Source organism: Burkholderia lata (assembly GCF_902499335.1).
Classification (GTDB): Bacteria; Pseudomonadota; Gammaproteobacteria; order Burkholderiales; family Burkholderiaceae; genus Burkholderia; species Burkholderia lata_B.
This window is the reverse complement of sequence record NZ_CABVQK010000001.1, coordinates 786,669-842,677: the sequence shown is the minus strand read 5'-3', so window position 1 is coordinate 842,677 and position 56,009 is coordinate 786,669. Positions and strand designations below refer to the sequence as shown.

Annotated in this window: 54 protein-coding genes and 1 riboswitch (2 of these 55 cut by a window edge); of the genes, 35 read left to right on the top strand and 19 right to left on the bottom strand. The window is 66.6% G+C overall.

From position 1 onward, the window contains the following. Positions 1-115, bottom strand: partial view of an HAD family hydrolase gene (locus tag BCO18175_RS03910; protein WP_174979483.1) — the 5' end (the start) only. Its footprint begins 566 nt before the window's first position; the window shows 115 of its 681 coding nt (coding positions 1-115); it begins with the start codon at positions 113-115; its stop codon lies beyond the left edge, outside the window. A gap of 23 nt (positions 116-138) precedes the next feature. Continuing rightward, on the bottom strand, positions 139-1,083 hold the full coding sequence (locus tag BCO18175_RS03905; protein ID WP_174979481.1) for a choline ABC transporter substrate-binding protein: 945 nt from the start codon (positions 1,081-1,083) through the stop codon (positions 139-141). 268 nt (positions 1,084-1,351) lie between these two features. Here BCO18175_RS03905 and BCO18175_RS03900 point away from each other — a divergent pair, with 268 nt between their 5' ends. The 4 genes from BCO18175_RS03900 to BCO18175_RS03885 all read left to right on the top strand — a co-directional run bounded on the left by BCO18175_RS03900 (position 1,352) and on the right by BCO18175_RS03885 (position 3,918). Continuing rightward, positions 1,352-2,032 (top strand): MgtC/SapB family protein, encoded by a 681-nt coding sequence (locus BCO18175_RS03900; protein WP_174979480.1) that lies wholly within the window; start codon positions 1,352-1,354, stop codon positions 2,030-2,032. 42 nt (positions 2,033-2,074) lie between these two features. Beyond that, positions 2,075-2,842, top strand: coding sequence for a DeoR/GlpR family DNA-binding transcription regulator (locus tag BCO18175_RS03895; protein WP_174918754.1), 768 nt, complete (start codon positions 2,075-2,077; stop codon positions 2,840-2,842). A gap of 141 nt (positions 2,843-2,983) precedes the next feature. Next, on the top strand, positions 2,984-3,475 hold the full coding sequence (locus BCO18175_RS03890; protein ID WP_174979478.1) for a molybdopterin-dependent oxidoreductase: 492 nt from the start codon (positions 2,984-2,986) through the stop codon (positions 3,473-3,475). Positions 3,476-3,552: 77 nt separating this feature from the next. Continuing rightward, on the top strand, positions 3,553-3,918 hold the full coding sequence (locus BCO18175_RS03885) for a winged helix-turn-helix domain-containing protein (RefSeq protein WP_241020710.1): 366 nt from the start codon (positions 3,553-3,555) through the stop codon (positions 3,916-3,918). Between the two features lie 97 nt (positions 3,919-4,015). On the opposite strand, the gene BCO18175_RS03880 is transcribed toward BCO18175_RS03885, so the two are convergent. The 4 genes from BCO18175_RS03880 to motA form a co-directional block, all read right to left on the bottom strand. Continuing rightward, the gene (locus tag BCO18175_RS03880) at positions 4,016-5,362 is read right to left on the bottom strand and encodes a DUF2325 domain-containing protein (protein ID WP_174979477.1); all 1,347 of its coding nucleotides are present in this window, start codon (positions 5,360-5,362) and stop codon (positions 4,016-4,018) included. Between the two features lie 120 nt (positions 5,363-5,482). Beyond that, a complete protein-coding gene (locus tag BCO18175_RS03875) occupies positions 5,483-6,034 on the bottom strand; it encodes a hypothetical protein (protein ID WP_174979475.1) in 552 nt (183 codons plus the stop codon). Between the two features lie 231 nt (positions 6,035-6,265). Then, on the bottom strand, positions 6,266-7,213 hold the full coding sequence (gene motB, locus BCO18175_RS03870) for a flagellar motor protein MotB (RefSeq protein ID WP_174979473.1): 948 nt from the start codon (positions 7,211-7,213) through the stop codon (positions 6,266-6,268). Between the two features lie 10 nt (positions 7,214-7,223). Then, positions 7,224-8,093: a flagellar motor stator protein MotA gene (gene motA / locus BCO18175_RS03865; RefSeq protein ID WP_174918749.1), complete on the bottom strand. Its 870-nt coding sequence runs from the start codon at positions 8,091-8,093 to the stop codon at positions 7,224-7,226. Between the two features lie 474 nt (positions 8,094-8,567). Between motA and BCO18175_RS03860 the strand changes: the two genes are divergently transcribed. Further along, positions 8,568-9,494 carry a patatin-like phospholipase family protein gene (locus tag BCO18175_RS03860; RefSeq protein ID WP_254607961.1) on the top strand — a complete coding sequence of 309 codons (927 nt, stop codon included), beginning with the start codon at positions 8,568-8,570 and terminating at the stop codon, positions 9,492-9,494. Between the two features lie 153 nt (positions 9,495-9,647). Here BCO18175_RS03860 and BCO18175_RS03855 read toward each other — a convergent pair whose 3' ends face one another. The 3 genes from BCO18175_RS03855 to BCO18175_RS03845 form a co-directional block, all read right to left on the bottom strand. Further along, the gene (locus tag BCO18175_RS03855) at positions 9,648-11,129 is read right to left on the bottom strand and encodes an aldehyde dehydrogenase family protein (RefSeq protein ID WP_174979472.1); all 1,482 of its coding nucleotides are present in this window, start codon (positions 11,127-11,129) and stop codon (positions 9,648-9,650) included. A gap of 22 nt (positions 11,130-11,151) precedes the next feature. Continuing rightward, positions 11,152-12,102: an agmatinase gene (gene speB, locus BCO18175_RS03850; protein WP_174918746.1), complete on the bottom strand. Its 951-nt coding sequence runs from the start codon at positions 12,100-12,102 to the stop codon at positions 11,152-11,154. A gap of 167 nt (positions 12,103-12,269) precedes the next feature. After that, complete coding sequence (locus BCO18175_RS03845; RefSeq protein ID WP_174979470.1) at positions 12,270-13,154, bottom strand: helix-turn-helix transcriptional regulator; 885 nt, start codon at positions 13,152-13,154, stop codon at positions 12,270-12,272. Positions 13,155-13,352: 198 nt separating this feature from the next. Here BCO18175_RS03845 and BCO18175_RS03840 point away from each other — a divergent pair, with 198 nt between their 5' ends. The 4 genes from BCO18175_RS03840 to BCO18175_RS03825 all read left to right on the top strand — a co-directional run bounded on the left by BCO18175_RS03840 (position 13,353) and on the right by BCO18175_RS03825 (position 17,588). Then, positions 13,353-13,697, top strand: a complete 345-nt coding sequence (locus BCO18175_RS03840; protein ID WP_011356376.1) for a cupin domain-containing protein — start codon at positions 13,353-13,355, stop codon at positions 13,695-13,697. An 85-nt stretch (positions 13,698-13,782) separates the two neighbouring features. Then, a complete protein-coding gene (locus tag BCO18175_RS03835; RefSeq protein ID WP_174979468.1) occupies positions 13,783-15,240 on the top strand; it encodes an NAD(P)/FAD-dependent oxidoreductase in 1,458 nt (485 codons plus the stop codon). A gap of 103 nt (positions 15,241-15,343) precedes the next feature. Further along, complete coding sequence (locus tag BCO18175_RS03830; RefSeq protein WP_174979466.1) at positions 15,344-16,534, top strand: MFS transporter; 1,191 nt, start codon at positions 15,344-15,346, stop codon at positions 16,532-16,534. Between the two features lie 133 nt (positions 16,535-16,667). Continuing rightward, a complete protein-coding gene (locus tag BCO18175_RS03825) occupies positions 16,668-17,588 on the top strand; it encodes a LysR family transcriptional regulator (RefSeq protein WP_174979464.1) in 921 nt (306 codons plus the stop codon). Positions 17,589-17,603: 15 nt separating this feature from the next. On the opposite strand, the gene BCO18175_RS03820 is transcribed toward BCO18175_RS03825, so the two are convergent. Next, a complete protein-coding gene (locus tag BCO18175_RS03820; RefSeq protein ID WP_174979463.1) occupies positions 17,604-18,434 on the bottom strand; it encodes a helix-turn-helix transcriptional regulator in 831 nt (276 codons plus the stop codon). A 238-nt stretch (positions 18,435-18,672) separates the two neighbouring features. Here BCO18175_RS03820 and BCO18175_RS03815 point away from each other — a divergent pair, with 238 nt between their 5' ends. The 4 genes from BCO18175_RS03815 to BCO18175_RS03800 all read left to right on the top strand — a co-directional run bounded on the left by BCO18175_RS03815 (position 18,673) and on the right by BCO18175_RS03800 (position 24,585). Beyond that, positions 18,673-20,403 carry an amidohydrolase gene (locus BCO18175_RS03815; protein WP_174979462.1) on the top strand — a complete coding sequence of 577 codons (1,731 nt, stop codon included), beginning with the start codon at positions 18,673-18,675 and terminating at the stop codon, positions 20,401-20,403. Between the two features lie 216 nt (positions 20,404-20,619). Next, a complete protein-coding gene (locus tag BCO18175_RS03810; RefSeq protein ID WP_174973372.1) occupies positions 20,620-21,735 on the top strand; it encodes a polyamine ABC transporter substrate-binding protein in 1,116 nt (371 codons plus the stop codon). 97 nt (positions 21,736-21,832) lie between these two features. Further along, a complete protein-coding gene (locus BCO18175_RS03805; RefSeq protein WP_174979460.1) occupies positions 21,833-23,401 on the top strand; it encodes a DUF3138 family protein in 1,569 nt (522 codons plus the stop codon). A gap of 107 nt (positions 23,402-23,508) precedes the next feature. Further along, on the top strand, positions 23,509-24,585 hold the full coding sequence (locus tag BCO18175_RS03800) for a C45 family autoproteolytic acyltransferase/hydolase (protein WP_174979458.1): 1,077 nt from the start codon (positions 23,509-23,511) through the stop codon (positions 24,583-24,585). Between the two features lie 63 nt (positions 24,586-24,648). On the opposite strand, the gene BCO18175_RS03795 is transcribed toward BCO18175_RS03800, so the two are convergent. The 4 genes from BCO18175_RS03795 to BCO18175_RS03780 all read right to left on the bottom strand — a co-directional run bounded on the left by BCO18175_RS03795 (position 24,649) and on the right by BCO18175_RS03780 (position 27,938). Continuing rightward, the gene (locus BCO18175_RS03795; RefSeq protein WP_174979456.1) at positions 24,649-26,046 is read right to left on the bottom strand and encodes an MFS transporter; all 1,398 of its coding nucleotides are present in this window, start codon (positions 26,044-26,046) and stop codon (positions 24,649-24,651) included. A 181-nt stretch (positions 26,047-26,227) separates the two neighbouring features. Beyond that, a complete protein-coding gene (locus BCO18175_RS03790; protein WP_174979454.1) occupies positions 26,228-27,097 on the bottom strand; it encodes an XAC2610-related protein in 870 nt (289 codons plus the stop codon). A gap of 47 nt (positions 27,098-27,144) precedes the next feature. Beyond that, positions 27,145-27,513, bottom strand: a complete 369-nt coding sequence (locus tag BCO18175_RS03785; protein WP_174979453.1) for a hypothetical protein — start codon at positions 27,511-27,513, stop codon at positions 27,145-27,147. Between the two features lie 32 nt (positions 27,514-27,545). Then, positions 27,546-27,938 (bottom strand): winged helix-turn-helix transcriptional regulator, encoded by a 393-nt coding sequence (locus BCO18175_RS03780; protein ID WP_174979451.1) that lies wholly within the window; start codon positions 27,936-27,938, stop codon positions 27,546-27,548. Positions 27,939-28,074: 136 nt separating this feature from the next. Here BCO18175_RS03780 and gstA point away from each other — a divergent pair, with 136 nt between their 5' ends. From gstA to arsH, 10 genes are all read left to right on the top strand, one after another. Beyond that, positions 28,075-28,707, top strand: a complete 633-nt coding sequence (gene gstA / locus BCO18175_RS03775; protein WP_174918284.1) for a glutathione transferase GstA — start codon at positions 28,075-28,077, stop codon at positions 28,705-28,707. A gap of 87 nt (positions 28,708-28,794) precedes the next feature. Next, on the top strand, positions 28,795-29,172 hold the full coding sequence (locus BCO18175_RS03770) for a hypothetical protein (protein ID WP_174973385.1): 378 nt from the start codon (positions 28,795-28,797) through the stop codon (positions 29,170-29,172). A 92-nt stretch (positions 29,173-29,264) separates the two neighbouring features. Beyond that, positions 29,265-30,557, top strand: coding sequence for a TolC family protein (locus BCO18175_RS03765; protein ID WP_174979450.1), 1,293 nt, complete (start codon positions 29,265-29,267; stop codon positions 30,555-30,557). An 11-nt stretch (positions 30,558-30,568) separates the two neighbouring features. Next, positions 30,569-32,107, top strand: coding sequence for an efflux RND transporter periplasmic adaptor subunit (locus tag BCO18175_RS03760; protein ID WP_174979448.1), 1,539 nt, complete (start codon positions 30,569-30,571; stop codon positions 32,105-32,107). Further along, positions 32,104-35,310: an efflux RND transporter permease subunit gene (locus BCO18175_RS03755; RefSeq protein ID WP_174979447.1), complete on the top strand. Its 3,207-nt coding sequence runs from the start codon at positions 32,104-32,106 to the stop codon at positions 35,308-35,310. Before BCO18175_RS03760 ends, BCO18175_RS03755 begins: the two co-directional genes overlap by 4 nt. Then, on the top strand, positions 35,307-35,678 hold the full coding sequence (locus BCO18175_RS03750; protein WP_174979445.1) for a copper-binding protein: 372 nt from the start codon (positions 35,307-35,309) through the stop codon (positions 35,676-35,678). Before BCO18175_RS03755 ends, BCO18175_RS03750 begins: the two co-directional genes overlap by 4 nt. Positions 35,679-35,872: 194 nt before the next feature. Continuing rightward, positions 35,873-36,205 (top strand): ArsR/SmtB family transcription factor, encoded by a 333-nt coding sequence (locus BCO18175_RS03745; RefSeq protein WP_174918290.1) that lies wholly within the window; start codon positions 35,873-35,875, stop codon positions 36,203-36,205. Then, entirely contained in the window at positions 36,202-37,272 is a 1,071-nt protein-coding gene (gene arsB / locus BCO18175_RS03740; protein WP_174979443.1) for an ACR3 family arsenite efflux transporter, read from the top strand. The genes BCO18175_RS03745 and arsB overlap by 4 nt, the downstream gene beginning before the upstream one ends. Positions 37,273-37,292: 20 nt before the next feature. Then, positions 37,293-37,715 (top strand): arsenate reductase (glutaredoxin), encoded by a 423-nt coding sequence (arsC, locus tag BCO18175_RS03735; protein WP_174979441.1) that lies wholly within the window; start codon positions 37,293-37,295, stop codon positions 37,713-37,715. Continuing rightward, positions 37,693-38,430 (top strand): arsenical resistance protein ArsH, encoded by a 738-nt coding sequence (gene arsH, locus BCO18175_RS03730; RefSeq protein WP_174979440.1) that lies wholly within the window; start codon positions 37,693-37,695, stop codon positions 38,428-38,430. Before arsC ends, arsH begins: the two co-directional genes overlap by 23 nt. An 82-nt stretch (positions 38,431-38,512) precedes the next feature. On the opposite strand, the gene BCO18175_RS03725 is transcribed toward arsH, so the two are convergent. After that, complete coding sequence (locus BCO18175_RS03725) at positions 38,513-39,523, bottom strand: sodium:calcium antiporter (protein WP_174979438.1); 1,011 nt, start codon at positions 39,521-39,523, stop codon at positions 38,513-38,515. A gap of 73 nt (positions 39,524-39,596) precedes the next feature. Further along, positions 39,597-39,772, bottom strand: a riboswitch (yybP-ykoY riboswitch). A 545-nt stretch (positions 39,773-40,317) separates the two neighbouring features. Between BCO18175_RS03725 and BCO18175_RS03720 the strand changes: the two genes are divergently transcribed. Continuing rightward, positions 40,318-41,235 (top strand): hypothetical protein, encoded by a 918-nt coding sequence (locus BCO18175_RS03720; RefSeq protein ID WP_254607960.1) that lies wholly within the window; start codon positions 40,318-40,320, stop codon positions 41,233-41,235. A gap of 230 nt (positions 41,236-41,465) precedes the next feature. Here BCO18175_RS03720 and BCO18175_RS03715 read toward each other — a convergent pair whose 3' ends face one another. Further along, positions 41,466-42,875 (bottom strand): heavy metal sensor histidine kinase, encoded by a 1,410-nt coding sequence (locus tag BCO18175_RS03715; protein ID WP_174979437.1) that lies wholly within the window; start codon positions 42,873-42,875, stop codon positions 41,466-41,468. Further along, on the bottom strand, positions 42,872-43,543 hold the full coding sequence (locus BCO18175_RS03710) for a heavy metal response regulator transcription factor (RefSeq protein WP_174918296.1): 672 nt from the start codon (positions 43,541-43,543) through the stop codon (positions 42,872-42,874). Before BCO18175_RS03710 ends, BCO18175_RS03715 begins: the two co-directional genes overlap by 4 nt. Before the next feature lie 244 nt (positions 43,544-43,787). Here BCO18175_RS03710 and BCO18175_RS03705 point away from each other — a divergent pair, with 244 nt between their 5' ends. The 8 genes from BCO18175_RS03705 to BCO18175_RS03670 all read left to right on the top strand — a co-directional run bounded on the left by BCO18175_RS03705 (position 43,788) and on the right by BCO18175_RS03670 (position 51,115). Next, positions 43,788-44,165: a hypothetical protein gene (locus tag BCO18175_RS03705; RefSeq protein WP_174979435.1), complete on the top strand. Its 378-nt coding sequence runs from the start codon at positions 43,788-43,790 to the stop codon at positions 44,163-44,165. 90 nt (positions 44,166-44,255) lie between these two features. After that, entirely contained in the window at positions 44,256-44,537 is a 282-nt protein-coding gene (locus BCO18175_RS03700) for a hypothetical protein (RefSeq protein WP_174979433.1), read from the top strand. Continuing rightward, positions 44,534-46,030, top strand: a complete 1,497-nt coding sequence (locus BCO18175_RS03695; protein ID WP_174979432.1) for a TolC family protein — start codon at positions 44,534-44,536, stop codon at positions 46,028-46,030. The genes BCO18175_RS03700 and BCO18175_RS03695 overlap by 4 nt, the downstream gene beginning before the upstream one ends. Position 46,031: 1 nt before the next feature. Further along, on the top strand, positions 46,032-47,327 hold the full coding sequence (locus tag BCO18175_RS03690) for a multicopper oxidase family protein (RefSeq protein ID WP_174973414.1): 1,296 nt from the start codon (positions 46,032-46,034) through the stop codon (positions 47,325-47,327). A gap of 68 nt (positions 47,328-47,395) precedes the next feature. After that, positions 47,396-47,743, top strand: coding sequence for a copper-binding protein (locus tag BCO18175_RS03685; protein ID WP_174979619.1), 348 nt, complete (start codon positions 47,396-47,398; stop codon positions 47,741-47,743). Between the two features lie 14 nt (positions 47,744-47,757). Next, positions 47,758-48,138, top strand: a complete 381-nt coding sequence (copC, locus tag BCO18175_RS03680; RefSeq protein WP_174979430.1) for a copper homeostasis periplasmic binding protein CopC — start codon at positions 47,758-47,760, stop codon at positions 48,136-48,138. Continuing rightward, complete coding sequence (locus BCO18175_RS03675; protein WP_174979429.1) at positions 48,135-49,076, top strand: copper resistance D family protein; 942 nt, start codon at positions 48,135-48,137, stop codon at positions 49,074-49,076. Before copC ends, BCO18175_RS03675 begins: the two co-directional genes overlap by 4 nt. 224 nt (positions 49,077-49,300) lie before the next feature. After that, positions 49,301-51,115, top strand: coding sequence for an ExeM/NucH family extracellular endonuclease (locus BCO18175_RS03670; protein WP_174979427.1), 1,815 nt, complete (start codon positions 49,301-49,303; stop codon positions 51,113-51,115). A gap of 259 nt (positions 51,116-51,374) precedes the next feature. Here BCO18175_RS03670 and BCO18175_RS03665 read toward each other — a convergent pair whose 3' ends face one another. Beyond that, complete coding sequence (locus BCO18175_RS03665) at positions 51,375-51,605, bottom strand: hypothetical protein (RefSeq protein ID WP_254607959.1); 231 nt, start codon at positions 51,603-51,605, stop codon at positions 51,375-51,377. 234 nt (positions 51,606-51,839) lie between these two features. Here BCO18175_RS03665 and BCO18175_RS03660 point away from each other — a divergent pair, with 234 nt between their 5' ends. Further along, positions 51,840-53,684, top strand: coding sequence for a S10 family serine carboxypeptidase-like protein (locus BCO18175_RS03660; RefSeq protein WP_174979426.1), 1,845 nt, complete (start codon positions 51,840-51,842; stop codon positions 53,682-53,684). Positions 53,685-53,737: 53 nt separating this feature from the next. Next, complete coding sequence (locus tag BCO18175_RS03655) at positions 53,738-54,169, top strand: 2-oxoglutarate dehydrogenase (protein WP_174973426.1); 432 nt, start codon at positions 53,738-53,740, stop codon at positions 54,167-54,169. Between the two features lie 69 nt (positions 54,170-54,238). Here BCO18175_RS03655 and BCO18175_RS03650 read toward each other — a convergent pair whose 3' ends face one another. Then, on the bottom strand, positions 54,239-55,243 hold the full coding sequence (locus BCO18175_RS03650) for a helix-turn-helix domain-containing protein (RefSeq protein ID WP_174979424.1): 1,005 nt from the start codon (positions 55,241-55,243) through the stop codon (positions 54,239-54,241). A gap of 170 nt (positions 55,244-55,413) precedes the next feature. Between BCO18175_RS03650 and BCO18175_RS03645 the strand changes: the two genes are divergently transcribed. Then, on the top strand, positions 55,414-56,009 hold the 5' end (the start) of the coding sequence (locus BCO18175_RS03645; RefSeq protein ID WP_174979422.1) for a D-arabinono-1,4-lactone oxidase. It continues 652 nt past the right edge of the window; 596 of the gene's 1,248 nt are visible here — the first part of the coding sequence; it begins with the start codon at positions 55,414-55,416; the stop codon falls past the right edge of the window.

Genomic DNA, 56,009 nt, shown 5'->3' with positions numbered 1-56,009 from the left:
CGTGCGCGTCGTCCTCCCGCCAGCCCACCCGCGTGATGAAGCGGCTCCAGGCCTGGTCGCTGTCGAGCGGCAGCAGCGTGTGGTCGAGGTCGAACAGCGCGAGATTCTTGTACATGGATGGTTCCTTGTCTTGCGTGCTTATGCGCCGATGAGCTTGTCGATCGCGTCCTTCGCGTTCTTGCCGTCGATGGTCGTGACGCCGTCGAGCCACTTCGACAGCACGCCGGGGTTCTTCTTCGCCCATTCCTTCGCGACCGCGACCGGATCGGCGTGATTCATGATCGGCACCATCAACTGGTTCTCTTCGTCGGTCGTGAACTTCAGGTTGGTCAGCAGCCGGCCGACGTTCGGGCAGCGTTCGAGGTAGCCGGGCGTGACGAGCGTGTAGACCTTCGCCGAGCCGTAGTTCGGGCCGAACACGCCGTCGCCGCCGTCGAGATAGGCAATCTTGTAGTTGATGTTCATCGGATGCGGCTCCCACGCGAGGAACACGATCATCCGGTGCTCCTGCACCGCGCGCGTGACCTGCACGAGCATCCCGGCCTCGCTCGATTCGACCAGCTTGAAGCCGCCGAGCCCGAACTCGTTCTTGTCGATCATCCGCTGGATCAGCGCGTTGCCGTTGTTGCCGGCGCCGATCCCGTAGATCTTGCCGTCGAGCTGGTCGCGGAATTTGGAGATGTCGGCAAAACTCTTGAGGCCCTTGTCCGACGCGTATTGCGGTACGGCCAGCGTGTAGCGCGCGCCGATCAGGTTCGGCTGAGGCAGCTGGTGGACGGCGCCGGCATCGACGAACGGCTTCACCGTCGGCGTCATGCTCGGATCCCAGTAGCCGAGGAACGCGTCGATCTGCGCCTTCTTCACGCCGGCCAGCACGATCGGCGGCGATGCGATGGTCTTGGTCGCCTCGTAGCCGAGCCCGTCGAGCAGCATCATCGCGACGCCGGTGGTGGCCGCGATGTCGCTCCAGCCGACATCGCCGAGCGTCACCTTTTTGCAGACATCGCCTTCCGATGCGTGAGCGGGGGCCGTCGCCAGCGCCGCCAGCAGTGTTGCGGCCAGCATCCATGCCTTCTTCATCATGTTGGTCTCCTAAGCAAGTGTTCCGGATCGTGTTGCCTGAATGGTCTGACGATTGATCGTGCTGATCGGATGAAACAAACGAACTTGGGTCTGGCGTTGTAGTTTTGCGTACCGTATATTAGAACGCACAAAATCGCAAGATCGCACAAAAATACAACATTCCGGTCGCAGGGCGTGGCGACGGGCAGGCGAAGGCAGGAAGAATCGGGCGGCGGCCCCTGCGGGCCGTGCTTCATCGGGTAGACAAGGCAAAGCAAGGAGACCTCGCATGATCAGTCAGCTGGAAATCGTGTCCCGCCTGTTGCTGGCGGCATTGCTCGGCAGCATCGTCGGCATCGAGCGCGAGCGCCTGTCGTGGGCGGCCGGATTGCGCACGCACATGCTGGTGGCCGTGGGCGCCGCGCTCGTGATGGCCGTGTCGGCGTTCGGTTTCGCCGATATCCAGAACGCTAAGAACGTATCGCTGGACCCGTCGCGCGTCGCCGCGCAGGTGGTGTCGGGCATCGGCTTCCTCGGCGCCGGTTCGATCATGTTGCGCGGCGAGATCATCCGCGGCCTGACGACCGCGGCGAGCCTGTGGGTCGTGGCGGCGGTCGGGCTGGCGGTGGGCGGCGGCATGTACGTGGCCGCGATCGCCGCGACGGCGATCGTGCTCGCGATCCTGGCCGGCCTGAAGCCGATCGAGAAGCGCTTCTTCGCCGCGCGGCAGCGCTGGGGCGTGCGCATCCTCGCGAGCCGCGGCGCGGTGAAGCTGACGTCGCTGCAGGCGATGCCCGGCATCGACCAGGCGCGCATTGTCCAGTTCATCATCGAGCAGGACGATGCCGCGCCCGACGACGACCGCATCCACGTGGTGTTTTCAAAGATGACGAGCAGCGAGGTCCAGGCGGTCCGTCAATCCCTGCAGACCCTCGTCGGCATCAAAAAGATGGAGGAGAGCGCAGCATAGTTCGCCGTTCGAATAACATTGACGTTCACTCGAGGACATTCCATGTGGCAAGAAGAGCGATACCAGAGGATCCGGCTTCTGTTATCGAAGATGCAGCGCGTTTCCACCGACCGGATCATGGCCGACCTGAACGTGTCGCGGGAAACCGTACGACGCGATCTCGTCGACCTCGAGGCGCTCGGTGAACTGAAGCGCGTTCACGGTGGCGCGGTGCAGGTGGGCGACGAAGCGCCGATCGCCGAACGCGCGCAGACGCACGTGAAGGCGAAGCTGGCGATCGCCCGCGCGGCAGCAAGGCTGGTCACGGGCTCGCAGACGCTGTTCATCGACGCGGGCACGACCACGACACTGCTGGCCGAGGAACTGGCGAAGCTGTCGGGCCTCACGATCGTCACGAACTCGATCGACGTCGCGCTGAAGATGCGGTCGAGCGACCCGGGGCAGACGAAGAACGAAACGATCCTGCTCGGCGGCATGATCGGCAGCCGCGCGGCCGCGACCGTCGGCGACGGCACGGTCGCCGAAATCTTCCGCTACCGCGCCGACCTCGCGCTGCTGTCGCCGGTGGGCGTCGATGCCGTCCGTGGTGCGACCAACTACGACCGGATGGAAACCGAAGTCGCGCGCGCGATGGTCAGCAACGCGGCGGACGTCGCGATCCTGGCCGATTTCAGCAAGCTCGGCACGAACAGCCGGATCGGCTTCTGCGAGCCGGCGCGGATCGGCGCACTGGTGACGGACCAGAAGGCGGAATCGGTCGACAGCTACAAGAGTCTCAAGAAGGTGATCAAGCACATCGTGCTGGCGTAGCGCCGGGCGATGCGGGGCACGATCGGCCGCCGTTATGCCGCGCATGCGGCGCACATTCTGTCGGCTGGCTTTTTAGCGGCGTAATATATCCGTCGATACAACGAAGGCTCGCTTACCGGCGGGCCGTCATGGAGGCGGGCGATGGAGATGGCAGGGACGGCGGCGCCTTCGGCGCATCAGGCGGCAGCGGGCTCGATCGCGCTGACGGGCGCATTCGAGCGGCCGATGACGGTGACGCTCGACGACCTGCGCCGGCACGCGAGCGCGACGGCCGAGCCGTTCGACCTGCGCTGCTTCACGACGAACCGCTTCATCCGCTCGGTCGCGCCGTATCGCGGCGCACGGCTGAAGGATCTGCTCGACGCGGCCGGGCTGCGCAACGACGCGCCGGGCGACTTCAAGCGCATGGTGTTCATCGCGCATGCGCACGACGGCTACGCCGTCACGTTTTCCTGGCATGAACTCTTCAACACGCCCGTCGGCGAACACGTGATCGTCGCGTTCGAATGCGGCGACGCGCCGCTGTCGATCGACGACGGTGCGCCGCTGCTGTTCTCGGGCGCCGACCGCTTGCCCGCGCCGCGCCACGTGAAGCGGCTGGCCGGCATCGTCGCGCGCGTGCTCGAGGTCTGAACCGGCGCACTGCGGCCGGCGTGCGTTGCACCGGCCATCGTGTATGCTTGCCCGCATCGTTCAACGAGCGGGACAACATGAAGACACCGGCACACCCCAAGCCTGAGGTGCGGTTCAGGATGCGTATCCAGCAGGCCGACACGATCGCGCTCGGCCCGGGCAAGGTCGCGCTGCTCGAAGCCGTGCGCGAGCATGGTTCGATTTCGGCGGCCGCGCGCAGCCTGAAGATGTCGTACCGGCGTGCGTGGTTGCTGATGGACGAGCTGAACCGCTCGCTGAAGTCGCCGGCGACGGTGTCCGAGCACGGCGGGCAGAGCGGCGGCGGCAGCGTGCTCACGCCGGTCGGCGAGGAGATCATCCGCCTCTATCGCGGGATCGAGGAGCGTGCTTACGCAGCTTGCGCCGACGAAATCGCCGCGCTCACGAAAATGGTACGGCGCTGAAGAGTGAGCCTGCCTCGGGCCCGTTCACGCTAACGACGGGCTTTCACTGGCCTCCTGAAGGGCCGCGCGCAACGCATGCGACGAAGCGAACCAGGCCCTAGCCGTGCCGCAGGCAGAAGCGTGGCGTGTCGCCCGTGGCGGCATCCGGTGCCATGACATCGCGCGCCTGCGCATCCAGCCGCCCGATCAGTTCGACGAAGCTGGCGACGCTCGCGGTCCTCAACGGGTAGTACGCGATGTGGTGGCGTTCGCAGATGCGCTTGAGCAGGTTCATCGAATCGTGGTCGATACAGTCGACCGGGAACACGACCATGTGCGCGCCCGGCAGCGCTGCGGCCAGCAGGCCCTTGCGATCCTCGATGCCGCCGTCGTGCAGCGTCACCTCGCCGCCCGCCGTTTCGACGATCCGCTTGATTGCCCGGTTCGAACCGGGGCGCCCGCCGACGTACACCAGGCGCGTGCCCTGAAGGATCGACAGCGGATCGGCCGCGCGTTCGGCCGGATCGTCCGCCGACGCCTGCACCGCCTGTTCGATCGCGCTCGCTTCGGCGCGCAGCGTCTTCACCATCGCCATCAGGTCGTCGAGCCGCGCGCGCATCGCGCGGGCGCTCGCCTGTTCCGCGGCAATCCGCTGCTCGGCCGCCTCGCGGCGGCTCGTATGCAGCGCGAGCCGTTCGTCGCGCGCGGCCAGCGCTTCTCGCAGTTCGTGTACTTCATCGCGCAATACGCTTTCAGCCGCCAGCGGCTGCGCGTTCTGGCGAGCGGCGAGGGTATCGCGCTCCTGCAGCGCCGCGTCGCGCTGCGTGCTCATTTCTTGCAGGCGTGCCTGCTGCCGTTCGAGCTTCGCGTGCAGCGCCGCATTCTCTTCTTCCAGCGCAACCAGCCGCCGGATATCGGCGCGATTGGCCGCGCCGACCAGGTGCGACAGCATGTGCAGGTCGCCGAACGCGGCCTGGCGCACGGCCATCGTCGTGCGCGGATGGGTCATCAGCGCCCAGTACGCGGGCGGAATGTCGCCGCTCTTCAGCGCTTCCTTCCAGCGAGCGAGGAGTTCGTCTGCGTCCTTCGCGCTGTCGAACGCGCGGATCGCGCCGGCGTAGCGCTCGTCGAGCGCCTTGTGCAAGGCCTTGGCGCCGGCCGTGCCGTCGATCGCGAGCTCGACGGCCGCGTGATGGATGTCGAGGTCGGACGCGTGCTGGCGGTCGAGGTCGGTGAATTTCGGCACGAGCCTGCGCAGTTCGTGCGTGGTCAGGCAGGTGCCGATGATCGAGCAGTGCAGGTTCGCATCGAGCTCGGACAGGCGCGTGCGGCGCTTCAGCTCGGTCAGTTGCGCGCGAGACGGCGCGCAGCATGCGTCGACCCGCACGCCGGTTGCCGCGGGCAGATTACCGCCGGGCGACGAGAGATCCGCCGTGCGGGCAAGGCGAAAGGGCGGAGCGTGCATGTTGACCTCTGTCCGGCGTGGTCGGGCCGGAGACGGATGCGCGAAAGATTTGCGAAATATACCATGGAATATAACGCGCGAAATTCGGGGGAAATCACGGGGTAACGTGGCTTGGCGCGGTCAGCAGAGCGCGGTTGAATGGTCGGTGAGCGGCAGTGCGGCCGGGGCTGGTGCCGATGTCGTGGGCAAGGCAGCGAGCGGCGCCGACGCGTGACGCGCCATCACATACTCGACGCACAGTCCGACGAACAGCACATCGACGCGCTCCAGCGCGGCGACCGCGTCGCGCATCGCGGCCGGGTCGTTGCTGAACGAATCGGAGAACACGTCATCGCGGGTGCGTTCGAGGCGGCGCGCGTGGCCCAGCGCCCGTTCGAGTTCGGGCAGGCGCGTGAAGCGGGCGGCGCGGGCTTCGTCCTCGAGTGTCGACAGCAGTTCGCGAAAACCCATGGCGGACAGTGCATCGTCCTGCGTGTCGTCGGCGTGCGCGGCCGAGAACATCCGGATGAAGCGCACGACGCTGCCGCGCAGGCGCCGGAACGCGTCGACGACATCCGTGACCTGCTGCGCGCGCGCGTCGCTCGACAGCGGCCTGAGCGCGCGGATCTTGCGCACGAGCGGCTGTTCCCGTGCGGCGCGCTGCGGGGCGCGATCCGTCGGTGTGCGGGGCATGGCGAGTCTCCGGAAGTGCAGGTGTCGATATATTCTACGGAATATATCGAGTGCGCAGAAAAAGACGGCACCGCGGGTGAGACACGGTGCCGTCAACGGCCTGAGCGGCCGACTGGTCAGTCGATGTTGCGCACGGCCGTTCCGAACGCGGTCGTGACGCCAAGTGCTGCCCTGTCGGGCACGAGGATGCGCGCGGTGGCCGCCGCATCCGGCCCGTATTCGTGCACACGCCTAATGCTGCCGCGTGACCGCCGCCGGCAGCGCGGCGGCCCCAGTGCCCGCCGTCTCGTTCACGGTCGTCCGGCCACCGTCGCGAAAGAACGCCTGTTCGGCGGCATTGTTCATCACGAGGATGCTGATGCGGCGGTTGGTCGGCTCGTCCGCCACATTCTTGTCGAGCGGCAGGACATCCGCGAGCCCGCGCACCTGGAGCAGCTTCTCTTCCCGCAAACCGCCCGCGACCAGCGCGCGCCGCGCGGCGTTCGCGCGATCGCTGGAGAGTTCCCAGTTCGAATAGCCCGCGGGGCCGTCGGGATAGGGCGTCGAATCGGTGTGCCCCGCGATCGACACGCGGTTTTCGACATCGTCGAGTGTCGTGCCGATCTGGGAGAGGATCGCGGTGGCATAGCCTTCGGGTTGCGAACTGCCCGACGCGAACATCGGGCGCTTGAGCGAATCGACGATCTCGATGCGCAAGCCCTCGTTGGTGATCGCGATCCGGATCTGGTCCTGGTACGCGCGCAACGACGGGCTTTGTGCAATCGCCGCGGTCAGCTTCGCCTTCAGGCGTTCGAGCTTTTGCGTATCGACGACGCTGGCGAGTGCCGCGGGCGAACTGGCCGGCACCGGTTGCGCTTTCGTGTCGATCGCCGGCGCCGGGTCGGTCATGTCGCGGCCGCCACCCTGCACGACGCTCGGACGCGGCGCCTGCCCGTCCTTCCCGCCTGAGAGGAGGGTCGACAGCGGCGTGTTGAAGTAGTCCTCGATCCCCTGCTTGTCGTACTTGGACACCGAGCCGAGCAGCCACATCAGCAGGAAGAACGCCATCATCGCCGTGACGAAATCGGCATAGGCGATTTTCCATGCGCCGCCGTGGTGGGCGTCGTGATCCTCGCCTTTTCTGCGGCGCACGACGACCAGCTGTGCCTGCTTCGACGGATTGGAGCGACTGTCAGCCATGGCGCCCCCGTTACGCTGCCTTCGGCGACTTCGTTGCGCGCACGGCCTCGTCGAGCTCCTTGAAGCTCGGGCGATCGGCCGTGAATAGCACCTTGCGGCCGAATTCCACCGCCACCGCCGGCGCGTAGCCGCTCATCGACGCGAGCAGCACGGCCTTCACGCAGTGGAACGGCTTGGCCGCCGCGCGGCCCTTTGCGTTGAGCAGATCCGCGAGCGGGCCGACGAAGCCGTACGCGAGCAGGATGCCGAGGAACGTGCCGACGAGCGCGCCGGCGATCATCTTGCCGAGCACGGCGGGCGGTGCGCCGACCGAGCCCATCGTATGCACGACCCCCATCACCGCGGCGACGATGCCGAACGCGGGCAGCCCGTCCGCCATCTTCTGGATCGCATTGGCCGCGACCGACGCCTCCGCATGGTGCGTGTGCAGTTCCTCGTCCATCAGGTCCTGCATCTCCAGCACGTTCACGTTGCCGCCCGACATCATCCGCAGATAGTCGACGATGAAGTCGAGCAGGTGATGGTCTTCGAGCACGTGCGAATACTTCTGGAACAGCGGGCTTTGCTCGGGTGCGTCGACGTCGGCCTCGAGCGCCATCATGCCGTCCTTGCGCGCCTTCTGCAGCAGCTCGTACAGCAGCGCGATCAGTTCGACGTATTGCTGTTTCGTGTAGCCGCCGCTCTTGAAACAGGTCGGCAGGCTCTTGATCGTCTTCTTCAGCGTCGTGACCGGATTGCTGACGACGAACGCACCCAGCGCGGCGCCGAAAATGCACAGCAGCTCGAACGGTTGCAGCAACGCCGGCACATGGCCGCCCACGCCGACAAAACTGCCGATCACCGATCCGATCACGACGATCCACCCGATGGCTACAAACATGATTCCCTCGTTCGCGACTTGCGCTGCTGCATTCGTTGTCGAAAGGCGAGCGGGATGTCCGGCTGTTCCGCTCCATGCCCGCGACGGCACCGGGTCGCTGCGTGTCGGATGCGAACCGGGCGGTCGTCCCGATTCGCTGCAAAGCGACGTCAATCGGCGGGTGTGGATGCAATAACGGCGATCGTATGGATGACTGAACCCGTGATTCCACGGATCACGCGCGATTCGCGTGCGGCACACGTTTGCGAGCGGCAATGTGCGCGCTTTTCTTGATCGAAGTCAAAAAGCGCGCGGCCATCGAACGAATTCCTGTATGGATGCGAGCGGGAAACAGGGCGGGAATGACGTAACCCTCTCCGGAAAAGGGGGCCCCGAGGGATTCCGGAGGGCGCAGCGCGCATCGTCGGTCGATCGGCCGGGCCCGCATGCCGGCAGGGTTTTCATCAGGACATCCGGGGCGGCGCACGATCCATCATGGAGAAAGCACTGTCGCAGCCAACCGCAGGAGGGCGCACCGTGACCGCCGACCCCACTCCCTCGACCGCCTTCGTGTTCGCCGGCGGCGGCAGTCTTGGCGCGATCGAGGTCGGCATGCTCCGCGAGCTGGTCGCGAGCGGCGAACGGCCTGATTGCGTCGTCGGCGCGTCGGCGGGCGCGATCAACGCCGCCTATTTCGCCGGCCGGCCGGACGCGGACGGCGTCGCGATGCTTGCCGCGCTGTGGTGCAGAATCCGTCGCCAGGACGTCATGCCGTTCTCGATGCGCAGCCTCATCGCGATGCTGTTGCGCAACCGGCCGCATCTGGTCGAGGCCGATGCGCTGCGCCTGCTGCTGGAAAAGAACCTGCCGTACCGGCGGATCGAGCAGGCCGCGTTACCGCTCCACATCGTCGCGACCGACGTGCTGAGCGGCCGCGAAGTCGTGCTGTCCGCCGGCTCGGTCGTGGATGCCGTGCAGGCCAGCGCGGCGATTCCCGGCGTGTTTCCGTCGGTCAGCATCGATGGCCTGGAACTCGTCGACGGCGGCGTCGCGAACAATACGCCGATCTCGGTTGCGATCGCGCTCGGCGTCAAGCGGATCGTCGTGCTGCCGGCCGGGTTCGCCTGTGCGTTGCGTGTCCCGCCGCGCAGCGCGATCGCGCATGCGACGCACGCGCTGACACTCGTGATCGCGCGGCAACTGGTGCGCGATCTGGAACTGTACGCGGCACGCGCGCAAATCCATGTCGTGCCGCCGCTCTGTCCGCTCGAAGTCTCGTCATACGATTACTCGCAGTGTGCGCAACTGATCGACAAGGCCGCGGAGCGCACGCGCGCGTGGATCGATGAGGGAGGGCTCGCGGAGTGTGCGATTCCTGGCCCGCTGCGCGAACACGATCATGCGGCGGTGCCGTCGCATTGAGGGTGGTTCGCGCGCCGTGAGAACGCATTTCCGTCGAACTCCGGTTGCCGTGCTGCGGGGGCCTCCTCCTGGAAGTCTGCAAAAAAAAACGGCACCGTGCCACGAGACACGGTGCCGCCAACGGCCTGAACGGCCGCACTGGTCAGTCGATCGTCAGTCGATCGCGCGCATCGCGTGGCGCAGTTCCTGATAGCTGCGCAGCCCTGCAACGCCGAGTTCGCGGCCGATCCCGCTGAGCCCGAAGCCGCCCCAGCACACGTGCGGGTAGATGAGCTGCGGCGCGTTGATCCATACGAGCCCCGCGCGCACGCGCTGCTGGAATTGCTTCGCGATTTGCGCATCGCGCGTCACGACGGTCGCGACGAGCCCGTAGCGCGTGTCGTTCGCGAGCGCGATCGCTTCGTCGTCGGTGCGGAACGATTTCACGCACGCGACGGGCCCGAAAACTTCGTCGGTCCACAGCGGGTTGTCGGCGGCCGGCTCGGCGATCACGACGGGCGCCATGAAGAAGCCGTCGCCGCCGGCATCCGTCACCCGGCCGCTGAATGCAACGCGTGCGCCCGCATCGATGCCTTGCTGGAGCATCGCTTCGACGCGCGTGCGCTGCGCGGCTGAAATCAGCGGCCCCATCGCGACCTGTTCCGCAGCCGGCGGCGCGACGACGAGCGCGCGTACGGCGGTCTCGAACGCGGCCATGAAGCTGCGGTACACGCTGTCGTGCACGAGGATGCGCGCGGTGGCCGAGCACATCTGGCCCGCGTTCGTGAAAGCGCCCGCGACCGCGAGCGACACCGCGACGTCGAGATCGGCGTCGTCGCGCACGATCAGCGACGATTTGCCGCCGAGTTCGAGCGTCACGCGCTTCATGTCGACGGCGGCGGCCTGCATGACCTTGCGGCCGGCCGCGGTGCTGCCGGTAAACGAGATCTTGTCGATCAGCGGATGCGCGGTCAGCGCCGCGCCGACCTCGGCGCCGCCGTTCACGACGTTGACGACGCCGGCCGGCACGCCGGCTTCGGCGACGATGGCGAGCAGCGCGTGCTCCGTCGGCGACGTGAGTTCGGACGGCTTCAGCACGACCGCGCAACCGGCGGCGAGCGCGGGCGCAAGCTTCCACGCGGTCGTGACCATCGGGAAGTTCCACGGCATGACAAGCGCCGCGACGCCGACCGCGTCGTAGAAGCGTTCGGCCGTGACGGCGTCGCTCGGCAGCGCGACCGGTTCGGCCGCGAACAGCGCCGGGTCCTCGCACAGCTTCGCGTAGTACGCGAACGTCGCGGCGACGTCGCCGACATCGGCTTCGGCCTCGAACGGCGGCTTGCCGCTCACCTGCATCTGCAGCGCAGCAAGACGATCGCGCGACGCTTCGACGCGCTCGGCGATTGTCGCGAGAATCCGGCCGCGTTCGGCGGGCGGCGTATCGCGCCAGCCGGCGAACGCATCGCGCGCGGCGCGCACTGCCGCATCGACGTGCGCGGTCGTCGCGAATTCCTGCCAGCCGATCGCAGCGCCGGTCGACGCGTCGAAGATCGGCGCGCCCGGCGCGTCGGCATGCGTGCGCACGGGCTGGCCGGCGATGTGCGCGGCGGGCAGCACGGACGTGGCGGTGGAACGGGAAAGCTCGGCGGTGGACATGAGAGTCATCCTGTCGGTCGGGTTAGCGGTAGGCGACGCCCGGCATCACGCAGAGCATCTCGAACGCGAGGTTCGCGCCCGTGAGCGCGGTGGTGCCGGTCGGATCGTACGGCGGCGCGACTTCGACGAGGTCCGCGCCGACGATGTTCAGGCCCCTCATCCCGCGCACGATTTCGAGGCCCTGCTGCACGGTGAGGCCGCCGATTTCCGGCGTGCCGGTGCCGGGCGCGAACGACGGATCGAGGCCGTCGATGTCGAAGCTCAGATAGACCGGCGTGTCGCCGACGCGTTCGCGCACCTGCGCCATCAGCGGCGCGAGCGACTTGTTCCAGCATTCTTCCGCCTGCACGACGGTGAAGCCCTGCTGGCGGCACCAGTCGAAATCGTCCGCGTGGTAGCCGGTGCCGCGCAGGCCGATCTGCGTGACCTTGTCGCATTGCAGCAGCCCGTCTTCCACCGCGCGGCGGAACGGCGTGCCGTGCGCGATCTTCTCGCCGAACATCGTGTCGTTCACGTCCGCATGCGCGTCGACGTGCACGACGGCGACCTTGCCGTACTTCTTGTGCAGCGCGCGCAGGATCGGCCACGCGATCGTGTGGTCGCCGCCGAGCGTGATCGGCCGGCAGCCGTTCGCGACGATCTCGTCGTACGCCTCCTCGATGCGGCGCACCGAGTCCTTCAGGTCGTACGGGTTGGTTGCGACGTCGCCGATGTCGGCCACCTGCAGCGAATCGAACGGGGCCGCGCGCGTGGCCATGTTGTACGGGCGCAGCAGCACGGATTCGGTACGGATCTGGCGCGGGCCGAAGCGCGAGCCCGAGCGGTTCGACGTGCCGAGGTCGAGCGGCACGCCGACGAAGCACACGTCGAGGCCGTCGGTCGTCGCGGCTTGCGGCAGCCGCATCATCGTGGCGATGCCGCCAAAGCGCGGCATTTCGTTGCCGCCCATCGGTTGATTCAGTTCGCGGGGCATGGGCCGTCTCCTTTTTTCTGAGGTAAAGCGATCGGCCGATGGTAGAGGAGAACGCCCGCGCGAAGATTTTGAAGTCGCAACGTTTACATCGACAGGCTTCGATGCAAGTGGCGCCGCCGCATCGACGCGGCGCAACCGAACGCGGCCGCGCAGTGCGGTCGGGCGTGTCAGCGCGGGATGACCGGCGGCGCGGCGCCGTCGTGCGAGCCGGCGGAAGGGAAAGTGGTGGTGGCCGAACCCCACGCGGCGAGTTCGCGCTTCGTGCGCACGCCGAGCTTCGCGAACGCGCGCTTCACGTATGACTCGGCCGACGCGACGCGCACGCCGAGGATCTCGGCCGTCTCCGGCACGGTCTTGCCGGAGAGCAGGTGCTTGCAGGTTTCGTATTCGCGCTTCGACAGCTTCACGCCGTCGGCTGCGATCCGTGCATCGAATTGCGCGAGCGGATGGACTTCGGGCATCGGGTGCGCGACGCGCCGCACGGCCGTGGTCGACGCATGCAGTTCGAGCAGCGGGAACAGCACGTCGCTGATGCTGCGAAAGCGGTTCATCTCGGCGAGCGTGAACGGCGGCCGGTCGCGGCCGCGCTCCAGCGCGATCGAATGCTGCGAATAGCGCGTGCCGCGCGCGAGCACGCATTCATGGCCGATATGCACGTCGTCGAACAGCCGCTGGCGGAATTCGCCGGGCGGGATCGCCGCGATGTCGCGAACAACCAGCATCGTGCCTGTCTTGCCGCGCAGCCCCGCGAACAGCGGGTCGCTGTCGAGAAAGCGCTCGTAGTAGAGCGTCATCACGTCGGAGATTTCGGTGGATTCGGTATCGATGCCGCTGCTGCCGATCCATTCGCATCGATAGCCTGTGGGCATCGAGCCGTCGACGCGCGAACGCTCGACATGCGCGACGTCGAGCGGCACCACGTCATTGAGCAGTTGCGTGAGGCGCGGCACGAAGTGCGGCGTGCCGACCGTCTCGATCAGCTCGCCCAGCGCCTTGAACGACACGTTGAAGCGGTCGTTGTCGCGGTGGAAGGGGTTCACGTTGAGCAGCATGCGGTTCCCCGGGTGAAAAGCGGCGCGATTGTAGCGTCGGCAACGAAAAACGTCATTAGGGGGAAACACCGTCGGTTGTCCTGCCGACCCGTTCGCCCCGGAAAACACCGCTTGTCCCCCCCGGAGGGGGGCATACCGGGGCAGTGTAAATGAGTAACTTTGTCTCTGCTTTTTTCAATCAAGAGACGAAAGATTCAGATGACCAAACTGATCAAGGACATCCTGCCGCTCGGCGCAGGCATCGGCGAATTCACGAAGCTCGACTTCGGAATGGACGAAAGCGACTGGCGCGCGGCGGAAGGCAAGAGCGGCAACTACATCATCGGCTGGTGGGAAGGGAAAGTCGGCTCGGTGGAGTTTCCGGAAACCGCGGCCGACGAAGCGGTGTGGCTCGTCGAGGGCCGGATCGCGCTGACCGACGTCGAAGGCAACCGCAAGGAGTTCACGCCGGGCCAGGGCTACCTGCTGCCGGCCGGCTTCGCGGGCCGCTGGGAGACGATCGAGGACGCGAAGAAGTTCTACGTGCTGCTCGAGAAGTCGTGATGTCCGAAACCGCCGCCGTGGTGTCGTCGTCCGTGTGGCGCGCGCCCGGCGGCGGTTTCGTTTTTCGCGTGTGATGGCTGGGATCATGGAAATGGAAGTCAAAACAAGAGAGACTGCACCGGAGCAGGCGCACGCAATGCGTGGCGCGCCGGTCGCACTGGGCGTCGAGGCGGCGCTCGCGAATACGAAGCTGTTCCCGTACTGGCTCGACAACCCGGCGGCGCCGGCCACCGAGCCGGAACTCGTCGGCGACGTGAGGGCCGACCTGCTGATCGTCGGCGGCGGCTTCACGGGGCTGTGGTCGGCCGTGCAGGCGAAGGAACAGATGCCGCACCTGAACGTGGTGCTGATCGAGGCCGGCAAGGTTGCGCACGGCGCATCGGGCCGTGCGGGCGGAATCATCTCGACGTCGGTGATGCACGGGCTGCCGAACGCGGTGCGCGTGTTCCCGAACGACATCGCGCAGCTCGAGGAATTCGGCCATCACAACCTCGACGGCTTCGAGGACACGCTGAAGCGCTACGACATCGACGCCGACATCGAGTGGAACGGCGAGATGACGGTCGCGGTCGATCCCGAGCACATCGCGCACCTGAAGGGCGATTATGACCTGCATCGCGAGTACGGCCACAACGTCGTGCTGCTGAACCGCGAGGAAACGCTCGAACAACTGAATTCGCCGCTGTTCGCGGGCGCGCTGTGGTCGCGCAACCGCAGCGGCATCGTGCATCCGGCGAAGCTCGCGTGGGGGCTGAAGCGCGCGGCGCTGAAGCTCGGCGTGAAGCTGTACGAGCACACGCCGCTCGTGACCGTGACCGACGAAGGCAGCACGGTATTCGTGAAGACACCGAAGGGCAGCGTGCGCGCACCGCGTGTCGTGTTCGGCAGCGGCACCGCGAAGGTCGGGATTCCCGACATCAACCGCCGCGTGATGCAGGTGCGCGACCACGTGCTCGCGACCGAGCCGCTCACCGACGAGCAACTCGCGCGGATCGGCTGGAAGAACCGCCAGGGCGTGTACGACACGCGTACTCAGCTCAACTATTTCCGGCTGACGAAGAACAACAACATCATCTTCGGCGGGCTGGTGAGCTATCACTTCGACGGCGACCCGGAGCCGCACCAGGACGGCCAGCGCGAAACGTACTACCGGCTCGCGGAAGCGTTCTACCGCACGTTCCCGCAACTGAGCGACGTGCGCTTCTCGCACGCGTGGGGTGGCCCGATCGACTACTGCTCGCGCGGCTCGGTGTTCGCGAAGCGCTATCTCGGCGACAAGGCCGTGTTCGTCGCCGGCTATACGGGCTTCGGTGTCGCGGCGAGCCGGTTCGGCGCGTTCATGGGGCTGAACATCCTGTTCGATCGCGACAGCCCCGAGCGCAAGCTCGACATCGCGAACCAGAGCCCGAGCTACATCCCGCCGGAGCCGATGCGCTGGATGGCCGCGAAGATCACGTTCCATGCGTTCGACGGCGCGGATGCGGAAGGCGGCTGGAAGCGCGCATGGATCAGCGGCATCAAGGCGATGGGCTTCCCGATGTAAACGACGACGGGGCGGCCCCGCGCCGGGCCGCCCCGTCATCGCGACACCAAAAACGATCCCCAGAGGAGACGGTCCGCACCGCGGACACGGAGAGAGACACCAGATGAATGTAGTCAACCTGCAGGATGAAGCGCGACAGGAAAGCGCGCTGTTCGTCGTCGTGATGCTGCTGCTCGGCATGCTCGGGCCGACGGTCTTCCTCGGCCTGCCCGCGATCGTCGGGCAGGTCGAGCGTCATTGGGGCTTCGGCGAAGCGGCGCTCGGGCTGTCGAGCTTCATCGAGGTGCTCGGCGAATCGACGGGCACGCTGCTCGTCGCGTTCGTGCTTGGCCGCCAGCCGGTGCGGTGGGTGCTTGCGGGCGCCGTGACGCTCGCGGCCGGCGCGAACCTCGGCACGCTCGCGACGCACGGGCTCGTCGCGTATTCGGCGTTGCAGTTCATCGCGGGCGTCGGCTCGGGCGGGCTGAACGGCATCGCGCTGCGCTACCTGTCGTATTCGCGCGCGCCGGAACGCAATCTCGGGATCATGCTGATGGGGCAGGTGACGTGGAGCATGGTGCTGCTCGCCTACATCTTCCCGATGCTGAGCGACACATGGGGCGCGCACGGCGTGTTCGGTTTCGTCGCGTGCGTGCTCGGCGTGTTCGTGCTCGCGGCGCCGCTGTTTCGCCGCGGCGAGACGCTGGCCGCACCGGCGCCGGAGGGCGTCGCCGGCCGCATCGACCGCAAGGGCGCGATGCTCGTGCTGTGCGCGCAGCTCGCGCTGTACGGTGGTGTCGGCGTCGTGTGGACCTTCCTCGAGAAGATCGGCACCGCGGCGGGCCTGAGCGGCAAGTCGGTGTCGCTCGTGCTCGGCGTCGCGAACATCGCGAGCCTCGTGATCTGCGCGGCGATGCCGAAGCTCGGCGCGGGCGCGGGCCTGCGCCGCTGGGCGCTCGTGAACCTCGGCGGCTGCGCGGTCGCGGCCGTGCTGCTCGCGCTGCCGGCCTCGGCCGTGACGTTCACGCTCGGCGCGATTGTGTTCATCGGCTGCTGGACCGGCGGCGCGCTGCTGATCTACGCGACGATTCCGCAGTACGACCTGGTCGGGAAGTCGGCCGCGCTGTCGCCGGGCTGCGTCGCGCTCGGCTATGGCGTCGGCTCGGTCGCGGGCGGTTCGCTGATCGAGAGCGCGGGCACGCAGTCGGCGCTGATCGCGGCGATCGCGCTGTGCGCGGTGGCGTTCCTCTGCTACCGGCGGCTGCGGCCGGCCGTGTTCGGCATGGAACGCGCGCTCGCGGTGGCATCTGAATGACGGTGGCGACGCGCGCCGCTGCCGATGGCGGCGCGCGTCCGGTTCGGTTCATCGGTGAAGGCGGCGAGCGTGGCGTGCGATGCGCGTCGGGCTGGCCGGCCGGGTAACGCGCACACGCGCAGCGGCTTGAAGCATGTTCTCGAATACCTCCGATCTCGATCTCCGGCTCATCCGGGTCTTTCTGGCCGTCGTCGACGCACGCGGCATCACGGCCGCCGAGGCGTCACTTGGCGTGCGGCAATCGACGATCAGCACGCAGCTGTCGGCGCTCGAAGCGCGCGTCGGCTTCAAGCTGTGCGATCGCGGGCGCGGCGGCTTTCGCCTGACGTCGAAAGGTGAACGTTTCGCCGCCACCGCGCGCACGCTCGTCGCGGCGACCTCCGAATTCGTCGCGCGCGTGCGCGACATCGATCGCAAGCTGGTCGGCACGCTGTCGATCGGCCTGATCGGCCAGGCGCCGCTCGTCGAGAACGCGCGCGTGGCCGACGCGATCGGCGCATTCCGCAAGCGCGACCAGGCCGTCACGTTCGCGATGAAGGTCGCGTCGCCGCAGGAGCTCGAGGAAAGCCTCGTCAACAACCAGCTCGATCTCGCGATCGGCTATTTCTGGCATCGCGTGCCCGGGCTGATCTACACGCCGCTGTTTACCGAGCAACAGGTGATCTACTGCGGGCGCGGGCATCCGCTGTTCCATGCGTCGCGGCCCGTGACGGCGGACGATCTGCAGCTTCACGACTGGGTCTGGCGCACCTATCCGGTGCCGGAGGAGCAGTATCCGCTGCCCGAGCGGCGCGTGACCGCGAGCGCGGACAGCATCGAGGCCGCGACGATCCTGATCCTGTCGGGGGGCCATCTCGGTTACCTGCCCGCGCACTACGCGGAGCCGTTCGAGCAGCGCGGGCTCGTGAAGGCCATCGGCCGCTCGACGTTCAGCTTCGACGTGCCGCTGCATCTCGCGATGAAGCGCAGCGCGAGCGACAAGCCGATCGTCGACGCGTTCTGCGAGGACCTGCTGCGCGCATTCAACATCAAGGCGGCCGCACTGGCCGCATAAGCCGGCGTCGCGCGCTCAGCAGTCGACCAGAACCCAGTCGAACAGCTCGCGGCGCGTGCGCACGCCGAGCTTCGCGAACGCGCGCTTCACGTACGACTCGGCCGTCGACAGCTTCACGTCGAGCTGCTGCGCGGCCTCGGGCACCGAACGCCCGCACAGCATCAGCCGGCAGATTTCGTGCTCGCGACGCGACAACTGCACGTCCTGCCGTTCGAGGCGCGCGTCGAAGCCCGCCTGCGACGCGGTATTCACCGTCCCCGACGCCACGCGCCGCGCCGCGCAGCTACGCGCATGCAGCTCGAACATCGGGAACAGCAGGTCGACCATCTGCCTGAAGTGAAACAGCTCGTCCATCGTGAACGCGGGCCGCCCGACGGTGCGCGCCAGCCCGAGTGCGTATTGCAGGTGCGCGTTGCCGTGCACGAGCATGCATTCCTGCGCGATGCCCGGCTCGTCGAAGATCCGGCGGCGGAACTCGCCGTGCGCGATCCCTTCCACGTGGCGCTGCACGAGCAGCGTGCCGGGCTTGCCGCGCAGCGGTGCGACCAGTGGATCGATCTGGCAGTAGTCCTGGTAATAGACATCCATCACGCGCAACGTATCGGCCGCGAAGCGCAGGCTGCCGCTGCCGAGCCATTCGACGACGAAGCCCGACGTGCTGCCCGTATCCGCGCGCCAGCGTTCGAGGTGCACGGCGTCGGCGTCGATGCTGTCGTTGACGAACTCGGTGACCGCGCCGACGAAATCCGGCGTGCCGACTGCGCGTAGCGTCGCGCCGAGCGTGTCGGGGCGCACGCCGATCAGATAGTGGCCGCGGGAGGCCGGGTCGGGCTGGAGAAGTCGCATGGTCGGGCGTGGGCGGTCAGAGGACAGCGCGACGTTACGCGAACGCCGTGCACGCGTCAGCCGGGAATTCACCGGATCAACCCCGCGAATTTCATGCGTTGTCCCCAAAACGATGACAAGACCACGCGTGCGGCGGCCGGAATTCGCCCGAGCCCCCGCGGCGGGGGGGCATACCGCCACGAATCGTCTGCCTATAGTGAAAGCACTTCGAAAACCTGATCAACAGAAAGGACAGGCCATGCAGATGCAACCGACGCCCGCCGCAGCGGATTCGACACCGGCGGATTTCGTTCTGACCAACGCGAAGGTCTACACCGTCGATCCGCACAAGCCGTGGGCACAGGCCGTCGCCGTGCGCGACGGCCGGATCGTCCATGTCGGCGATACGGCGGCCGTGCAGGCGTACGTCGGTGCGGGCACAAAGGTCGTCGACGCAGCCGGCGGGCTCGTGCTGCCGGGCTTCGTCGAATCGCACTGGCACTTCGAGACGACCGCGTTCGCGTTCCAGGCGTTCGTGAACTACGAGGATCCGCAGAAGGTGCTCGCCGCGCTGCGTGAGTATGTCGAGTCGCATCCGGACGAGCCGGCGATCACCGGGATGGGCTGGGTGCAGGCGACGATTCCGCCGGCGCTGCTGCGCAAGGAGACGCTCGACGCGATCTGCTCGGATCGCCCCGTGTGCCTGCTGTCGACCGATTTCCATTCGATGTGGGTGAACTCGAAGGCGCTGGAGATCGCGGGGATCGACGCATCGACGCCGCCCGTGCAGGAAGGCGCGAGCTGGTTCGAGAAGGACGCGGTGACCGGCGAGCCGACCGGCCTGGTCGTCGACGGCGCCGCATATTCGGTGCTGATGCAGCGGATCAGCGCGGCCGGCCTGCTGCCGACCGGCATCGACCTGTACCTGGAGTCGATCCCGCCGTGGCAGAAGAAGCTGTGCGCGGCCGGCGTGACGACCGTGTTCGACGCGGGCTTCTTCGATCCGAGCGGCGACCAGTCGCTGCTGTACGAGACGCTGCAGACGATGGAGCGCGCGGGCGGCCTGAAGCTACGCGTGGTCGGCAGCGTCGCGGTGATCGGCGAGATCGACGATCCGGTCGGCACGCTCGTCCGATACCGCGAGCAGTACGATTCGCCGCTCGTGAAGGCGCGCGCATTGAAGCTGTTCCTCGACGGCACCGAGGCGAACCACACCGCGTACCTGCTCGAACCGTACGCGGACCGCCCGGACACCTGCGGCGCGCCGACGATGCCGGCCGACACGTTCAACCACTACCTCGTCGAAGCCGATCGCGTGAACGCGAACGTGATGGTGCATTGCGTCGGGGACGCGGCCGTGCGGATGGCGCTCGACGGCTTCGACGCGGTCAACCGCACGAACCCGCCGCGCGATCGCCGCCACGTGATCACGCACGCGTTCCTCACGCATCCGGACGACATCCCGCGCTTCCGCCGCGCGGGCGTGATGGCGAACACGCAGCTGCAGTGGGGCGTGGTCGACGCGTACACCGAGCAACTGCGCGACCACTACGGCCACGAGCGCTGGAGCAACATGTACAAGTTCCGCACGTTCCTCGACGAAGGCGTGACGGTGTCGATCGGCATGGACGGCCTCGCGTGCCAGTGCCGCTGCCAGCACAAGCCGCTCGAGCACATCGAGTCGGGCCACACGCGCCAGCTCGCGGGCGAGCCCGATGCGCCGGTGTTCCCGGACATCGCCGAGCGCCTGAGCATTCCGCAGCTGATCGCCGCGTACACGATCCACGGCGCGTACCAGCTCGGGATGGAGCACGAGGTCGGGTCGCTCACGCCCGGCAAGCGCGCGGATCTCGTCGTGCTGGAAAACGATCTGTTCGAGGTCGGCCAGTACGACATCGGCCGCATCGACGTCGCGCTGACGATGATGGACGGCCGCATCACGCACGTGGGCGAGGCCTTCGGCGTGCGCACGGGCGTGCAGGCATCCTGAACGGTCGTTGGCTCACCTGACGAAGCGGTGACGGATGCTTTCGTATCGCTTCCAGGTTGAGCCGATCGGGGCATCCGTCCGGAACCGGATGCCCCGATTGTGCGGCGTGTCCCCCTGTTGGCAGGGCAGACCGGCCAATTTCCTCTGGCTACATTTTTCCGGACCGAAGCACACACCGTTCATCGCGAGCGGATCATGATATCGACGGAGGAAACCATGGCAGGGGATTGGAGCAAGCATCTGAGAACGGCATGCGCGGCGCTCGCGCTGGGCGGCGTCCTGTGGGCCGGCGCGCCGGTCGCGCACGCGGCGGACGTCGTCAACGTGTACAACTGGGGCAACTCGATCGGCAAGGCGACGATCGCGAACTTCGAGAAGGCGACCGGCATCAAGGTGGTCTACCAGGAGTTCGATTCGAACGAGACGTTGCAGGCGAAGCTGCTGTCGGGCACGTCGGGCTACGACGTGGTCGTGCCGTCCGACATCTTCTGGGCGCGGCAGCTGCAGGCCGGCATCTACCGCAAGATAGACAAGAGCCAGGTGCCGAACTACGGGCTGCTCGATCCGGAAATCATGAAGGTGCTCGCGAAGGACGACCCGGGCAACCAGTTCGGCATTCCGTGGACGTGGGGCACCGACGGGCTCGGGATGAACGTCGAGAAGGTGAAGGCCGCGCTCGGCAACGACGCGCCGCTCGACAGCTGGGCGCTGCTGTTCGACCCGAAGTACGCGCAGAAGCTGAAGCACTGCGGCATTTCGGTGCTCGATTCGCCGGTCGATGCGTTCGGGATGGCGTTCGTCTACCTGAAGAAGGATCCGAACACGACGAACCCGGCCGACTACCAGGCCGCGTACGAGCTGCTGAAGACGGTGCGGCCGTACATCACGCAGTTCAATTCGAGCAGCTACATCAACGATCTCGCGGGCGGCGACATCTGCCTCGCGCTGGGCTGGTCGGGCGACGTGAACTCCGCGCGGATCGCGGCCGCTTCCGCGAAGAAGCCGTATCACATCAAGTACGTGATCCCGGCCGAGGGCAGCGCGATGTGGTTCGACATGATGGCGGTGCCGAAGGATGCGCCGCATCCGGACGCCGCGCTGAAGTTCGTCAACTTCGTGCTGTCGGAGAAGGAAAGCGCGAACCTGACCAACGATACGTCGTACCCGTCGGCCGTGCCGTCGTCGAAGCACCTGGTGCGCGCCGAAGTGACGAGCGATCCGGCCGTGTTCCCGCCCGCCGACGTGATCCGCAAGCTGAGCCTCAGCAAGCCGGTTCCGCCTGAGCTGATGCGTCTGCAGAACCGTCTCTGGACGAAGCTGAAGACCGAGTAAGCCGGCCACAGCTCTCCCCAACTCCCGCATACCTTTCGCGCGCCCCGCCGCTCATCGCGGCGGGCGGGGGCGCGCTCGTCCCGACGACCACCCACATATGAAAATCAGACACATGACGGCGCTGTGCCTGCTCGCGTTCGACGCAGCCTCGGCATTCGCGCACACGCCGCAGGCAACCGACGCGAGCAGGATGAAGGCGCTGCAGGCGCAGGTCACCGCGCTGCAGCAGCAGGTGAACGAGTTGCGCGCGAGCATGCTGGCGGCGAAGCCTTCCGGCGCGGCAACGACTGCCACCGCCGCTTCGGGCGTCGCGAAGATCGGCACGATCAGCACGGCGCCCGCCGCCGATTCGGCACCGGCGTTCACGAACGACGACCTGCAGCAGATGCGCGAGCAGATCGCGAACGCGTCGCTGAAGGTCGACTCGCTGCAGGAAGCCGCGACCACCGGCCCGCTCGCGGGCCTGAGCATCACCGGCTACGTCGATCCCGTGTACCTGTTCAACCGCGCGCAGCGCACGTCCGGCTTCCAGTTCCTGAACCACGACCCGGGCGCGTACGACTACTTCAACAGCACGATCGGCGACGTCTACCTCGACATCAAGAAGACCTTCGGCGTCGGCCCGATGGCGCCGTCGGCGGAAGTCGTGATCCAGCCGAACCGCGGCTTCGGCAACGTGTTCAGCAATTCGCACGGCGGCATCGGCAACAACATCGTCACGCAGGCGGTGGTCACCGTGCCGCTCAGCACGACCCGCACCTTCGAGGTCGGGATGATGCCGAGCCTCGCCGGCTACGAGGTGCAGCCGTCGACGCAGATGCTGACGCTCACGCACGGGCTGCTGTACGACTTCAGCGAGCCGGGCAACCTGATCGGTGTCGGGCTGAAGGGCTCCAACGCGGCGATGACGCGCTTCTGGCAGGTCGTGATCGGCAACGAGGTGCTGCGCACCGCCGGCGCGATCGCGAACGCGGCGAACAACACGACGAAGACCAACTGGACGCCGACGATCACCGCGCGCTTCGACAACGCGACGTCGACCGCCTTCGACTTCGGCATCTCCGGGATGCTCGGCCGGCAGTCGCTGTTCTCGCCGTGCGCGCAGGCGGGCGGCTACGGCTACCAGTGCAACGGCTCGTCGCCGACCGGCCTCTACAAGTACGTGGAAGCCGACGTGACCTATACGCACGACAAGACGCAGGTCAACGCGCAGGTCGACTACGGCGAGCTGCAGAAGGGCGCATGGAACGGCGGCACCGCGCGCTGGTACGGGATGTCGCTGCTCGGCCATACGAAGTGGACGACGTCGTGGGTCGGCCGGATGGGCGCGACGCTGCGCTTCGACTACCTGAACAACACGTCGAACGGCGGCGGCGGCACGAACATCCAGTACGGGCTCGCGGGCGGCAATCCGTCGGTGAACGGGTCGAGCGGCTTCGGCATCGATCCGGCGTGCTTCCAGGGTTCGTCGACGAATGGCACCGAGTGCAAGGGCGCGCAGCGCTATGCGATCACGGCCGACCTGTTGTTCTATCCGACGCAGCAGATCACCGTGAAGCTCGAATACCGCCACGACGCGGCGAACCATCCGGTGTTCCTGAAGAGCAACGGCACGTACGCGCGCAGCAACGACCTGGCCGGGATGCAGTTCATCTATTCGTTCTGACCGTGCTCGCCGTTCCGGCCGGCGTGCGCGCCGGTCGAGCGGCTGAGCGATGCATCACGTTCCGGGCCGCGCGTGCCCGGAACGCATTCAACACAGGAGAGTTGACCTTGAAGCTGCACACCTACGTGACCGACATCACCGATCCGCGCGCGCGCGGCCGCCTGATCGGCGAGCGCTTCGCGCCGGAGATCCGCGAGACGGTCGCGCTTTATCTCGCGTTCTTCCCGAAGCTCGGCATCGCGCCGCAGCGCGCGCGGGAGATCGGCGAAGCGAGTCTCGCCGCGCTCGGTGCGTGGTGTCCGCGCCTTGCCGCCGAAGTCGAGGCGATCGCGGACGGCGTCGACCTGCCGCGCTGGCAGCTTGCGTGCCTGAACGCGCGCACCGAGATTCTCGCCACTGCACCCGCATCGGCCGAAGGCGAATGCTCGACGACGGTCTACGCGCCGGCCGGCCCTCACGCGCCGCGCACGCTGCAGACGTGGGACTGGCACGACAGCCTCGCGCCACAGGGGCTGCTGATGCAGTTCGCGACGCTGCACGGCCGCACCGTCAAGCTGTTCTCCGAATTCGGGATGCTGGCGAAGCTCGGCGTGAACAGCGCGGGCCTCGGGCTGCACTTCAACATCCTGCATCACGCGAGCGACAACGACAGCGCCGGTGTGCCCGTGCACGCGATCGCGCGGCGCCTGCTCGAAGACGCGACGACGGTGCAGGAAGCGCTCGACATTGCGCGCACCGCACGCGTGAGTGCGTCGACAGTGCTGACCGTGTTCACGCGTCACGATGCGAACCCGCGTGCGGCGAGCATCGAGCTGAGCCCGTCAGGTGTCGGCGTGGTGGTGCCGCGTCCGGACAGCTGGCTGCTGCATACGAACCACTTCCTCGATCGCGCGTTGAGCGGTGGCGAGTGCATGCCCGACAGCTCGACCACGCGCGAGCGCTTCGCGCACCTGAATGAAGTCGTGAACGGGATGACGAGCGCCGATGTGCGCGAGCGCGCGGCGGCGATGTGCGGCGGGGCCGGCGACCAGGCCGTCGTGTGTTTTCATCCGGACCTGTCGATGCCCGACATCGAGCGCTGGGAAACGCTGTTGACCGTCGGCATCGATACCGATGCGTGCGCGCTCGACTACGTGGCGGGCAATCCGCACGACCTCGCGCGCGACGGGTTCCTGCGGTTCTGACGCGACGCGCGGCCAGCGGTAGCGATGAAGCAGGGCGGCACGCACATGCCGCCCTCGTAACGCTTACGCGTCGATGCGCTCGACCTTGCCGACGAGCAGCCCGTACGACAGGCTGCCGGCGAGCGCCATCGCGGCGATGTAGGTGATCGCGCGCGAGAAGTCCGCACCGTTCACGAGCAGCCCGATCACGATCGGCGTCGCGATCGCGGACAGGTTGCCGATCAGGTTGAACACACCGCCCGTGAGGCCGATCAACCGCGCGGGTGCGAGCCCCGACACAAGCGACCACGTGATCGACGCGAAGCCGTTGCCGAAGAACGCGATCGTCATGAACGCGATCACCCAGCCGGTCGACGTGACGTAGTTCGCGCCGATGATGCAGGTCGAGATCAGCAGCCCCGAGATGATCGGCAGCTTGCGCGCGAAGCCTTGCGATGCGCCGCGGCGCATCAGCCAGTCCGACAGCACGCCCGAGCACAGCACGCCGACGAACGCGGCGAGGAACGGCAGCGACGCGAGGAAGCCCGACTTGATAAAGTCCATCCCGCGATACTTGACGAGGTAGGTCGGGAACCACGTGAGGAAGAACCACAGCGTCGAGTTCAGCGCGAACTGGCCGAGATAGATGCCCCACAGCTTGCGCCGGCCGAGCACGACGCCGAGGTCGCGCCACGTCGACGGCGCGCGTTCGGTGCGCGCCGCGACGCGGTCCTCGAGATCGACGAGCCCGCCGCCGTCGCGGATCAGCGCGATCTCGGCCGCGTTGACGCCGCGAAACGCGCGCGGCTCGCGGTACACCGCATACCAGATCGCGGCCCAGACGATGCCGGCGAGGCCGGTCGCGACGAACACTATGTGCCAGCCGAGATGCACCTGCAGCCAGGCGAGCACCGGCGTGAGGAACGCGAGGCCGACGAACTGGCCCGACGTGTAGCCGCCGATCGCGCTCGCGCGTTCGCGGGTCGGGAACCAGGTCGTCACCACGCGGTTGTTGATCGGGTAGGCCGGCGCCTCGAGCGCGCCGACCGCGAGGCGCAGCACGATCAGCCCGACGAACGAGCCCGCGAATCCGAGCAGCAGCGTCGCGGCGGACCACAGCGCGAGCGCACCCGCATACAGCACGCGCGGCGACACCTTGTCGACGAGCCAGCCGCCCGGGATCTGCATCAGCGCGTAGGTCCAGCCGAACGCGGAGAACACGAGGCCCGCGCGCACCGGATCGATGTTGAGTTCCTTGAACAGCGCGGGCGCGGCGATCGACAGGTTGCTGCGGTCGAGATAGTTGATCACGACGGTGACGAACAGCAAGGCGAGGATCAGCAGCCGCTTGCGACTGGGTGGCGTGGCCGTTGCCGTTGCGGTGGCCGTGGTCGCGCGGGCGGCGGAGTCGGATGAAGTACCGGCGTGCGCGAGCGGCAACGCCTGCGGGTCGGCTTGGGTGCGTGACGCGGATTGAGCCACGGTTGTCTCCTGTGTTCTGTGCCCGGCCATCGCCCGCGAGCGGGGCGGCCGAATCGAATGGCGTTGGGGCGAACGTTAGAGCCGTGGCGGGAAGCGCGTCAACATTTGGACAGGTATCCCTATTAATGGGACGTTGTGCGCTCAATATGTGGGAATGGCGGCGATCAGGCCGCCGCCTGCATCAGTTGCCCATCGCGTCCTTCGCACTGACCCAACCCTGCACCGCGCCCGCATGCGGGTTGCGATACCGCACCTTCAGCCACTGGAAATCGGCGCTTGCATCGATCAGCTCGACCGTGTCGCCCGCGACGACGTAACGGCGCGTGGGCGCATCGGTCATTGCATCGTGCAGCGGCAGGCGAGCCGGACGCACCTTGAACGTGACGGTGCCGCCGCCGTACGCGTCGGGGCGGCGCGACACGCGTTTGCCTTGCGCGTCGTAGGTCAGCAGCATCGACGACGGGCCGGCATCGGTGTCGAACAGGTCGCGCAGGTCGTCCGGTATCGCTTCGCTGGACTGGTACAGATACATCTTGCCGCTCGCATCGAAGCGGTACGCATCGGTGTACCAGATCGGGCCGCCGCGGCACGAGCTGTACAGCGTGCGCTCTTTCGGCTTCGCGACCACGTTGACGAGGTCGTCGCAGTTGCCATGCGGCATGTTGCTCGCCGGCATGTGCAGCGGCTCGAACTGCTGCCGCGCGGCGTCGTACAGGTAGATGCCGTAGCTGTCGTTGACCATGCCGAGGGTCGCGTGCATGGCGAGATCGCGGTGGCCGTCGAAGTTGTAGTCGTCCGACGAGAGGTGATAGTGGCCTTCCTCGTCGGTGGCTGTCACGTCGAGCGTTTGCGTCTTGCCGCTCGGCAGGAAACGCACGGTGATGTGCTCGCTGTCCGCACGTTCGACGCGGGCCGTGACGGTGTCGTCGACCTTGAACGTGAGCAGCGGCTTGGCCGCGTGCGCGACGGGTGCGATCGATGCGCACGCGGCGAGCAGCAGCACGGTCGCGGCGAGGCGGGGAAGCGGGCGGAATCGCGGGGAGCGCGTCATGAGCGGGCGTAGGAACGAAGGTCGAGGATGAACGGGCCGGCGGCTGCCTAGCCGCGTGCGCTGTCGTCCTGAAAGCCGTTCTTGCCGACGAAGATCTCCTTCAGCGCGGCGCGCAGCGTGACCGGATCGTATTGACCGGGCGCGAGATGGATCACATAGCGCGTCTGGCCGTCGAGACGTGCGGCGATGCCGGGTTCGATCTCGACGTCGATCGTGTCGTCCGTCAGGCGCACCGACAGATCCTTGACGCGCACGCTGATCTGGTCGCGCACCATCACTTCGATCAGCGCGTCGTCCGGAAAGCGCGACAGCGCGAAGCAATAGTCCTGCTCGGCGTCATGACAGTAGATGTTGGCGAAGCTTTCGTCGTCGTCGAGATCGGACGTCGCCGCACCGATGGTGGCGTGAAGTTCCATGAATGTGGGTTCCTGCTTAAGGGTGGTCAGGGTTATCGGGTTGAATGGAGGGCCGTTTCGATCGCGGCTGCGGCGCCGGGCACCCCGCCGGTGTCGCACGACGTATCGACATCGCGCGCCTTCAGCCACAGTCCGAATTCGCGCATCACTTCGACCACGGGCCGCAGCCGGTCGCCGTCGGCGGTCAGGTCGTACTCGACCCGCACCGGCACTTCCGGATAGACGGTCCGCCGCACGAACCCGGCGTCTTCGAGCGCGCGCAGGTCGAGCGTCAGCATCCGTTGCGAGATGCCGGGCATGTCGCGCCGCAGGTCGCTGAAGCGCCGAGGCCCGTCGAGCAGATACGACACCAGCAGCAGCCGCCAGCGGCCGCCGAGCAGGCGCATCGCTTCTTCAACGGAACATCCGGTCGCACTCGTTTTCATCGTGCAGATTCCTGGTCGGTAAATTTTTTGTGACTACGGCACAAACGACTGCCGTCTTCTCAGCCCTGCGCCGATGCGAGATATTAGCGCCCGCGTCGCGGCGAATCGATACATGGACAACACATCAAGGAAACGCATGAAGCTCTATCACGCTCCCGGAAGCTGTTCGCAGGCGATCTGCATCGTGCTGCGCGAAGGCGGCATCGAAGCGGAAGTCATCAAGGTCGACGCGCGCAAGCATGTCATCGAAGACGGGCGAAATTACTACGACGTGACCGAACTCGGCTACGTGCCGCTGCTCGAACTCGACGACGGCACGCTGCTGCGCGAAGGGCCGGTGATCGCGCAGTATCTCGCGGATTTGCGTCCGGATGCGGGGCTCGCGCCCGCCTACGGCACGCTCGCGCGCTATCGGCTGATGGAGTGGCTCAACTTCCTCGGCACCGAGATCCACAAGGGCTTCATCCCGCTGCTGTATGCGGTGCAGGCGGGAAAATACGTCGACCCGGCGAGAACGAAGCTCGACAGCCGCTTCGCCTGGATCGACCGTCAGCTTGAAGGGAAGGCGTTCGTCACGGGCGACACGTTCACGGTCGCCGATGCGTACCTGTTCGCGCTCACCGGCTGGGGCAAGGCGGAATGGATGCGGTCGGTGTACAACGCGGATATCGACCTGACCCGGTATGCGCATCTGCGTGCGTGGTACGAGCGGGTGCGGGCGCGGCCGGCGGTGCGGGCGGTGCTGGAGGCGGAGGGGCTGGCGCGGTAGCAGGCGGCGACGGTCGCGGAGTCGGCGCGTCTTTCCGCTTCATCGATGCGCCGCCACGCAGCAAATCCCCGCGCTATAATCCCCGCCATGAAATTCCTCCGGACCATCATCCTGCTGCTGCTCTGCGCGGTGCTGCCCATCAGCGGGCTGGCAGCCAGCGGCTTGGCCGGGGAATGTCCGATGATGCAGCAGGGCATGTCGATGGACATGGACGCTGGCATGTCCGCCGACATGCCGGGCTGCGATTCGATGAAGTCGTCGCCCACCGGCAAGGCCCACGCGAAAGCGAAGGGCATGTCCTGCAAGCTGACGGCGCAATGCCAGTTCGGCAGTCTCTATCATCCGGCCGCTCGCGCCGAAGTCAGTCGTCCCGCTGCATATGCCAGCACCGTCGCGTTCCACTACGCGCAAATTCTCCCGGTCCGCGATCCGAACGGATTGTGGCGCCCTCCACGCATCAGCTGATCCCGATCCGATAGGTTCGCCGCATTCGCGGTGAGGTTCGTCCTGTATCAGGACGTGGAATCCCTATGGGGTTCCGCCGTTGGGGTTAAACCATGTCATTCCATCCCGGCACGCCGCTTGCGCGGCGTGCGCGTCGGCGCGCGCCCGTGCTTTGGGCGGCGCTGCTGGTTGCGGGCGCCGTTCACGCGCAGCAACCACCTTTCACGCTGGACGCCGCGCTGCAGTCCGCGACCGATCATTCCGCTTCGATGCAGGCCGCCCAGGCGTCCGTACGCGCCAGCTCGGAGGCGGCCGTGAAGGCCGGCCAGCTGCCCGACCCGATGCTCAAGGCCGGCATCGACAACCTGCCGGTCAACGGCGGCCAGCGCCTCACCATCGGCCAGGATTTCATGACGATGCGCCGCATCGGCATCGAGCAGGAGTGGGTGTCCGGCGACAAGCGGCGCCTGCGCTCGGCGCTCGCCAACGAGCAGGTCGGGCGCGAGCGCGCCGGTTATCTCGCGCAACTCGCGAGCGTACGCCAGCAAACCGCGACGGCGTGGCTGAACGCCGTCTACGCGAAGCAGGCGCTCGCGCTGCAGCAGGCGTTGCTCGATCACATGCACCATGAACTCGACGCGACGAAGGCGTCGTATCGCGGCGCGAAGGCGAGTGCGGCCGATGTCGTCCAGGCACGGGCCATGCTCGCGCAGACGCAGGATCAATTGCTGAAAGCGCAGCAGGTCTACCAGACCGCGCTCATCGCGCTGTCCCGCTGGACCGCCGTGCCGGCCGACGATGTCACCGGTACGCCGCCCGCGCCGGAGTCGTTCGTGTCGTCGCTGCCGCCGGACGAGCTGCGGCTGTCGCAGCCGGCGCTGATCACCGCCGCCGACGATATCGCGGTTGCCGAAGCCGATACGGCCGTGGCGAACAGCGAACGCAGCCCGAACTGGACGTGGGAAGTCGCGTACCAGCAGCGTGGCGGCGCGTATTCGAACATGGTGTCCGTTGGCGTCACGATCCCGCTGCCGCTCAATCGCAAGAACCGCCAGAACCGCGACGTCGCCGAAAAGGCCGCGCTCGCGACGAAGGCGCACTTGATGTACGAGGACACGCTGCGCCAGGTGCAGGCCGATATCCGCACGCAGTCCGCGACGCTCGCGAGCGGTCGTGCGCGCATCGCGAATCTCGGCGACGCGTTGCTGCCGGCCGCCGACCAGCGCGTGCAACTGGCGAACGCCGCGTACCGCGCCGGCACGGGCTCGCTCGCAGATACGTTCGCCGCGCGCCGCGCGCAACTGGATGCGCAACTGCAGGTGCTCGATCTCCGGCGCGAGGTTTCGCAGACCTGGGCGCAGCTCGAATACCAGGTCGTGCCGTCGACGCTGGCCGCCGCGCAATAACGGAGAACAACATGACGACGCAAATACTGGCCCGTGCGGCCCTGCTGGCGTTCGCCGGTGCTGCGCTGCTCGGCGCGGGTTATTTCGCGGGCGCACGCCACGCTGCGACCGCCGCGATGGCAATGGACACCGCCGTTGCGGCATCGACCTCGCCCTCGCCCGGCAAAACTGACCCGAAGACCGGCCGCAAGGTGCTGTACTGGCACGACCCGATGGTGCCGAACCAGCACTTCGACAAACCGGGCAAGTCACCCTTCATGGACATGCAGCTGCAACCCGTCTATGCGGACGAAGGCGGCGGCGCGTCCGGCATCCGGATCGATCCGGGCCTGCAGCAGAACCTCGGCATTCGCTATGCGACCGTGCGCCGGCAGCAGACGGCAGCCGGATTCGATGCGGTGGGCACCACGCAGTTCGACGAATCGCGCGCGGACGTCGTCCAGTCGCGCGTCACCGGCTACATCGACCGTCTCTATGCGCGCGCACCGATGCAGCGCATCGCGAAGGGCGCGCCGATCGCGTCGCTGTTCGTGCCCGACTGGCTCGCGCCGCAGGAGGAATACCTCGCGCTCAAGCGCGGCGGGATGGACGGCAGCCTGCTCGATGCATCGCGCGCACGGATGCGGGCGCTGTCGATTCCCGACGGCATGATCGCGAGCCTCGATCGCACCGGTCGCGCGCAAACCCATGTCGTGCTGACTGCACCGGAAACCGGCGTCGTCAGCGAGCTGAACGTGCGGGACGGCGCAATGGTCGCGCCCGGTCAGACGCTTGCGAAGATCGCCGGGCTGTCGACGCTGTGGCTCATCGTCGAGGTGCCGGAAGCGCTTGCGCTGAACGTGCAGCCGGGGATGGCGGTCGACGCGACGTTCGCGGGCGACCCGGCACAGCATTTCACCGGGCGCATCCGCGAAGTGCTGCCCGGCATCAGCACGAGCAGCCGCACGCTGCAGGCGCGCGTGGAGATCGACAACGCCGCGCTGAAGCTCACGCCCGGCATGCTGATGCGCGTGCGGGTCGCCGCACGGCAGACCGTCTCGCGCCTGCTCGTGCCGTCCGAGGCCGTGATCGCGACCGGCAAGCGCTCGATCGTCATCGTGAAGAACGGAGACGGCCGGCTTCAGCCGGTGACGGTGACAACGGGCAACGACTTCGGCAGTGACTCCGAAGTGTTCGGCGGGCTGAACGAAGGTGATACGGTCGTTGCATCGGGGCAGTTCCTGATCGATTCCGAGGCGAGCCTGAAAAGCGTGCTGCCTCGGCTGGAAAGCGGCACCGGCGCGAGCGGGGCGGTGCCCGCGACGGAAGCGAAGGCAGCGCCGGTCTATGAAACCACCGGCAAGGTCGAACAGGTCACGGCCGACGACATCACGTTCTCGCATCAGCCCGTTCCCGCGCTCGGCTGGGGCGCGATGACGATGGCGTTCGGCAAGCCGTCGGCCACCGCGTTCCCGGACGTGAAGCCGGGCCAGACGGTGCGCTTCGCGTTCACGCAGAGCGGCGACGGCTACCGGCTGACGAAGGTCGAACCGCAGGGAGGCGAACGATGATCGCGCGCATCATTCGCTGGTCCGTCCACAACCGCTTCCTCGTGCTGCTCGCCACCGTGCTGATCGCCGCATGGGGCGTTCATTCGCTGCAGCAGACGCCGCTCGATGCATTGCCCGACCTGTCGGACACGCAGGTGATCGTCAAGGCGTCGTATCCGGGCAAGGCGCCGCAGATCGTCGAGGATCAGGTGACTTATCCGTTGACGACCACGCTGCTCGGCGTGCCCGGTGCGAAAACCGTCCGCGCGTATTCGTCGTTCGGCGACGCGTTCGTCTACGTGCTGTTCGACGACCGCACGGATCCGTACTGGGCGCGTTCGCGCGTGCTCGAATACCTGAGCCAGGTGCAGAGCCGGCTGCCTGCCGGCGCGACGGTCTCGCTCGGGCCGGATGCGACCGGCGTCGGCTGGGTGTACGAGTACGCGCTCGTCGATCGCACCGGCCATCACGATCTCGGGCAACTGCGCGCGCTCAACGACTGGTTCCTGAAGTTCGAGCTGAAGGCCGTGCCGGACGTGTCGGAAGTCGCGAGCATCGGCGGCATGGTGCAGCAGTACCAGGTCGTGCTCGATCCGGACAAGCTGCGTGCGTACGGCATCACGCAGGCGGAAGTCGCGAACGCGCTCGGCAACGCGAACCAGGCGTCCGGCGGCTCGGTCGTCGAGCTGGCCGAGTCGGAGTACATGGTGCGCTCGACCGGCTACCTGCGCACGCTCGACGATTTCCGCCACGTGGTGTTGCGCACGAACGACGCCGGTACGCCGGTGCTGCTCGGCGACGTCGCGCGCATCCAGGTCGGCCCGGCGATGCGGCGCGGGATCGCCGAGCTGAACGGGCAGGGCGAGGTGACGGGCGGCGTCGTCGTGATGCGTTCGGGCAAGAACGCGCTGACCACGATCGATGCGGTGAAGGCGAAGCTCGCCGACCTGAAGCGTTCGCTGCCGCCCGGCGTCGAGATCGTCACGACCTACGATCGCTCGCAGCTGATCGAGCGCGCGGTGGGCAACCTGAAGGACAAGCTGATCGAGGAGTTCGTGATCGTCGGGATCGTCTGCGCGGTGTTCCTGTTCCACCTGCGCAGCGCGTTCGTCGCAATCCTGTCGCTGCCGCTCGGCGTGCTGGCCGCGTTCATCGTGATGCGCTACCAGGGCGTGAATGCGAACCTGATGTCGCTCGGCGGGATCGCGATCGCGATCGGCGCGATGATCGACGCGGCGATCGTGATGATCGAGAACGCGCACAAGCATCTCGAAGCGTACGACCACGCGCATCCCGGCGAACCGATCACGCCGGCCCGACGATGGGAACTCGTCGCGACGTCGGCCGCGGAGGTCGGGCCGGCGCTGTTCTTCTCGCTGCTGATCATCACGCTGTCGTTCATCCCGGTGTTTTCGCTGGAAGGGCAGGAAGGCAAGCTGTTCGCGCCGCTCGCGTTCACGAAGACCTACACGATCGCCGCCGCGGCCGGGCTGTCGGTGACGCTGGTGCCGGTGCTGATGGGCTATCTCGTGCGCGGCCGCATTCCGCACGAGCACGCGAACCCGATCAACCGCGTGCTGATCCGCGCGTACCGTCCGCTGCTCGAAGCGACGCTCAGGCGCCCGTGGGTCGCGATCGGTGTCGCGGTCGTCGCGCTGGTGCTGACGGCCGTGCCGGTGTCGCGGCTCGGCGGCGAATTCATGCCGCCGCTCGACGAAGGCGACCTGCTGTACATGCCCACCGCGCTGCCCGGTATATCGGCCGACAAGGCGAGCGAGCTGCTGCAGCAGACCGACAGGCTGATCAAGACCGTGCCCGAGGTCGACACGGTGTTCGGCAAATCGGGCCGCGCCGATTCCGCGACCGATCCCGCGCCGCTCGAGATGTTCGAGACGACGATCCGGTTCAAGCCGCGCAGCGCATGGCGGCCCGGCATGACGCCGGAGAAGCTCGTCGACGAACTGGATCGCACGGTGAAGGTGCCGGGGCTGTCGAACGTGTGGGTGCCGCCGATCCGCAACCGGCTCGACATGCTGTCCACCGGCATCAAGACGCCCGTCGGCGTGAAGATTTCCGGGCCAGACCTGGCCGGGATCGACGCGATCGCGAAGCAGGTCGAGGCCGCGGTGAAGCCCGTGCCGGGCGTGACGTCCGCACTCGCGGAGCGGCTGAACGGCGGCCGCTACATCGACGTCGACATCGACCGGCTCGCCGCTGCGCGTTACGGGCTGTCGGTGGCCGATATCCAGTCGGTCGTGTCGTCGGCGGTCGGCGGCGACGACGTCGGCGAAGTGATCGCGGGGCGCGAGCGCTTCCCGATCAACATCCGCTACCCGCGCGAGGTGCGCGATTCGGTCGAGAACCTGCGGCAATTGCCGGTCGTCACCGCACGCGGCGCGCAGATTCGCCTGGGCGACGTCGCGCGCATCGCGATCGCCGACGGCCCGCCGATGATCCGCAGCGAGAACGCGCGACTGTCCGGCTACGTGTACGTCGACATTCGCGGCACCGATCTGCAGAGCGCCGTGCGCGCGATGCAGCAGGCCGTCGCGCAGCAGGTCGCATTGCCGCCCGGCTATTCGATCGCGTGGTCGGGGCAGTTCGAGTATCTCGAACGCGCGGCAGCCAAGCTGCGCACCGTCGTGCCGGTGACGCTCGTCGTGATCTTCGTGCTGCTGTTCCTCACGTTCGGCTCGGCGGCCGATGCGCTGCTGCTGATGTCGGCGGTGCCGTTCGCGCTGGTCGGCGGCTTCTGGCTCGTGTGGGTGCTCGGCCATGCGGTGTCCGTCGCGACGTCGGTGGGCTTCATCGCGCTCGCGGGCGTGGCCGCCGAGTTCGGCGTCGTGATGCTGCTGTACCTGAAGGGCGCGCTGCAGCGCCGGCTCGACGCCGGCGAACCGCTGACCGATGCGCTGCTGCTCGACGCGATCCGCGAAGGCGCCGTGCTGCGCGTGCGGCCCAAGGCGATGACGGTCGCGGTCGTGCTCGCCGGCCTCGTGCCGATCATGGTCGGGCACGGCGCCGGTTCCGAAGTGATGCAGCGCATCGCCGCGCCGATGGTCGGCGGCATGGTCACGGCGCCGCTGCTGTCGATGTTCGTCATTCCCGCCGCCTGGCTCCTGCTGCAGCGCCGTCGTGCGCGAAGTATGAGCCGCGCGCGGCATTCCGAAGCAGTTCCTCACGGCACGAACGTGCCATCCATCCCAACCGGAGAATCCCGATGAAGAAGTTGATTACCGTCACCGTTGCTGCTGCCACAGTTCTTGCTGTCGGCACAGTCGTTACCCCTGCCTTTGCTGCGGGCGACATGGCCGGCATGGACATGTCCGGCATGAAGATGTCGTCGGGCGGCATGGCCGAATCGAATGCCGCGCTGACCGACGCCGAAGTGAAGAAGGTCGATGCCGCGAGCGGCAAGATCACGCTGAAGCACGGCGCGCTCGACAACGTCGGGATGCCGCCGATGACGATGGCGTTCAAGGCGAAGGACGCGACGATGCTCGAGCACGCGCATACGGGCGACAAGGTCAAGGTGCGGATCGAGAAGGTCGACGGCACGCTGACGATCGTCAAGCTGGTGAAGGCGTCCTGACCTGACGGCGTGCCGGTGCGTCGCCCGTCCGAGAGGCGGGCGGCTGCACCGGCGCCGCGCGGATCGGGCCGGAAACGGCTCGTGCGGCCGTGTTTGACGGTGCGCGAAGGGTTTGGATGCAGCCACGTACGGGATCGGTATCTATATTTCAACAATACTTGAAATATTGAAATGAAGCCGCTATCCTTCGCGCCATGGACTCCAATCTCGTCGTGCGCGCCCTGGGCGCGCTTGCTCATGAAGCGCGCCTGGCCATCTTTCGCGCGCTGGTGGTGGCCGGGCCCGAAGGGCTGCCGGCCGGCGCGATCGCGCAGCAGATCGGGCTGTCGCCATCGAGCCTGTCGTTTCATCTGAAGGATTTGTCGCATGCCGACCTGGTTACCGCGCGACAAGAAGGCCGGTTCATCTATTACGCGGCGAATTTCGAATCGATGAGCGGGCTCATCGGGTTCCTGACCGAGAACTGCTGCGCCGGCGCTGCCTGTGGCGTACCGGCTGCACCCGACTGCTGCGGAGGCGGCGCATGACCGGCTCGAACGTTGCACGGCCGCCAGCCGTGGCGGCCCAGCCGGCCATCGGATTCTTCGAGCGCTACCTGACCGTTTGGGTCGCGCTGTGCATCGTGCTCGGCATCGCGCTGGGCCAGGCGCTGCCCGGGCTCTTTCAGCGTATCGGCCGCATGGAATACGCACAGGTCAACCTGCCCGTCGGGCTGTTGATCTGGGTGATGATCGTGCCGATGCTCGTCAAGGTCGATTTCGGTGCGTTGCATGAGGTTCGGCAGCACGTGCGGGGGATCGGCGTCACGCTCGTCGTGAACTGGCTCGTCAAGCCGTTTTCGATGGCGTTGCTCGGCTGGTTGTTCATCCGGCAGCTATTCGCGCCGATGCTGCCCGCTGATCAGATCGACAGCTATATCGCCGGCCTGATCCTGCTGGCCGCCGCGCCGTGCACGGCGATGGTGTTCGTGTGGAGCCGGCTGACGGGCGGCGATCCGCTGTTCACGCTGTCGCAGGTCGCGCTGAACGACAGCATCATGGTGATCGCGTTCGCGCCGCTGGTCGGCCTGTTGCTGGGGATGTCGGCCATCACGGTGCCGTGGGCGACGCTGCTCACGTCGGTCGTGCTCTACATCGTCATCCCGGTGCTTCTCGCGCAAGCGTGGCGCAGGCTGTTGCTTGCCAGGGGGCAGGCGGCGTTCGACCGCGCGATGGCGAAGATCGGCCCCTGGTCGATCGCCGCGCTGCTGGCCACGCTGGTGCTGCTGTTCGCGTTCCAGGGCGAGGCGATCCTGAAGCAGCCGCTGGTGATCGCGCTGCTCGCGGTGCCGATCCTGATCCAGGTGTTCTTCAATGCCGCACTCGCCTACGGGCTCAATCGCATCGTCGGCGAGAAACACAGCATCGCGTGTCCGTCGGCGCTGATCGGCGCGTCCAATTTCTTCGAGCTGGCTGTGGCGGCCGCCATCAGCCTGTTCGGTTTCCACTCCGGCGCGGCGCTTGCGACCGTCGTCGGCGTGCTCATCGAGGTGCCGGTCATGCTGCTCGTCGTGCGCGTTGTGAACCGTTCGAAGCGCTGGTACGAGCGCGCGTGAAATCATTCAGGAATCCGGACATGACCGACATCATCATCTATCACAATCCCGATTGCGGCACGTCGCGCAATACGCTTGAGATGATTCGCAACTCGGGCGTCGAGCCTCGCGTCGTGCTTTATCTGGAAACGCCGCCGGGACGCGAAGAACTGCTTGCGCTGATCGCGGCGATGGGCGTGCCGGTGCGCGACGTGCTGCGTCGCAAGGGGACACCCTATGAAGCGCTCGATCTCGACAATCCGAAGTGGAGCGACGACGACCTGATCGGCTTCATGGTCGCGCACCCGCTGCTGATCAATCGCCCGATCGTCGTCACGCCGCTCGGCACGCGGCTGTGCCGCCCGTCCGAGCAGGTGCTCGATATCCTGCCCGATCCGCAGAAAGGGCCGTTTGCCAAGGAAGATGGTGAAATCGTGATCGATGCGGAGGGCAAGCGTGTCTGACCGCCTGAACGATCTGCCGCAACTAGATGCCGCGCTCTTTCATGTGCCGGACGCGAGCCGGCTGCAGCCCGCGCAGCCGTCGACGCATCCGCCTCGAATCGTGCTGCTCTACGGGTCGTTGCGCGCGCGCTCGTTCAGCCGGCTGCTGGTCGAGGAGGCGGCGCGGTTGCTGACGGCGATGGGTGCCGATGTCCGGATCTTCAATCCGGCCGGATTGCCCTTGCCTGACGATGCGCCCGACAATCACCCGAAAGTGGCGGAGTTGCGCGAGCTCGTGCAATGGTCGGAGGGCATGGTGTGGTGCTCCCCCGAGCGGCACGGCGCGATGACCGGCGTGATGAAATCGCAGATCGACTGGATTCCGCTGTCGGTCGGCGCGTTACGGCCGACGCAGGGCAAGACGCTGGCGGTCGTGCAGGTCAGCGGCGGATCGCAATCGTTCAACGCGGTCAACCAGATGCGGGTGCTCGGGCGCTGGATGCGCATGCTGACCATTCCGAACCAGTCGTCCGTCGCGAAGGCGTTCATGGAATTCGGCGACGACGACCGGATGAAGCCGTCCGCGTATTTCGATCGGGTCGTCGACGTCATGGAGGAACTGGTCAAGTTCACGCTGCTGACGCGCGACGTCGGCGCGTACCTGACGGACCGGTACAGCGAACGCAAGGAAAGCGCCGAACAACTGTCGCAGCGTGTGAACCAGGCGCGCATCTGAATCGCTTGCGGGACGGCGGCGCGCTGGCACATCGTTCGCGCCGGGGCATCGGGATCGTGCCCGGCACGACCGTTGAGCAAGATCAGCGCGCCAGCGTCAGGAACAGATAACCGGCATAAGCGGCCCCGTTCGCGAGCAACGCCCAGATTGCGAGCCCGCGCGTGCGCGCATTGAAGCGCAGCCACGCCGCTGCCGCGAGCGTGATGATCACGCCGGTCAGCACTTCGGGGCGCGGCTCCCATGGCGTCAGCATGATGCCGATCGCCGGCAGCAGCGTGCCCTGGAACACCATCGCGCCGGTGATGTTGCCGAACGCGAGCGTGTCCTTCTTGCGGCGGATCCACAGCACGCTGTTGACCTTCTCCGGCAACTCCGTCGCGATCGGCACGATGATCAGCGACAGCAGCAGTGCCGATACGCCGAGCACGTGCGACACGCCTTCCACGCCGTGAATGAAACCCTTCGCTCCGCCGACCAGCAGCGCGAGGCCGATGAGCAGTTGCAGCGCGATCGTCGCGAGGTTGGTCGGCAGGCCCGTGCGTGACAGGAACATCGTGTGTGGCGCCTCGGTGCCGTGCCCGGCATCGACGAGCTGGTTCGACGCGCGGAACGTCATCACGACATACATCACGTAGATGCCGACCAGCATCGCCGCGAGCAGCGCGCGCACGGCCCAGTTGTGATGCGGGACGAACATCGCGGCGGTAGCCAGCGAGAACGCGGCGAGGAAGTAGTTCATGTCGCGCACGAAGCCTGTGCGTTCGGGCGCGATCGTGCCGCGCAGCCCGCGCGAGCGGATCACGGCAAGCGTCATCAGGAAGGTGGTGAGCGTCGCGAGCATCAGCGGCGCGCCGAGAATCGCGCCGACGCCGATCTCCTCGTTCACGGCCTGGTTCGCCGTGCCGCCGGCGAGCGCGAGCAGCGGCACCATCGTTTCGGGTAGCGCGGTGCCGACGGCCGCGAACAGCGAACCGGTGACGCCTTCGGAAATCTTCAGGCGTTCGCCGAGATGTTCGAGCGCATTGGTGAAGACCTCGGCGGCGATGAGGATGACGATCAGCATGAACGCCAGTTCGACGAACATGAAGGTCATGCGGCACCTCCGCAGGCATGGGCGCGGACGGCGGCGAAACGTGGGGAGAGGGCGGTGGGGAACATGGGGACTCCGTGGTCGGACGCTGACAAACCATGGCGCATCCGCCGACGTCCGACCAGGAACGACGCGATGCGCCCATGGTCTCGCCAGGCCGATCAGGCTGAACGCGCCACGGCCGCAGGCCGAGTGTGTTGACGCGTTCGCTTTCCGGGGACGGAAAGCAGGCTACTCCCCAAAGACGAAGGGCAGTCTAGCCGAGCGGATGGCTTTCGGCAAGCCTTCATCTCGAACTCCCGGCAGAACCCGTCGTAGCAGTACGCGCGCATCTCGTCGGTGATGTGCTGCAACTGTCCTTTGAGGGGCGGCAGGCTAACCATGCCTGAGCGACGGGCATGGACTGACGATCTGAGACGGTATTGATGGACGGTTGGCGAACATCTTCATGTGACCGGAGTGCGATTTCGTCAAGGACGTTCGTGGCGGGATGCGAGACACGTGCCACCGCAACTCGCCGACGCGAATCTGTTCACTCCACGCGCCGGGCACTCGTGGCGGCTGACACGGTCGCCAAAATGGCTAGACGAGGGGGCTGCGGAACTGGAGGACGCGATGTTGGGCCGTCTGGCGACGAAACCTTCCGTAACAATCGTGCCGCCGGAAGACTGCCCGTACCTCTACAACCTACGTAGATTCGGCTTGATCTGACAAGTTGTCTTCGTTATTGCCGTTGGAATTGCCGGGGTTTTGATTACGCTGAGACCGGTTCTCTCGCGAATCGTTATTCAAGCGTTATGCCCGACGTCAAAAAAGTCCCGTATTACCAGCTGGAATCTGGAGTCTTCCATTCCGGCAAACGGTGGAAATGTCACGCTGGCGTGGTCGGATGCGTTCCCATCGACACGCAGCAAAAAATCTCGTTCGACAGGCGTGCGCCGAACGAGCCGCCATCTCTGCCCAAGGTAGCCGTTCCAGCACAGCGGCATCACATGTCCGCCCCTGCGCCAGCGCTTGCAGGATCGCCCGCCAAACAGCAGAACCGTCCCGGCCGAGCAATGAAGGCGACCTCCATCATTCTCAAAGCGATCTTGACCGTTGTCGTCATATGCCTGGTTGTCGCGATTGCATGGATGTTCCTGCCAGCCGACGCGAGGAACGCGATCACGCTTTTCTCGCTCAAGAATGCGAAGAGCACGATCTTCGCCATCACGTCGAGCATCTTCGTGCTCTACGTCTATCGGCTTGTTAGAAATATCGACCATTTCAACCGAACGAAGCGCGTAGGACTGGCGATCGTCACGCTGGGCTTCCTGGCATTCTTCTATCTCGTCAACTTTTGCGAGATCACGACGGACGACACCGATTGCCAGCGATTCGACTACAACGCCAAGCTGAACGGCGGCATCAAGCAGGTCGATGGCACAACCTATATCGTCGATATCTGCGGCAGTGGCCGCAGCAGCAATGGCTTTTTTGCAGATCAGAACGAGCAGGTCAAAATCGTCGTGGCCGATGCGCACGGGTCGATACTCGCTACCCGGCTATTTTTCGTCTTTTGGGACGGCCGACCCGGAAACGATCCGATCGAGATCCACGACGGCAAGCTGATCTACTTCGACGCATCGGATGCGTACGACAGCACGCGGACGATCTCGATGCCGCCTACCACGTTGGATTGGGTCGCGGCGAGAATTCCGATTTCGCTGCGCTGATCCGAACGCTGAAACGCATCGCAGTCCCTGTGCAACGCGTCGGCACGAGACACGTGACTGGAAGAAGCGAACCGATCATCGCCGGCACAAGATACTGAACGGCGGCACGCGCCGGCAAGCGAAGACCCGACGCGAGACGGGGGCGCGACGGTGTTCGGCGACGGTTGTTGTCCTGCCTCGTTCGACGTCGCACCGGCCGCCGCACCCATTCGAACTGCCAGGCGAATGGCTTACCCTTCGGTACCGCGCGGAAAATAAAGCGCGAACGTCGTGCGCCCGTCGCGGCTCACTACCTCAACCTTCCCGCGATGCAGCTCCATGATCGACTTCACGATCGCGAGCCCGAGCCCCGCATTCCGCGCCGCGCCGTGCCGCGACGAATCGATGCGGTAGAAGCGTTCGAAGATCCGTTCGACCTGCTCGGGCAGAATTGCGGCGCCGCGATTCGTGACTTCGACGACCGCGTAGCTGCCTTGCGCGGAAACGGCCAGCTCGATCGTCGACGCGGCTTCCGCATGTTCGAGCGCGTTCGACGCGAGGTTGCTGACGGCGCGCCGGAACAGCGTTGCATCCGCGACGACCGGCGCTTCGCCTTGCACGTCGATGCGCACGCCGGCTTCATCGGCCAGCGCCTGGAAATACGATGCGAGCCGGCGCAGCTCGCTGCCCGCGTCGAGTTCGGCGGTCTTCAGGTGCTGCCGCGCATTGTCGGTGCGCGCGAGAAACAGCATGTTCTCGATCATCCGCTGCAGCCGTTCGCATTCCTCGATGTTCGAATCGATCAGCGCTTCGTATTCCTCGGTCGTGCGCGCGCGCGACAGCGTGACCTGCGACGAGCTGATCACGTTGGCGAGCGGCGTACGCATGTCGTGCGCGAGATCGGATGAGAACTGCGACAGCCGCACGAACGCGCGCTCGAGGCGGTCGAGCATCCGGTTGACCGACGTCGCGAGCTCACGCAGCTCGACCGGGCCGCCGCGCGCGTCGAGCCGCGCGTTCAGGTTGTGTGCCTCGATGCGCGAGGTCTGCCGGCCGAGGCTCTCGACCGGGCGCAGGCCGCGCGACGCGACCGCGTAGCCGAGCGCGCCGACCAGCAGCGCGCCCGCGGCCGCCGCGAGCCAGATGTCGACGCGATAGCTTTCGAGCAGCGACTGGCGATCGGTCGCCGTGCGCGCGAGCGCCACCTGAATCGCGTCGCCGGACGGCAGCGTGGCGCGTGCGTACACGCAACGCGACGTGCCGATCCCGGGCGGCGAGCAGGTGAACGGCGCGCCGGCTCGGCTGGTCGGATGCGGCGCGGCGATCACCGACGCCAGCGTGTTGCCGGCTTCGTCGGAATGCTCGACGAGAGGCCGGTTCTGCGCGTCGTAGATGCCGAGATAGACGCCCGGATGCGACAGCAGCACTTCATGAAACACGGCCGGATCGGCACGCAGCGCGGCGATCGACCCGCTCGCGTGCGCAAGCTGCAGGAACTGGTTGAGCTTGCCGGAGATCTCGATGTCGTCGCGCCGCGTCAGCTCGGCGGACAGCGAGCGATACAGGTATGCGCCGGTCAGTGCGAACACGAGCGCGGCGACGACGGCGAACGCGAGCGTCAGGCGCCGCAGCAGCGAATACGAGGCCGGGCTCGCGGTCACGAGCGATCCTCGAGCACGTAGCCCATTCCGCGGATCGTGTGGATCAGCTTCGTCTCATAGGCATTGTCGATCTTCGCGCGCAGGCGCTTGATCGCCGCATCGACGACGTTCGTATCGCTGTCGAAATTCATGTCCCAGATCTGCGACGTGATGAAGGTGCGCGTCAGCACTTCGCCCTCGCGTTCGGCGAGCAGCTGCAGCAGCGCGAATTCCTGCGCGGTCAGGTCGATACGGGTGTCGGCGCGCCGCACGCGGCGGCGGATCAGGTCGACTTCGAGATCGGCGACATGCAGGATGTCGCGCGCGTTGCGCGGCGCGCGCCGCAGCAGCGAGCGGATGCGCGCGAGGAACTCGGCATACGCGAACGGCTTGAGCAGGTAGTCGTCGGCGCCCAGTTCGAGCCCGGCGACCTTGTCCTCGATCGCCTCGCGTGCCGTGAGCAGCAGAACGGGCGTCTGCTTCTGCGCGCGCAGCCGCCGGAGCACCTCGAAGCCATCCATCTCAGGCAGCATCACATCGAGCACGACGAGGTCGAAATCCTCGTGCAGCGCGAGGAACAGCCCGTCCTTGCCGTTTTCCGCGACGTCGACCGTGTAGCTCGCCTCCATCAGCCCTTTCCGGAGGTACGACGCCATCTTGGGTTCGTCTTCGACTATCAGTATCCGCATGGTGAGGCAGGCTGTCCGTGAGTCATCCGTGATTCCAGCCGGTCAGTGTAACGCGTGAGCTTACGGCGCCGCGCGTGCGCGAAGGATGACCGCCGGATGACGGAATTGTCATGAAACCGCGGTCATGTTTCGGCCATGTCGTCGTCACCGCGGCGGCGATAAGCTGCGGCCGTCTTGTCCCCGGAGCGCGCCGTCGCGGCGCCGCACCGGCCCATCCGGTCGTTGCCTGCCTGATTCCGCATCCATGTCGTACTGGCGCAAATTCGTCCTCGTCGTGCTGCTGGCGCTGAGCCTGCCGATCCAGTCGTTCGCGACCGTGTCGATGGCATGTGCGGGCGCGGGTGTGGTCGTTGCCATGCCGCACGCGGAAGGCGGGGCACGCACCGTCGACTCGGCCGCGCTGGGTGAACAGCATCAGCACGAGCACGACGACCATGCGCGACATGCACAGCCGTGCTCCGCGTGCGGGTCCTGCTGCCTCGGCACCGGCATGGCGGATCTTCCCGCGATGTCCGTTGCGTCGGGTATCGGCATCGCGATCGTCTCGTTCGCGCCGACGCCGGTCGTCGTGTCGTTCCTGACCGGCGGCATTGACAGGCCACCGCGCCAGTTTCTCGTCTAGACCCTGCCCGCGGCCCCGACCGGCCGCGCTCTGCAATCCGCTCCGGCGGCGGTATCCATGCCGCCGGACGACTCACGACGAGACCCATTCATGCGATTGATTACTGCGGCGCTGCTTGGCGCGGCGGCCCTCGTGCCGTCGCTCGCGCCTGCTCAAACACCGCTGCCCGATCCGGCGGACGCCGCCGCGGCGGTGCCGGATGTCACCGTGACGTCCGCATTCGACGGCTACCGGCCGTATCGGGACGACGAAGGCCCCGGCTGGAAACAACTGAACCGGGACGTGATGGAGCGGCCCGCGAAAGGACGTACGACTGGCGGTGTGGCCGGAAACGGCGCCGCGCATTCGAAGCACGGAGGAGCCGCGCAATGACGATGCTTGCGATATCGCCGAGGATCGGCGCGGCTGCGGCCATGCTGGCCTTCCTCGCGGGCTGCACGACGTTTTCGAAGGATGGCGGGTTCGACGCGGTGTCGTCCGCCGCGTCGGAACGCATCGGCAAAGACGCGGTCGTGGTCAAGACCGACGCCGACCGCGAAGCCGTCGACAAGCGCACGAAGGAGCTGCTTGCCAGGTCGCTGTCGATGGACGACGCGGTGCAGGTCGCGCTGCTGAACAACCGTGGCCTGCAGGCGTCATACGCGGAACTGGGGTTGTCGGAGGCCGATCTCGTCCAAGCCGGCCGGCTGCCGAATCCGCGCTTCGCGTTCAGCCGTACCCGGGCCGGCGACGGCGAGCTGACGCTCGGCCGCACGTTCTCGGCGAACGTGTTCGCGCTGCTGACGATGCCGCTCGCGACGAACATCGAACGCCGCCGCTTCGAGCAAACGAAGCTCGAAACGGCCGACGCGATGCTGAAGGTGGCAGCCGACGCGCGCCGCGCGTACGTCGAGGCCGTCGCTGCCGAGCAGGCCGCAAACTATGCGCAGCAGGTGCGCGATGCCGGGAGCGCGGCCGCCGAACTCGCGCTGCGCATGCGGCAGGCAGGCAACTTCAGCCGCCTCGACTACGCGCGCGAACAGGCGTTCCATGCCGATGCGGTCGCACAGCACGCGAAGGCGCGCCAGCAGGCCGTGGCCGCACGCGAGAAGCTCACGCGCGCGATGGGGCTGTGGGGCGAACGCACGCGGTACGCGCTGCCCGAACGCTTGCCCGACGTGCCGAAAGCGCGGCCGAACCTGCCCGATCTCGAACGGTTCGCGATGAGCAACCGCTTCGACATCCAGGCCGCGAAGCTGCAGACGCAAGGTGTCGCGTCGTCGCTTGGCCTGAGCAAGGCCACGCGCTTCGTCAATGCGGTCGAGCTCGGCTACGTGAACAACTACGAGACCGGCAAGGGTCATGAGCACGGCTACGAGATCAGCGTCGAGATTCCGCTGTTCGACTGGGGCGGCGCGAAGGTTGCGCGGGCCGAGGCCGTCTACATGCAGTCGGCGAACCGGCTCGCGAAGACGGCCATCGATGCACGCTCCGAAGTGCGCGAATCGTATGCGGCATACGTGACGAGCTACGACGTCGCGACCCACTATCGCGATGAAGTCGTGCCGCTGCGCAAGACGATCTCCGACGAGCTGCTGCTGCGCTACAACGGGATGCTCGCGAGCGTGTTCGAGCTGCTGGTCGATGCGCGCGAACAGGTCGGCGCGGTCAACGGTTACATCGATGCGCTGAAGGACTACTGGCTCGCCGAAACCGATCTGCAGATGGCGGTCGGGGGCCGGCTGCCGTCCGCGGGTGCCGTGCCACGCACGACGCAATCCGCCCAGCCCGAAGCCACTCCAAACGCCGACGCTGCGCCGCAGCCGGCTTCCACCCCCGCGGCGCCACCGGCGCCCGCGACGCAAACGCATCCGGAAGGTCATTGACATGGTGTCCCGTCGACAATTTATCAGCGGCTCGGGCGCCGCGCTGCTGGGCGCCGCGATGGTCAGCAAGGCCGGCGCCGCGTCGCTGCCCGAAGCGCCCACGATGGCGAAAACCGGCACGCAGCCGCCGCTCGTGCCGCCGAACGGCCGCCCGTACACGCCCGTCGCGACGCTGAACGGCTGGACGCTGCCGTGGCGGATGAAGAACGGCTGGAAGGAGTTCCACCTGACGGCCGAGCCCGTCGTGCGCGAGATGGCGCCCGGCATGAACGCGAACCTGTGGGGCTACAACGGCCAGTCGCCAGGCCCGACGATCGAGGCCGTCGAAGGCGACAAGGTGCGCATCTTCGTGACCAACCGGCTGCCCGAGCACACGACGATCCACTGGCACGGGCTGCGGCTGCCGAACGGGATGGACGGCGTCGGCGGCCTCACGCAGCCGCATATCCCGCCCGGCAAGACCTTCGTCTATGAGTTCCAGCTCGAATCGCACGGCACGTTCATGTATCACCCGCACGCCGACGAGATGGTGCAGATGGCGATGGGGATGATGGGCATGTTCATCGTGCACCCGAAGGACCGCGGCACGATGCCGGTCGATCGCGACTTCGTGTTCCTGCTCGCCGCGTACGACATCGATCCGGGCAGCTACACGCCGCGCGTGAACGAAATGACCGACTTCAACATGTGGACGTTCAACTCGCGCGTGTTCCCGGGCATCGATCCGCTGCCGGTGCGCGCGGGCGACCGCGTGCGGATTCGTTTCGGCAACCTGACGATGACGAACCATCCGATCCACCTGCACGGCTACAGCTTCGAAGTCGCGGGCACCGACGGCGGCTGGATTCCGCCGGCCGCGCGCTGGCCGGAAGTGACGGCCGACGTCGCGGTGGGCCAGATGCGCGCGATCGAATTCACCGCCGATCGTCCGGGCGACTGGGCGTTCCATTGCCACAAGTCGCATCACACGATGAATGCGATGGGCCACCAGGTGCCGAACCTGATCGGCGTGCCGCAGAAGGATCTCGCGAAGCGCATCGGCAAGCTCGTGCCCGACTACATGGCGATGGGCAGCACGGGCGGCGCGATGGGCGGCATGGAGATGCCGCTGCCCGACAACACGCTGCCGATGATGACGGGCACGGGCCCGTTCGGGCCGCTGGAGATGGGCGGCATGTTCACGGTCTGCAAGGTGCGGCAGGGGCTCGGCCGCAACGACTATCGCGATCCGGGCTGGTTCCGGCATCCGAAGGGCACCGTCGCGTACGAGTACACCGGCGAATTGCCGGAAGGCTGAGCAGCAGCATGCGGCGGCCGCGCGTAGGCGGCCGCCGGTTTCATTTCATTTAATCGGGAGTCGACATGATGAAGAAGGGACTGGTTTCGATGGCAATGGGGTGTGCGCTGGCGTTTTCCGCCGCGTCGTACGCGGCCGGCGACATGGCCGGCATGGACATGAGCGGCGGCGCGAAGCAGGAAGCCGCGGCGAAACAGGGTATGTCGCACGGCGAAATCCGCAAGGTCGATACGGCAGCCGGCAAGCTGACGATCAAGCACGGCCCGCTGGAAAACCTCGGGATGGACGCGATGACGATGGTGTTCAAGGTGAAGGATCCGGCGATGCTGTCGCAAGTGAAGGCGGGCGACAAGGTCGACTTCGTCGCGGCAGACGTGGACGGCGCGTTGACCGTCGTCGAGCTGAAGAAGCCGTGACGCGGAGCGTGAACATGAAGATCACGAACCTCACGCGGCTGGCCGCGATCGTCGCGACCGGTGCGATCGTCGCGGCCGCACCGGTCGCGGCATCCGCGCACGGCAAGCTGGAAAGCGCCGCACCGGCGACGGGCAGCACGGTCGACACGGCGCCCGACACGTTGCGGCTCACCTTCAACGAAGACCTCGAACCGGCGTTCAGCTCGGTGAAGGTGGCGGATGCGAACGGCAGCGCCGTCACGCAAGAAAAGGCGAAGGTCGATGCGGCGAACCCGCGCGTGATGACCATCGCGATACCGAAGCTCGCGCCCGGCGCGTACACGGTGCAGTGGGTGGCGATGACGGCCGACGCGCATCGCACGAAGGGCACCTATACGTTCAGGGTGAAGGGGTGAACGACGGCCTCGTCGGTCTCCTGCGGCTCGTGTCGGTGGCGATCCAGAACGCCGGGTTCGCCGTCGTCGTCGGCGCGCTGCTCGGCAGCCACTGGCTCGCGCGCGGCGCGTCGGTGTGGCGGCACGGCATCGGGCGGCGGTTCGTCGCAACGCTGCGCATTGCGTCAGTCGTATCGCTGGCCGCGAGCATCACCGCGTTCTGGGCGCACTGCGCGCTGATGAGCGAGGTGTCGTTGCTCGAAGCGGGGCCGTCCGTGCGCGCGATGCTCGCGGGCACCGGGTTCGGTCGTGCGTGGCTGGCCGGTGCGGTGTTCATGCTGATCGTCGTGGTGCTGTCGTTCGTCAGGCGCTCGAACGATACGCGCCCGCCGTTCGCGATATGGGCCGCGCTTGCGTGCGTCGCGCTCGCACGCAGCAATGGCGGACATCCGGTGGATGCCGGGCTGTTCAGCGTGCCGGTGTGGATCGACTGGCTGCATCTGCTGGCGATCAGCGCGTGGGTCGGGCTCGTGCTCGTCACGGCATTCGGCGTGATGCCGAGGCTTGCCGCGATGCCCGCGAGCGAACGCACGACCGGCGCATCGTTCGTGCAGTCGCTTTCCGATGCGTCGACCTACGCATTGATCGTGCTGTTCGCGACCGGCGCGTACAACGGCTGGCGCGGCGTCGATACGCCCGCCAACCTGTTCGCGTCGACGTACGGGCAGATCCTGCTGCTGAAGCTCGCGCTCGTGCTGATCGCGGCGGCGCTCGGCGGACACAACCGCTTCTTCGGGATGCCGAAGTTGCTGGCTGCGCTGAAGGATCCGGTCGCCTCGATGCCGGCCAGTGCATTGAAACGGTTCGGCACAGTGTTGCGGGTCGAGGCAGCGGTGCTCGGCGGCGTACTGATGGTCGCGGCCGTGCTCGTGTCGAGCGCGTTGCCGGGCACGGTGTAGCGCGACGGCGCTGCGGCGCCGTGGTGGAGAAGGCACGCGGGGCGATCGTCGCGGGCACGGCGGATTTTCGTCAGACGATTTCCCCGCTTTTTCAGGCGTAAATGCGCGCTCGATGGCGATCGCAGCGTGATAACAACAATTACATCAGCCTGTCTTTCGATTACCAAAAACTGTCATTGAGCGCCGCTAAGCTTTCGCCACCCTCACAACCGGGATTTCCCGTCATGCGCTCGACAATCCGCCTCATCACCCCGCTATTGCTGCTCCCGACGCTCGCCGCGCCGGTTTTCGCCGCCACCGCCGCGCCCGTCAGCCCGAACTGCGGCGGCAGCACGACGCCGATCGCCGATATCCAGGGGCCGGGCGCGCCGTCGCCGCTCGCCGGCCAGAACGTGTCGATCGAAGCCGTCGTCACCGCCGATTTCGGCGGCACGGACGGCTTCGGCGGCTTCTTCGTCCAGCAGGCCGACGCGCAGCGCCGCAACCAGCCGGGCGTGTCCGAAGGGCTGTTCGTCTACGCACCGAAAGTGCGGGCGAAAGCGGGCGACCTCGTGCACGTGACGGGCAAGGTCGAGGAGAAGTACGGCCAGACGCAGCTCACGCAGTCGGGCGCGATCGCGGTGTGCGCGAACGGGCAGACGGTCACGCCCGCGACGCTCACGCTGCCGGTCGACAGCCCGAGCGCGTTCGCCGCGTATGAAGGGATGCTGGTGCGCCTGCCGCAGAAGCTGAACGTCACCGACAACTACGAACTCGGCCGCTACGGCAGCGTGATGCTCAGCAACGGCCGCCTGCGCACGCCGACGAGCGTCGTGCCGCCCGCGCAGGCGCAGACGCAGATCGATGCGAACGCACGCAACCGCCTGGTCCTCGACGACGGCTCGAACAAGCAGAACCCCGCCACGGTGCCGTACCCGGCGCCGGGCCTGTCGGCCGCGAACACGCTGCGCGCGGGCTACACGGTGCGCGACATCGAAGGCGTGCTCGAAGTGCGTTATGGCGCATGGCGCGTGCAGCCGCTGCCGGGCGCGGCCGTGCCGGCATTCGAAGCGCGCACGAACCCGCGTACCAACGCACCGGCGCGCGATCCGAAATCGAACCTGCGCGTCGCGTCGTTCAACGTCCTGAACTACTTCAACGGCAACGGTCTCGGCGGCGGCTTCGACGATCCGAACAACCGCGGCGCGAAGAATTTCCAGGAATTCCAGCGCCAGGAAGCGAAGATCGTCAGTGCGCTGAAGGCGATCGACGCCGACGTGATCGGCCTGATGGAAATCCAGAACAACGGCTACGGTGAACTGAGCGCGGTGCGCCAGCTCGCGGCGAAGCTCGGCACCAACTGGCGTGTCGTCGATCCGGGCGTGTCGCGCCTCGGCGGCGATGCGATCACGGTCGCGATGATCTACGACAGCCGCAAGGTCGAGCCGGTCGGCCGCGCGGCCACGCTCGCGATCGACGACAAGAACCGCCAGCCGCTCGCGCAGTCGTTCCGGCTGATCAACGGCAACAAGCAGTCGCTGACGGTCGCGGTCAACCACCTGAAGTCGAAGAACTGCCCGGACGCGACGAACGACGATCTCGACCAGGGCGACGGCCAGGGCTGCTGGAACCCGACGCGCACGCGCGCGGCCGCGAAGGTGGCCGACTGGCTCGCCGGCAACCCGACGGGCGTCGCAGGCCAGGGCGTGCTGCTGATCGGCGACTTCAACAGCTACACGTACGAAGACCCGATCCGCACGCTCGAAACGCGCGGTTACCGCAACCTCGTCGCGCGCTGGATCGGCGCGAATGCGTACAGCTACGTGTACAACGGCGAAGCCGGCTATCTCGATCACGCGCTCGCGACGCTGCCGCTCGCATCGCACGTGAAGGCCGTGCACGAATGGCACATCAACGCGGACGAACCGCTCGCGCTGCAGTACACGCTCGCGTACAAATCGGCCGAGCAGCAGAAGACGTTCTACGCGCCGGATGCGTATCGCTCGTCGGATCACGATCCGGTGCTGGTCGATATCGCGCTGCCGGGTGGCGGGAAGTGATGGCGGATTGAACGCGGATTGAACGCGTGTGAGGCGCGGCGTGCGGCGAGGCTGCACGCCGCGCTTCATTTCCACCGCACAAGTCGTGCTGGATCATGGGTAAATAATTCCGCTGAAATTTTCAAGAATTAGAGAAATCGGTATTTTGTGGGCAGCGTGATGCGGATAAGCGCATCGATTGAAGAATGGTTGAAGTGATTTGAATCGTTGAGTGGCGGTCCATGCGCGCCGTCGCGCTGAATTAATCGATCAAAGATAATTAAAATGAAAGAATAATTCCGGCGATCTGAAGGCTTTCGGCGCGTGGCATCAACGCCAGTAAAGGATTGCTGGTTGTGCGATAAAAGCGGCGAATTCGGCTAATTATTGCCGATAGTGCGTGCAATTCACGAATAATCCCGTTTTCTTTCAATTGCCAGACACTGTCCGCCGTTAGCATCATTGCAGGATTTTTAATATCCGAATGATCTTTGACAACGCGGCGCAGCACCGCCTATTTTTGTGTTGTCGTAAATTTTGGTCATATAAAAGTTGTTCAAACTGCAGGGGGCGTCCGAGCACCATTCTCGCCAGCAGTTTGCTGTGTCTGTATCAAGTTCAGTCTCTTAGAAGTCCAATCCCCAACCGCCGACTGCCGACCGTGCAACGCGAGTGGCGGGTCGGTCTGCGCGTTTCGCAGGCGTTGGCGGCCTTTGTGAAGCGGTATCCGAATCAAAGGACAGAGATGAAACCAGACAGGAGCTGTACCGGCAGCCGCCGTGGCCGTCACGGCCGGTTGGCCGGGCTAGGTGCATTGACCGTCATGACTCTGGCGCTCGCGGCGTGCGGCGGAGACGATTCGTCGTCCGTCGGCGCATCGAGCCTCGCGCAGGCCACTGCCAGCCAGCAGGCCAGCGCGCAACAAGCAGCCGGCCAGACGCCGGCCAACCAGCCTTACGTCGACCAGGTCGCGTATTCGATGAACGCGACCGACGGCCTCGCGCCCGCGCAGGTGTCCGAGAAAGCGGCCGTCATGCATTACCAGTGGAAAAACGGCGGCACGACCGTCAACTACACGACGACCACCGGCCACCTGACCGCGCAGGACGCGAACGGCAATGCGGAAGCGTCGATGTCGTATGTCGCGTACACCGCGCCGAGCACGAACGGCAAGCCGCGCCCCGTCACGTTCGTCTATAACGGCGGCCCCGGCTCGTCGTCGATCTGGCTGCGGCTCGGCTCGTTCGCGCCGACCCGCGTGGCCACGCCCGATCCGCTGTTCGGCAGCAACTGGCCGAACTATCCGCTCGTCGACAACGCGGAAAGCCTGATCGACACCACCGACCTCGTGTTCATCGACCCGCCCGGCACCGGGCTGTCGGAAGCCGTGTCACCGAACACCAACCAGAAGTACTGGGGCTCGGATGCGGACGTGAACATCATGCGCGACTTCATCCAGCGCTACCTGAACGTCAACAGCCGCAGCACGTCGCCGATCTACCTGTACGGCGAATCGTACGGCACGCCGCGTACCGACATGCTCGCACTGGCGCTCGAATCGGCCGGCGTGCACCTGACGGGCATCGTGCTGCAGTCGGCGATCCTGAACTACTTCGCGGATGCGGTGGAAGCCGTGGCGATCACGCAGTCGACGGAGGGGCTGCTGCTCGAAACCGATACCGTGGCCGGCTACCTGCCGGGCTATGCGGCGGTCGCCGCGTACTTCAACCAGGTTTCGCCAGCACCGGTGAACCCCGGTCTGTACGCACTGCAAACGGAACTGTTCACGACGCTGATCTACAACCAGCTGCAGAAGTACTCGCAGTCGTGGGTGTTGAGCCAGCTCGGCATTCCGGATGCGCTCGGCACGCCGGTGTTCCCGAGCGACGCGACGCTCAAGCTGTGGTCGATCCCGTCGAGCCTCACGCAACAGGCGCTGCGCGGCTACTTCAACGCGAATCCGTTCGGCACGAGCCTGCTGCCCGGCACGACGATCGGCCGGTATGACGGACGCGTGTCGTTGCCGAACTCCGATCCGCGGCTGCAGAACGACGGCGACCCGTCCGACATCCTGATTTCGCAGCCGTTCACGAACGCGCTCGCGACGCAGATGCCGGATTACCTCGGCTACACCGCACCGAACGCGACGTACCTGCCGCTGAACGACAACATCATCGGCGTCTGGGACTTCACGCACGACGGCCAGCCGATGCCCGACACGATCCCCGATCTGCTCGGTGCGCTGCAGCTCAACCCGAAGCTTCGCGTGCTCGCGGAGAACGGCTTCCACGATCTCGCGACGCCGTTCTTCAACACCGAGAAGCAACTCGCGCGGCTGCAGACGGTGAAAGGCCTGAATCCGAAGCTGCAGGTGAACTTCTTCCAGGGCGGCCACATGACCTACCTGGACGACGTCGCCCGTCCGCAGATGAAGCGGGACCTGAAGACGTTCTACAAGGGCGCGCGGATTCCGACGGCGCTGACGCTGCACATGCTGCCGCCGCCGTGGCCGGATGAAAACCCGCCGAGCGTACCGACCGGCAGCGTTCCGGGCGCAACGGCCGCGACGACGCTGGCGGCGGCCCCTTGAGCGACCCTGAGCGACGGACTCCTTGTCAAAGGAACCCTCTATTCATCCATTGAATGCGAGTGATCATGTCCCTAATCAATTTGATGCGGCGTATGTCTCCGTTGGTCGTCGTCGGTGCCGTGATGAGCAGTGCCTACGCGTTGCCGCCGCAGGCGGTGGCGCCGGTGAAGCTGCCGCACGGCGGGCACGGTGTCGACGGTCCGTTCTTTCCTGCCACGAAAGCGGCGCCGGTGTTGCCGTCGACCGGCACGACGCTGCAGCAGCAGGCGCAGCAGCGCGTCGACGCGCGGCTCGGCGCCAATACGGTGCTGAGCAATGGCGCGGCCGTGACGAAGGTGCAGGCGCAGAGCAGCGGTCTCGGCTTCGTGTCGAAGCACTTCGACGAGATCGATGCGAAGCATACCGGCCGCGTGACGATGAGCGATGTGCGGCAGTTCATCCAGCAGCGGCAGGTGCAGGCGCAGCAGGAGCAGCAGGACGAGTGACGTAGCAGGCAGGGCGGCGGCCGGTGCGGCAATCCTTCGCACCGGCCGCCGGAAGGTGAACGACCGGCGCTAGATGGCCTGGCGCGCGTAGCGCTTCGCGGTGGCCGACGGCAGTTCGCCGAACATCGCGCGATAGTCCTGCGCAAAACTGCTCAGGTGCCAGAAGCCCCATTTGGTGGCGGCGGACGTCACCGAGTCGCCGAGCCGAAGCTCGCGGCGCACGTGATTCAGCCGCACGGCCCGCAGGTAGGCGATCGGGTTCAGGTTCAACGTATCCTGGAACGCGTACTGCGCAGTGCGCCGGCTGACGCCGAGCTGTACGCACAGTTCGGCGATCGACAGCGGGCAGGTCGAGGCATCCTGCAGCCGCTCCCGCACCGCATTGACCAGCGACCAGTATTTCGTCGGGCGCACGATCTGCGCACCGGCGTCCGGCGTGACGGCCGTCATCACTTCCGAGATCGCGTACAGCACGGTGCGCTCGAGCAGTTCGATCCTGTCCTGCGTCGACACGTCGTCGATGCGCGTGGTTTTTGCCGCGGCGGCCAGCGTCTGGCGCAGCAGGTCGCGCAGATGGTCGGCCATACCGGTCGCCATCGGGATCACCGGCGCATGGGTTTGCGCGCGCAGCGACGCGGCAACCGTGCGCAGCGCCTGCGTCGACAGTTTCTCGGGTTCGATTTCGACATTCACGAGCAGATGCCGGTCGGGCGAGTAGAACTCGAATGCCGGCTGGCTCGAAAACACGTGCAGGCTGTCGCGCCCGCTCTTCTCGCCGCACAGGCGCGCGTGGCCTTCCAGTTCGAGCGGCACGGCCACGGCAATTCGCTCCGACGGCACCGCGCCTTGCTGCAGGATGACCTTGTCGAGATCCTCGACCAGCAGCTTGATGCCGCCCAGCGACATGATCGACGACGAGCCGTGAAACCGCCCGCCCGAGATCTGCGTGTAGTTCATGTTCCAGCCGTCGAACGAGCGCGCCTGTTCCGCCACGTCGGTGAACGCGCAGAACGCGACCGTTCGTGCGAACAGCGGGTCGCCGGAGAAATCGCTCGGGTGGGCAGGCGGCGTCATCGAGGGCGGGAAGGGGCGGGCCGGATCGATTCATTGTAGCCGCTCGCCGCGCCGGTCAAAAAGCGCCGGCCGGGCGTCGCCTCGTCAAAACCCTAACTTGCCGAAATCCGATAGTGGAAAACCTTTCGGCACCCTATCGTTGGCATCAATACGACGCTGGAGAGACGGTGATGGAACTTCCCCGTGGCGGATTCTGGAGAAACTGGGTCGGCAATCAGTCGTGCGTGGCCGCGCACCTGGCGTCGCCGGCGAGCGAGGCCGAGATCGCGGAGCTGGTGCACACTGCGACGCGGCAGGGCAAGCACGTGCGGTGCGCGGGCTCGGGGCACTCGTTCACGCCCGTCGTGGCCACCAGCGGCCTGCTGCTGTCGCTGCAGGATTACCAGGGCATCGTGGATGTCGACGAAGCGCGCAAGCGCGTGACCGTGAAGGCCGGCACCAAGATCAATGCGGTGACGCAGCACTTGAAGAGCCTCGGCCTGTCGCTCGTCAACCAGGGCGACATCGATTCGCAGGCGATCGCCGGCGCGTTGGCCACCGGCACGCACGGCACGGGAACGACGCTGAGCAACCTGTCGTCGCAGGTCGTCGGGATGCGCATCGTGCGTCCGGATGGCTCGATCATGAAAGTGAGCGACCGGCAGGACCTCGACCTGCTGCATGCGACGCAGGTGAACATCGGGATGTTCGGCGTGGTGTCGGAGATCACGCTGCAAGTAACCGATGCGTTCTGGCTGCACGACCGCGTGTGGCGCGAGGACTTCGA

Coding starts and splice junctions, on each gene's coding strand:
- BCO18175_RS03860 (WP_254607961.1), top strand. CDS start 8,568: ATGGAGAAAGCACTGTCGCAGCCAACCGCAGGAGGGCGCACCGTGACC.
- BCO18175_RS03825 (WP_174979464.1), top strand. CDS start 16,668: ATGTTCTCGAATACCTCCGATCTCGATCTCCGGCTCATCCGGGTCTTT.
- BCO18175_RS03745 (WP_174918290.1), top strand. CDS start 35,873: ATGGACTCCAATCTCGTCGTGCGCGCCCTGGGCGCGCTTGCTCATGAA.
- BCO18175_RS03765 (WP_174979450.1), top strand. CDS start 29,265: ATGTCATTCCATCCCGGCACGCCGCTTGCGCGGCGTGCGCGTCGGCGC.
- speB (WP_174918746.1), bottom strand. CDS start 12,102: ATGCCCCGCGAACTGAATCAACCGATGGGCGGCAACGAAATGCCGCGC.
- BCO18175_RS03750 (WP_174979445.1), top strand. CDS start 35,307: ATGAAGAAGTTGATTACCGTCACCGTTGCTGCTGCCACAGTTCTTGCT.
- BCO18175_RS03810 (WP_174973372.1), top strand. CDS start 20,620: ATGGCAGGGGATTGGAGCAAGCATCTGAGAACGGCATGCGCGGCGCTC.
- BCO18175_RS03760 (WP_174979448.1), top strand. CDS start 30,569: ATGACGACGCAAATACTGGCCCGTGCGGCCCTGCTGGCGTTCGCCGGT.
- motA (WP_174918749.1), bottom strand. CDS start 8,093: ATGTTTGTAGCCATCGGGTGGATCGTCGTGATCGGATCGGTGATCGGC.
- BCO18175_RS03815 (WP_174979462.1), top strand. CDS start 18,673: ATGCAGATGCAACCGACGCCCGCCGCAGCGGATTCGACACCGGCGGAT.
- BCO18175_RS03855 (WP_174979472.1), bottom strand. CDS start 11,129: ATGTCCACCGCCGAGCTTTCCCGTTCCACCGCCACGTCCGTGCTGCCC.
- motB (WP_174979473.1), bottom strand. CDS start 7,213: ATGGCTGACAGTCGCTCCAATCCGTCGAAGCAGGCACAGCTGGTCGTC.
- BCO18175_RS03845 (WP_174979470.1), bottom strand. CDS start 13,154: ATGCTGCTCAACGTGAACCCCTTCCACCGCGACAACGACCGCTTCAAC.
- BCO18175_RS03805 (WP_174979460.1), top strand. CDS start 21,833: ATGAAAATCAGACACATGACGGCGCTGTGCCTGCTCGCGTTCGACGCA.
- BCO18175_RS03705 (WP_174979435.1), top strand. CDS start 43,788: ATGTCGTACTGGCGCAAATTCGTCCTCGTCGTGCTGCTGGCGCTGAGC.
- arsB (WP_174979443.1), top strand. CDS start 36,202: ATGACCGGCTCGAACGTTGCACGGCCGCCAGCCGTGGCGGCCCAGCCG.
- gstA (WP_174918284.1), top strand. CDS start 28,075: ATGAAGCTCTATCACGCTCCCGGAAGCTGTTCGCAGGCGATCTGCATC.
- copC (WP_174979430.1), top strand. CDS start 47,758: ATGAAGATCACGAACCTCACGCGGCTGGCCGCGATCGTCGCGACCGGT.
- BCO18175_RS03905 (WP_174979481.1), bottom strand. CDS start 1,083: ATGATGAAGAAGGCATGGATGCTGGCCGCAACACTGCTGGCGGCGCTG.
- BCO18175_RS03785 (WP_174979453.1), bottom strand. CDS start 27,513: ATGGAACTTCACGCCACCATCGGTGCGGCGACGTCCGATCTCGACGAC.
- BCO18175_RS03780 (WP_174979451.1), bottom strand. CDS start 27,938: ATGAAAACGAGTGCGACCGGATGTTCCGTTGAAGAAGCGATGCGCCTG.
- BCO18175_RS03880 (WP_174979477.1), bottom strand. CDS start 5,362: ATGCACGCTCCGCCCTTTCGCCTTGCCCGCACGGCGGATCTCTCGTCG.
- BCO18175_RS03695 (WP_174979432.1), top strand. CDS start 44,534: ATGACGATGCTTGCGATATCGCCGAGGATCGGCGCGGCTGCGGCCATG.
- BCO18175_RS03650 (WP_174979424.1), bottom strand. CDS start 55,243: ATGACGCCGCCTGCCCACCCGAGCGATTTCTCCGGCGACCCGCTGTTC.
- BCO18175_RS03700 (WP_174979433.1), top strand. CDS start 44,256: ATGCGATTGATTACTGCGGCGCTGCTTGGCGCGGCGGCCCTCGTGCCG.
- BCO18175_RS03670 (WP_174979427.1), top strand. CDS start 49,301: ATGCGCTCGACAATCCGCCTCATCACCCCGCTATTGCTGCTCCCGACG.
- BCO18175_RS03725 (WP_174979438.1), bottom strand. CDS start 39,523: ATGACCTTCATGTTCGTCGAACTGGCGTTCATGCTGATCGTCATCCTC.
- BCO18175_RS03690 (WP_174973414.1), top strand. CDS start 46,032: ATGGTGTCCCGTCGACAATTTATCAGCGGCTCGGGCGCCGCGCTGCTG.
- BCO18175_RS03830 (WP_174979466.1), top strand. CDS start 15,344: ATGAATGTAGTCAACCTGCAGGATGAAGCGCGACAGGAAAGCGCGCTG.
- BCO18175_RS03890 (WP_174979478.1), top strand. CDS start 2,984: ATGGAGATGGCAGGGACGGCGGCGCCTTCGGCGCATCAGGCGGCAGCG.
- BCO18175_RS03840 (WP_011356376.1), top strand. CDS start 13,353: ATGACCAAACTGATCAAGGACATCCTGCCGCTCGGCGCAGGCATCGGC.
- arsH (WP_174979440.1), top strand. CDS start 37,693: ATGCGGAGGGCAAGCGTGTCTGACCGCCTGAACGATCTGCCGCAACTA.
- arsC (WP_174979441.1), top strand. CDS start 37,293: ATGACCGACATCATCATCTATCACAATCCCGATTGCGGCACGTCGCGC.
- BCO18175_RS03710 (WP_174918296.1), bottom strand. CDS start 43,543: ATGCGGATACTGATAGTCGAAGACGAACCCAAGATGGCGTCGTACCTC.
- BCO18175_RS03885 (WP_241020710.1), top strand. CDS start 3,553: ATGAAGACACCGGCACACCCCAAGCCTGAGGTGCGGTTCAGGATGCGT.
- BCO18175_RS03820 (WP_174979463.1), bottom strand. CDS start 18,434: ATGCGACTTCTCCAGCCCGACCCGGCCTCCCGCGGCCACTATCTGATC.
- BCO18175_RS03755 (WP_174979447.1), top strand. CDS start 32,104: ATGATCGCGCGCATCATTCGCTGGTCCGTCCACAACCGCTTCCTCGTG.
- BCO18175_RS03720 (WP_254607960.1), top strand. CDS start 40,318: ATGCCCGACGTCAAAAAAGTCCCGTATTACCAGCTGGAATCTGGAGTC.
- BCO18175_RS03655 (WP_174973426.1), top strand. CDS start 53,738: ATGCGAGTGATCATGTCCCTAATCAATTTGATGCGGCGTATGTCTCCG.
- BCO18175_RS03835 (WP_174979468.1), top strand. CDS start 13,783: ATGGAAATGGAAGTCAAAACAAGAGAGACTGCACCGGAGCAGGCGCAC.
- BCO18175_RS03895 (WP_174918754.1), top strand. CDS start 2,075: ATGTGGCAAGAAGAGCGATACCAGAGGATCCGGCTTCTGTTATCGAAG.
- BCO18175_RS03660 (WP_174979426.1), top strand. CDS start 51,840: ATGAAACCAGACAGGAGCTGTACCGGCAGCCGCCGTGGCCGTCACGGC.
- BCO18175_RS03900 (WP_174979480.1), top strand. CDS start 1,352: ATGATCAGTCAGCTGGAAATCGTGTCCCGCCTGTTGCTGGCGGCATTG.
- BCO18175_RS03875 (WP_174979475.1), bottom strand. CDS start 6,034: ATGCCCCGCACACCGACGGATCGCGCCCCGCAGCGCGCCGCACGGGAA.
- BCO18175_RS03790 (WP_174979454.1), bottom strand. CDS start 27,097: ATGACGCGCTCCCCGCGATTCCGCCCGCTTCCCCGCCTCGCCGCGACC.
- BCO18175_RS03770 (WP_174973385.1), top strand. CDS start 28,795: ATGAAATTCCTCCGGACCATCATCCTGCTGCTGCTCTGCGCGGTGCTG.
- BCO18175_RS03685 (WP_174979619.1), top strand. CDS start 47,396: ATGAAGAAGGGACTGGTTTCGATGGCAATGGGGTGTGCGCTGGCGTTT.